Origin of the sequence: Streptomyces sp. NPDC127098, assembly GCF_042722465.1 — a bacterium.
In the GTDB taxonomy this organism is placed as follows: Bacteria; Actinomycetota; Actinomycetes; order Streptomycetales; family Streptomycetaceae; genus Streptomyces; species Streptomyces millisiae.
The window spans coordinates 56,248-98,088 of the sequence record NZ_JBHXFJ010000026.1 but is presented as its reverse complement, the minus strand read 5'-3'; the positions used below and the strand labels follow the sequence as shown (position 1 = coordinate 98,088).

32 protein-coding genes and 1 pseudogene (1 of these 33 only partly in view) are annotated in these 41,841 nt (G+C 74.6%); 13 read left to right on the top strand and 20 right to left on the bottom strand.

Translation table 11 applies throughout. The annotated features are described in order from the left end of the window. The 12 genes and pseudogenes from ACFWI8_RS18510 to ACFWI8_RS18455 form a co-directional block, all read right to left on the bottom strand. Positions 1–698: pseudogene (locus tag ACFWI8_RS18510) on the bottom strand (hypothetical protein); the annotation flags it as partial. Continuing rightward, entirely contained in the window at positions 695–2,092 is a 1,398-nt protein-coding gene (gene eccB / locus ACFWI8_RS18505) for a type VII secretion protein EccB (protein ID WP_387092392.1), read from the bottom strand. The pseudogene ACFWI8_RS18510 and the gene eccB, both read right to left, overlap by 4 nt. Before the next feature lie 2 nt (positions 2,093–2,094). Beyond that, positions 2,095–3,441, bottom strand: coding sequence for a type VII secretion-associated serine protease mycosin (gene mycP, locus ACFWI8_RS18500; RefSeq protein WP_387092389.1), 1,347 nt, complete (start codon positions 3,439–3,441; stop codon positions 2,095–2,097). Further along, positions 3,438–4,859 (bottom strand): type VII secretion integral membrane protein EccD, encoded by a 1,422-nt coding sequence (gene eccD / locus ACFWI8_RS18495; RefSeq protein ID WP_387092386.1) that lies wholly within the window; start codon positions 4,857–4,859, stop codon positions 3,438–3,440. The genes mycP and eccD overlap by 4 nt, the downstream gene beginning before the upstream one ends. After that, on the bottom strand, positions 4,856–8,869 hold the full coding sequence (gene eccCa / locus ACFWI8_RS18490) for a type VII secretion protein EccCa (protein WP_387092383.1): 4,014 nt from the start codon (positions 8,867–8,869) through the stop codon (positions 4,856–4,858). The genes eccD and eccCa overlap by 4 nt, the downstream gene beginning before the upstream one ends. A 24-nt stretch (positions 8,870–8,893) precedes the next feature. Beyond that, positions 8,894–11,317 carry a hypothetical protein gene (locus tag ACFWI8_RS18485; RefSeq protein ID WP_387092380.1) on the bottom strand — a complete coding sequence of 808 codons (2,424 nt, stop codon included), beginning with the start codon at positions 11,315–11,317 and terminating at the stop codon, positions 8,894–8,896. Positions 11,318–11,361: 44 nt separating this feature from the next. Beyond that, entirely contained in the window at positions 11,362–11,709 is a 348-nt protein-coding gene (locus tag ACFWI8_RS18480) for a hypothetical protein (RefSeq protein WP_387092378.1), read from the bottom strand. A gap of 17 nt (positions 11,710–11,726) precedes the next feature. Beyond that, a complete protein-coding gene (locus ACFWI8_RS18475) occupies positions 11,727–13,016 on the bottom strand; it encodes a hypothetical protein (protein WP_387092375.1) in 1,290 nt (429 codons plus the stop codon). A 1-nt stretch (position 13,017) separates the two neighbouring features. Next, complete coding sequence (locus ACFWI8_RS18470; RefSeq protein ID WP_387092372.1) at positions 13,018–13,422, bottom strand: hypothetical protein; 405 nt, start codon at positions 13,420–13,422, stop codon at positions 13,018–13,020. A 21-nt stretch (positions 13,423–13,443) separates the two neighbouring features. Beyond that, a complete protein-coding gene (locus ACFWI8_RS18465) occupies positions 13,444–13,758 on the bottom strand; it encodes a hypothetical protein (protein WP_387092369.1) in 315 nt (104 codons plus the stop codon). A 31-nt stretch (positions 13,759–13,789) separates the two neighbouring features. Further along, positions 13,790–14,131, bottom strand: coding sequence for a hypothetical protein (locus ACFWI8_RS18460; RefSeq protein ID WP_387092366.1), 342 nt, complete (start codon positions 14,129–14,131; stop codon positions 13,790–13,792). A gap of 162 nt (positions 14,132–14,293) precedes the next feature. Beyond that, positions 14,294–16,234, bottom strand: coding sequence for a polysaccharide lyase family 7 protein (locus ACFWI8_RS18455; RefSeq protein ID WP_387092363.1), 1,941 nt, complete (start codon positions 16,232–16,234; stop codon positions 14,294–14,296). Between the two features lie 239 nt (positions 16,235–16,473). Here ACFWI8_RS18455 and ACFWI8_RS18450 point away from each other — a divergent pair, with 239 nt between their 5' ends. After that, the gene (locus ACFWI8_RS18450; protein ID WP_387092360.1) at positions 16,474–17,259 is read left to right on the top strand and encodes a hypothetical protein; all 786 of its coding nucleotides are present in this window, start codon (positions 16,474–16,476) and stop codon (positions 17,257–17,259) included. Between the two features lie 11 nt (positions 17,260–17,270). Here the strand turns inward: ACFWI8_RS18450 and ACFWI8_RS18445 are convergent, their stop codons facing one another. Beyond that, positions 17,271–18,884, bottom strand: a complete 1,614-nt coding sequence (locus tag ACFWI8_RS18445) for a hypothetical protein (RefSeq protein ID WP_387092357.1) — start codon at positions 18,882–18,884, stop codon at positions 17,271–17,273. 137 nt (positions 18,885–19,021) lie between these two features. Between ACFWI8_RS18445 and ACFWI8_RS18440 the strand changes: the two genes are divergently transcribed. Further along, positions 19,022–19,981, top strand: a complete 960-nt coding sequence (locus ACFWI8_RS18440; protein ID WP_387092354.1) for a phosphotransferase family protein — start codon at positions 19,022–19,024, stop codon at positions 19,979–19,981. On the opposite strand, the gene ACFWI8_RS18435 is transcribed toward ACFWI8_RS18440, so the two are convergent. Next, entirely contained in the window at positions 19,971–20,654 is a 684-nt protein-coding gene (locus ACFWI8_RS18435) for a glycoside hydrolase family 11 protein (RefSeq protein ID WP_387092352.1), read from the bottom strand. The two genes, ACFWI8_RS18440 and ACFWI8_RS18435, sit on opposite strands and share 11 nt — an antisense overlap. A gap of 443 nt (positions 20,655–21,097) precedes the next feature. Between ACFWI8_RS18435 and ACFWI8_RS18430 the strand changes: the two genes are divergently transcribed. Genes ACFWI8_RS18430 through ACFWI8_RS18420 form a run of 3 tightly spaced genes read left to right on the top strand, consistent with a single transcriptional unit; the run spans position 21,098 to position 24,983 of the window. Further along, the gene (locus ACFWI8_RS18430; RefSeq protein WP_387092350.1) at positions 21,098–22,444 is read left to right on the top strand and encodes a hypothetical protein; all 1,347 of its coding nucleotides are present in this window, start codon (positions 21,098–21,100) and stop codon (positions 22,442–22,444) included. Between the two features lie 56 nt (positions 22,445–22,500). After that, entirely contained in the window at positions 22,501–23,745 is a 1,245-nt protein-coding gene (locus ACFWI8_RS18425; RefSeq protein ID WP_387092348.1) for an AAA family ATPase, read from the top strand. Next, positions 23,742–24,983, top strand: coding sequence for a VWA-like domain-containing protein (locus tag ACFWI8_RS18420; RefSeq protein ID WP_387092346.1), 1,242 nt, complete (start codon positions 23,742–23,744; stop codon positions 24,981–24,983). Before ACFWI8_RS18425 ends, ACFWI8_RS18420 begins: the two co-directional genes overlap by 4 nt. On the opposite strand, the gene ACFWI8_RS18415 is transcribed toward ACFWI8_RS18420, so the two are convergent. Together ACFWI8_RS18415 and ACFWI8_RS18410 are read right to left on the bottom strand one after the other, a co-directional pair. Further along, entirely contained in the window at positions 24,932–26,131 is a 1,200-nt protein-coding gene (locus ACFWI8_RS18415; protein ID WP_387092344.1) for a sensor histidine kinase, read from the bottom strand. The two genes, ACFWI8_RS18420 and ACFWI8_RS18415, sit on opposite strands and share 52 nt — an antisense overlap. A 6-nt stretch (positions 26,132–26,137) precedes the next feature. Next, positions 26,138–26,794 (bottom strand): response regulator transcription factor, encoded by a 657-nt coding sequence (locus ACFWI8_RS18410; protein WP_387092341.1) that lies wholly within the window; start codon positions 26,792–26,794, stop codon positions 26,138–26,140. A 124-nt stretch (positions 26,795–26,918) separates the two neighbouring features. Between ACFWI8_RS18410 and ACFWI8_RS18405 the strand changes: the two genes are divergently transcribed. Both ACFWI8_RS18405 and ACFWI8_RS18400 read left to right on the top strand, forming a co-directional pair. Further along, the gene (locus tag ACFWI8_RS18405; protein WP_387092338.1) at positions 26,919–28,112 is read left to right on the top strand and encodes a serine hydrolase domain-containing protein; all 1,194 of its coding nucleotides are present in this window, start codon (positions 26,919–26,921) and stop codon (positions 28,110–28,112) included. 72 nt (positions 28,113–28,184) lie between these two features. Further along, on the top strand, positions 28,185–28,673 hold the full coding sequence (locus ACFWI8_RS18400; protein ID WP_387092335.1) for a glutathione peroxidase: 489 nt from the start codon (positions 28,185–28,187) through the stop codon (positions 28,671–28,673). 2 nt (positions 28,674–28,675) lie between these two features. Here the strand turns inward: ACFWI8_RS18400 and ACFWI8_RS18395 are convergent, their stop codons facing one another. Beyond that, entirely contained in the window at positions 28,676–29,656 is a 981-nt protein-coding gene (locus ACFWI8_RS18395; protein ID WP_387092332.1) for a helix-turn-helix transcriptional regulator, read from the bottom strand. A 56-nt stretch (positions 29,657–29,712) separates the two neighbouring features. Here ACFWI8_RS18395 and ACFWI8_RS18390 point away from each other — a divergent pair, with 56 nt between their 5' ends. From ACFWI8_RS18390 to ACFWI8_RS18375, 4 genes are all read left to right on the top strand, one after another. Beyond that, positions 29,713–31,998 carry an excinuclease ABC subunit UvrA gene (locus ACFWI8_RS18390; protein ID WP_387092329.1) on the top strand — a complete coding sequence of 762 codons (2,286 nt, stop codon included), beginning with the start codon at positions 29,713–29,715 and terminating at the stop codon, positions 31,996–31,998. Positions 31,999–32,113: 115 nt separating this feature from the next. After that, positions 32,114–32,788: a lytic polysaccharide monooxygenase gene (locus ACFWI8_RS18385; RefSeq protein WP_387092400.1), complete on the top strand. Its 675-nt coding sequence runs from the start codon at positions 32,114–32,116 to the stop codon at positions 32,786–32,788. Positions 32,789–33,028: 240 nt separating this feature from the next. Next, complete coding sequence (locus ACFWI8_RS18380) at positions 33,029–33,622, top strand: TetR/AcrR family transcriptional regulator (protein WP_387092326.1); 594 nt, start codon at positions 33,029–33,031, stop codon at positions 33,620–33,622. A gap of 102 nt (positions 33,623–33,724) precedes the next feature. Next, positions 33,725–35,947 carry an MMPL family transporter gene (locus ACFWI8_RS18375; protein ID WP_387092323.1) on the top strand — a complete coding sequence of 741 codons (2,223 nt, stop codon included), beginning with the start codon at positions 33,725–33,727 and terminating at the stop codon, positions 35,945–35,947. A 98-nt stretch (positions 35,948–36,045) separates the two neighbouring features. On the opposite strand, the gene bla is transcribed toward ACFWI8_RS18375, so the two are convergent. Then, positions 36,046–36,975 carry a class A beta-lactamase gene (bla, locus tag ACFWI8_RS18370; RefSeq protein ID WP_387092320.1) on the bottom strand — a complete coding sequence of 310 codons (930 nt, stop codon included), beginning with the start codon at positions 36,973–36,975 and terminating at the stop codon, positions 36,046–36,048. A gap of 151 nt (positions 36,976–37,126) precedes the next feature. Further along, positions 37,127–39,031, bottom strand: coding sequence for a penicillin-binding transpeptidase domain-containing protein (locus ACFWI8_RS18365; protein ID WP_387092317.1), 1,905 nt, complete (start codon positions 39,029–39,031; stop codon positions 37,127–37,129). Positions 39,032–39,148: 117 nt separating this feature from the next. Between ACFWI8_RS18365 and ACFWI8_RS18360 the strand changes: the two genes are divergently transcribed. Beyond that, positions 39,149–40,066 carry a LysR family transcriptional regulator gene (locus ACFWI8_RS18360; protein WP_387092314.1) on the top strand — a complete coding sequence of 306 codons (918 nt, stop codon included), beginning with the start codon at positions 39,149–39,151 and terminating at the stop codon, positions 40,064–40,066. Positions 40,067–40,104: 38 nt separating this feature from the next. Next, a complete protein-coding gene (locus tag ACFWI8_RS18355) occupies positions 40,105–40,974 on the top strand; it encodes a serine hydrolase (protein ID WP_387092397.1) in 870 nt (289 codons plus the stop codon). Between the two features lie 10 nt (positions 40,975–40,984). On the opposite strand, the gene ACFWI8_RS18350 is transcribed toward ACFWI8_RS18355, so the two are convergent. After that, a protein-coding gene (locus tag ACFWI8_RS18350) for a HEAT repeat domain-containing protein (RefSeq protein ID WP_387092311.1) crosses the window boundary here: on the bottom strand, positions 40,985–41,841 show its 3' portion. The gene runs 400 nt beyond the window's last position; the window shows 857 of its 1,257 coding nt (coding positions 401–1,257); its start codon lies beyond the right edge, outside the window — the gene reads right to left on this strand; its stop codon occupies positions 40,985–40,987.

The window sequence follows — 41,841 nt, the reverse complement described above, 5'->3', positions numbered from 1 at the left end:
CCCTCGCCGCCCCCGCGCCGGGCGGCGGCCTCGGGCGCGTCGAGCGGCTCGAAGCGCACCACCAGCCAGGACCGCACCGCGACCGGGCGGCCGCCGGTGGGGAGTTGGCGGTAGGCGACGGTGGGCTGGAAGCGGTGGTGGAAGTCCCGGGACCAGACGCCGAACCGCTCCACCACCAGCTGCGCCGCCGCCGGCCTGGCCGGGTCGTCGGCCAGCCACCTGGCCACGATCCCGGCGGGCAGCGCGGGCAGCGTGCCGCCGGGGAACGCGGCGACGGCGGCGTGGCCGCGGCCGTCGGACAGCACGCCGAGCCCTCCCCCAGGTCCTTGGGGGCCTGGGAGGTGCCCCCAGCCGCCGGGGGTGTTGCGGTCGGCGAACTCCGTGACGGTCAGGGCCGGCAGCAGCGACCGCGCCACGCCGAGGCCCCTGGCGCGCGGCGCGGTCGGCGGCGCCACGGCCAGCCTGCCGCGCCGCAGCCTGGCCAGCAGGCGCCGGTCGGCCCACTCCCCACGGAACCGCGCCAGCGCGGCCAGCGCGAGCAGCGCCCCGGCGCCGACGACGGCGTACCCCCAGTTGCCCCAGGCGCCCCGCGCCGCGAGACCAGCGGCGACGCCGCCGAGCCCGGTCTCCACGGCCACCAGCCGGGCGCGGCCGAACCCGAGGCGCCGGAACCCGAGTCGAAGTCTCCTGGTGCTCATTCGGCCTCACCCCTCCGCTCCTCGGCCGCCGCCTCCGGATCGAGGACGGGACCGGCCGGCAGCAGCGCCACATAGGCCGTGGGCATGGACGGCGCCGCGTCCGGGTCGTACCCCAGCCGCTCCACGGCGTCCGGCGAGGCGAACGGGTAGGCCGTGCCGCCGTCGGTGACCAGCGTGTGGGTGCCGCCCGCGCCGCCCGAGGTCGCGGCGCGCACCACGGCGCCCGAGCCGGCCGGCAGGTAGATCCGGTCCAACAGGCCGAGCCGGCCGCCGTCCAGGGCCGCCACGGGCGGGGTGCCCTCGGGTTCCGGCATGGTCGGCGGCAGGTGCACGGTCGCCCGCCAGGGCACGTCGCCCGGCACGCTGCCCGGCGGGGTGGAGACGCAGACGGGCTGGTTGCGCTCCGGTGCCAGCGCCTCCGGCACCTCCTCGGGCCAGGCCGGGTCGCCGGGCTCGCCGCCGGTGCGCGGCGCGGCCGCGGCGTCGGCGAAGCTGATCGCGTGGTCGGTGCCCGGCTCGGGGACCAGCAGGGTGTGGACGAGCTCGGAGACCGGGGCGAGGCCGTCCGGGCGCACCAGGAAGTACCGGCGGGCGACGCCCTCGTCGTCGGTGTGGGCGACGTCGCCGACGACCGCCTCGAAGGGCAGCTCGACCGACGGCTCGTCGCCGGCGCGCGGTTCCGGCTCGGGGACGGTGATCGCCGGGCCCTCGGGGACCGTGGCGACGACCTCCGAGGGCAGCCGCACGGGCCGCCTGGGCAGCCCCAACAGGTCCCGGACGCCAGGTTCGACGGCGTACCGCCGGCCCTCGGCCAGCAGCCACAGCGCGTCGTCCTCCGTCTCCACCAGCAGCGTCGCCCCGCCGCCCTCGGCGTCCCCGGTCGGCACCCTGGGCACGGCGACGTACAGCGCGGTGTCCACCGGCTCCTCGCCGGTCTCGGCGGGCGTGGCGCACAGCGTCCAGGCGCCGTCGCGGAGTTCGCCGGCGTCCGGCAGCGCGTCGGGGGCCCCGGGGATGCCGACGGGCAGCCCGCGCGGCGCCTCGTCCAGGGTCGCCTGGCGCACCTCGGTGAGCCGTCCGCCGCCGGCCAGCAGCGCGGAGGCCAGGTTGAGCGCGGGGTACGCCACGCCGTCGACCACCACGTAGGAGTCGCCGCCGGCGCCGACCACCACCGCGCCGTCGGTGGGCAGCGCGGGGCCGCGTCCGCCGCCGAGCCAGCCGGCGATGCCGAACCCGGCGATGACGAGGACGCCGACCGCCAGGCTGGCGCCCAGCGCGCGGTTCAGTCGGCGGCGCGGGTCGAGGCGGGCCTCGTCCTCGCCCCTGAGGAGGCTGGTGCTCATCCGGCGGTTGGCGTACGCGTGCGCCTCCGCCTGCTCGCGTGTCGTTGCCATGGCTACGGTGTCCGACTCCGGTTCTGGTGGGGGACGTTGTGGTCGGTGGTGCCGCCCTCGCCGTCGCCGCCGAGCCAGACGAGGCGGGCGGCGGGCGGTCCCGGCGGGGCGGGTGGCTCGGGGGCCGGGCGGCGTGGCGCGGTGCCGGCCCGCCAGCCGCGCCGGGCGGCGCGCCGCAGCCCGGGCGCCGCGAGCAGCCCGACGAGCACGGCGAGCAGCAGCACGCCGCTGACGGCGAGGCCGGTGGCCCGGGTCGGGCCGAGCAGCGGCTCGTCCCGGGGGAGGGGCACGACGGGGACGCGGCCGGCGGGCGCGTCGACCGCGTCGTCCCCGCCCTCGCCCTCCTGGCCGCCGAGTCCGGTCAGGGCGCCGAACGGGTCGACGAGGCCCGCGCCGGTGCGGTCGTTCCGCCCACCACCCAGCGGGGTGGCGGAGCGGACCAGCCGCTGGACCACCTCGGTGGCCGGCAGGTCGGGGAAGCGGGACCGCACCAGCGCGGCGACGGCGGAGACCTGGGCCGCCGCCATGCTGGTTCCGCCCTCCGCCCGGTAGCCCTCGCCGCCGGGGGAGACCACCACCTGGTCGGCGCCGATCGCGGCCAGGTCCACCCAGTCGCCGGGGTTGGACGAGTCCAGTGGCTGCCCTTCGGCGTCGACGGCGCCGACGGCCAGCACCCCGTCGTAGGCGGCCGGGTACATGCGGGCGTCGCCCTCGTTGCCGGCCGCGGCGACGACCACGACGTCCTCGGCCAGGGCGTCTTCGACGGCCTCCCGGATCGGCTCGTAGTCGGAGGGGATGGCGAGCGACAGGTTGATGACGTCCGCGCCGGCGGCCACGGCGTCCGCGATGGCGGCGGCGAACGTGCGCGGGGTGGCGTTCTCGACGCCGTCGGCGATCCGCACCGGATAGACGGTGGCCCCGGGCGCCACCCCGATCACGCCCTCGCCGTCGGCGCCGCGCGCCGCGATCAGCCCGGCCACGGCCGTGCCGTGGCCCTCGCAGTCCCGCTGCCGCGCCGGCTCGTCGATCCTGAACTCCCGCTCGTCGCGCACCCCGACGAACTCACTGCCACGCGCCACCCGCCCGTCGAGGTCGGGATGGGTGGCGTCCACGCCGGAGTCGACCACGGCGACGGTGACGCCCTCGCCGGTGGCCAGGTCCCACGCCTGGGGGAGCCCGAGCAACTCGACCAGGGGCCGGAGTTCGACCCCGGCGGGAAGCTCCTGGGGGCCCACCTCGGTGCGGCACGGCTCGGAGGCCGCGGCGGGGGTGACGGCGCCCGGCAGGGCGGCGGCGAGCAGCGCGAGCGCCGCGGCGAGGGACGACCCGAGGCCGCGCACCGCCCTCACGCCCTCAGGTTCAGCAGGGTGCCGGGGACCTGCCACACGGCCAGCGCCAGGGGCACCACCGTCAGCAGCAGCAGGGTCTCCAGCACGTCGAGCGCCCGCACCAGCCGGGGGTTGGCGCGGCGCCGCCCGGCGGCGAGCCCGACGCCGCCCGCGACCAGCGCGAGGGTCAGCACCAGCGGCAGCACCACGCCGAGCAGCGGCCCGGTCTGCGCCCACCGGTCGGCGACCGTGCACACCGCCGCCCCGCAGGCCGCGAGGAACGCCGTCCCCGCCGCCGTCGCGACCTGCCCCAACTCCCTGAACAGGCGGGCCCGCAGCAGCATCAGCAGGGTCAGCACGCCGCCCAGCGCCCCCGCCCACAGCTCGGTGGTGGCGAAGAGCCACAGCGTCGCCCCGCCGGCCACCAGGTGGCTGCCGAGGACCATGCCGCCGAGCAGCCGGCGCGCCGCGGCGACCCGCGCGGTGAGCCGCTCGTGCGCCAGCTGGCTCGGCAGGCCCTCCAACTCCTCTGCGGTCGAGGCGAGTTGCGGAGCAGGGAGGCGGGCGACGCGCAGCGCGAGGGTGGGCCACAGCGTGGTCAGCGCCAACGCGAGTGGGCCGGCGACCGACGCCGCCTCCGCCGGGGTGACGCCGCTCCAGATGACCGGGATCGCGGCCCCCACGGCGGCCAGCGGCCCGGCGACGACCAGCGCGGCGAACGCGCCGTCCCCGCCGCCGACCAGCACCGGGCCCAGCATGCCGAGCACGGCCACCACCGCGCACGCCAGCAGCAGGTGCGCCGCGCCCAGGCCGGCCGCGTCATGCCCCGCGCCCAGCAGCCGGACCGCGCCGACCACGGCCGGCACCACGGCCAACAGGGCGGCGAACGTGCCCGCGTCGACGTCGTCGAAGCCGCGCGACGCCAGCGCGCCCGCCCCCAACGCCAGCAGGGCGGTGGCCAGCGCCAGCCAGCCGGGGACCGCGCCCGGCGCCCCGGCGAGCGCCGCGCAGCCGGTCAACACCGCCAGGACCACCAGCGCGGCGGCGCCGTGGCGGGTCGCCCGGGCGGGCCAGGTGGCGCGGACGCCGTGCTCGCCGACGACCTCGACGACGTCGTCGTAGAGCGGCGGGGTCGCGTCGGCGTCGCCGTGGGCGAGGAACAGCAGGTCGCACTCGGCGACGCCCTGTTCGGCGAGCGAGGCGGCGGCGTCGAGCCGGGTTCCGTCGCCCCGGTGCACCGCCCAACCGCCGTGCCGCACCCCGCCGTCGGGGCCCGGGTCGGCGCCCACGTGGTGCAGCAGCGTCGGCAGCAGGGCGGCGAGCGGCACGGCCGCCGGGACGGCGAGGTCCACCCGCCCCGAGGGCCCCGCGAGCCCGATGCGGACGAACGCCGCCGCGGTGGGCGGGGCTGCTGTTCTGAGGGTCGGTCCTGCACTCATGACGCATCGGTCCCCACGTGGTCGTTCCCGTGATCGGTCTGCCGGGCGCCGTCCGCCGCGGCGGAGTCCGCGCGGGCGAGCTGCACCGGCACGTTGCCGAGCCTGCGGTGCAGCAGCAGGCCACGGCCCTTGGCACGCTGGGCGGGCTTGACCCCCCAGATCGGCATCTCGTCCTTCGGGACGCTGAGCAGCACGGCCGGGAAGTTGAGCTCCTTCATCCGCCCGAGCACCGGCTCCAGCACGGCCCGGCCCGCGCCGCCGGCCTGCCGGGTGACGAGGATGTGCAGCCCCATGGCCCGGGCGTGCGGCAGGAAGTCGAGCAGCGCGGTGAGCGGGTTGCCCCGGGAGGTGGCGACCAGGTCGTAGTCGTCGACCAGGAGGTAGACCTCGGGGCCCGTCCACCAGGAGCGGTTGCGCAGCTGCTCCGGCGTGATGTCGGGGCCCGGCACCCGCTTCTGCAGCCCCTCGACGAGGCCGCCGACCACCGACATCGAACGCTCCAGGGTGGTCGAGTACCCGAGCAGGTGCGGGCCCTCGAACTCCCGCAGCATCGTCATCCGGTGGTCGAGCACGACGATCTTCGCCTCCTGCGGGGTGTTCCGGGCGATGACCTGCCTGGCCACCGCCCGCAGCAGGCCGGTCTTGCCGCTCTCGCTGTCACCGACGACGATCAGGCCCGGGTCCTCGCCGGGGACGAGCAGCACCGGCTCAAGTCGGTTGCCCTCCACGCCGATCGCGACCCCGGGCCGCCGCGCCTCGGGAAGCTCGGCCGGGTCCCAGGTGCCGGGCAGCAGCCGCACCCTCGGCGCCCGCGGCCCGTGCCACGCCTCGGCCACGCGCCGCACCAGGTCGTGCACGCCGTCCGCGAGCCCGTCGGCGGACCGGACGCCGTCCACCCGGGGCACGGCCACCAGGAAGTGCAGCTTCTCGGCGCTGATGCCGCGCCCCGGATGGTCGGCCGGGACCGTCTGTTGCAGCTTGCGGTCGACCTCGGAGTCCAGGGCGTCGCCGAGCTTCAGCTCCACCTTGGTGCCCAGCAGGTCGCGCAGGCTCATCCGCATGTCCATCCAGCGGTTGCCCGTGACGACGAGGTGGATGCCGTAGGTCAGCATCCGCCCGGCCACCCCCATCAGCACCTCCTCGATCTCCGGGTAGCCCTGCCGCAGCACCTGCCAGCCGTCGACCACGAGGAACACGTCCGCGAACTCCTCGTCCGACAACCGGCCCTCGGCCCGCGCCGCGCGGACGCCCGCCATCGACTCGATCCCCAGCTCGCGGAAGCGGGCCTCCCGGTTCCCCAGCAGTTCCAGCACCTCGGCGACGGTGCGGTTGACCTGTTCGGTGTCGGTCCGGCCGGCGACGCCGCCGACGTGCGGCAGCCCGGCGAGGGCGAACAGCGTGCCGGAGAAGTCCAGGCAGTAGAACCGCACCTCCCCCGGGGTGTGCCGCAGCGCGAGCGAGGTGACCAACGCCCGCAGCGCCGTCGACTTGCCGCTCAACGGGCCGCCGACGACGGCGACATGGCCGCCGGCGCCGGTGAGGTCGAGCACCAGCGGATCGCGTCGCTGGTGGAAGGGCCGGTCGACGACGCCGATCGGCGCGGTCAGCGGGGGGCGGGCGGGGGAGCTGCCGAAGCCGCGGCCCTCGCGCACCGCGAGGTCGCCGAGCAGGGCGTCCAGTGGCTCGGGGGTGTCGAGCGGCGGCAGCCACACCTGGTGGGCCCGCGCCGCCTGCCCCGCCATCCGGTCGACCATCACGCTCAGCACGGTCGTGCCGAGCTCCTCGTGCTCGCCGAACTCGTCCGGCTCCGGCGCCGGTTCAGGATCGGCCGGCGGCCGCTGGTCGGCGGGCACCGGCACGTACGCGGCGGGGAACCGCCGCACCCCGAGGGCCCCGGCGAGCGCCCGGCCGGCGCCGTCCTCGCCGGTGCGGTAGGGACCCGAGACGTACGCGGCGCGGAACCGCCGCAGGGTGGCCGTGTCGGTCCGCAGATAGCCGTGCCCCGGCGCGTTGGGCAGGTGGTGCGCGTCCGGCACGCCGATCGCGGTGCGGCTCTCGGACTCCGAGAACGTGCGCAGCCCGATCCGGTACGACAGGTGCGCCTCAAGACCGCGCAGCCGCCCCTCGTCCAACCGCTGCGAGGCCAGCAGCAGATGCAGCCCGAGCGACCGCCCGAGCCTGCCGATCTGCGCGAACAGGTCGGCGAAGTCCGGTTTCTGCGCGAGGAGTTCGGAGAACTCGTCGACGACGATGAACAGGCTCGGCAGCGGCGGCAGGTGCGCGCCGCGCTGCCTGGCCCGCTCGTAGTCGCGGACCGACACCAGGTTCCCGGCGTCCCGCAGCACCTCCTGCCGCCGGTTGATCTCGCCGGACAGCGCCTCCCGCATGCGGTCGACCATGCTCAGGTCGTCCTCGAGGTTGGTGATGACGGCCGCCACGTGCGGCAGGTCGGCCATGCCGGCGAAGGTCGCGCCGCCCTTGAAGTCCACCAGGACCAGGTTCAGATGCTCGCTGGAATGCGTCGCCGCCATCCCGAGAACGAGCGTCCGCAGCAGCTCCGACTTGCCGGACCCGGTGGCCCCCACCACCAGACCGTGCGGGCCCATGCCGTTCTGCGCCGACTCCTTGATGTCAAGATCCAGCAGGCCGCCGTCGGCCGACACGCCCAACGGCGCGCGCAGCCGGTCACGCATCGGGCGGTGCCGCCACAGCGACGACAGGTCGAGCTGCCCCGGGTCGGCGATCCCCAGCAGCCCGGGAAGCGAGTTGACGACGCTCGTCAGGTCCTCCGCGTCGGCCGCCGTGGCGTCCATCTCCACCCGGAACCGCCCGAGCCGGCGCGCCAACGCCTCGCACTCACCGGCCGACAGCCCGTCCGCCCGTCCCAACTCGTCCCGGGTGTCCCCCGCCACCACCGCAAGACGCCGGTCGCCGTCCACCTCCAGCCGCACGCCGTGCCCCTCCACCAGCGGCCCGACCGCGGTCCCGTTCACCTCCAGCACGGTCACCGCCTGCAGCCCGCTCGCGTCGAGCAGCGCCTCGGCGCCGGAGACCAGGCCGCCGTCGAGGACGACCAGCAGATGCGGCAGCTCGGGATCGGGCTGCGCGCTCCGGCTGAACCGGGTCCTGCGGGTCAACTCCGCGCCCAGCCACTCCTCGAGCACCGTCAGGGACGGGTGGATCATCCGCACCGGACCGACGTGGTCCACGTCCCGCGGGTGGTGCGCGTGCGGCAGCCACTTCGCCCAGGCCCACTCGGAACCCTCGTTGACGGAGGCACAGACCACCACCCGCAGATCCTTCGGCGAGTGGAACGTCACCGCGTGCGCCACCACCGCCCGGGCCAGCGCCGCCGCGCTCTCACCGGCGACCGCCAACGCCGCGAAGCGGCGCAACGCCAGCAGCAGCGGCAGGTCGGGCACGACGGCGTGGGTGTCCACGAAGCGCCGCAGCGCCACCGCGCTCAGCGGATCCAGATCCTCCACCGGCGCGGTCTCCGCCGCCACCAGCGGCGTCGCCAGATACCGCGGCCCGGCCCCGACCCGCACCACCCCGAAGTCCTCGTCGGCCGCCCGCCGCTCCCACATCCGCCGGCTCTCCGCCACCACCCACAACCCCCGCGGATCCGGCGCCCCCCACTCCAACGCCTCCCGCTGCGCCCGCGCCGTCCGCCGCACGTCGGTCCTGGTGCGCTCCAGGTACCGCAGGTACTCCCGCCGGTCGTTGCGCGCCACGGTCCTGGTCTTGGCCCGCTGCCAGACGACCGAGCCGACGACCATGGCCACGCAGGACACCAGGAACAGCGCCCCGACGACGTACCCGATGGGACCCCGCCCCATCGTCAACATGTACATCACCGAACCGAGCCCGCTGAGTGCCGGCAGCGCCATCATCCAGGCGTTGGCATCCTCCGGCTGCGGCAGTTGCGGCGGCGCCTGCACCACGACCTGCTGATCGGGCACGACGGGCGCGACGGCCCGCGGGGGGCGACGGAAAGTGGTGGAGGTCATCAGCCCGTTCCCTTTCCGGAGTCGTCATCCACCGAGGGAGGGAGTGAATGCGTGATCGAACTCGTTCACGGGGTTACTCACCCTTTCCATGCTCAGGACGTCACTCATGAATGCGGCCGGATCGTATACGGACTCTTCGGGAGGTGTTCCCGGAGTTGGGGGTATGCGCCGAGGGTCGTCAGCACGCTCGCCGGCACCGGCGTAGTCTGCTTCAACCGCTGCGTTGGCGATGGCGAATCGGGCCTCGATGCCCATGAGTTCGATCTGTTGCTGCTGTTTTTCCTTGGCCTCGTCGAGTGCGCTTTCCAGGAAGGGGCTCGTGACCGCGGTTCCCGCTGACAGGACGCCGGAAGCTCCCTGGGGTACCGGGTGAGGGACCGTGCCAGCGAGTGCCGATATCGCGTCGATGCTGTCGGATACCGTGCTCCAGTTTTCGAGTTCGTCCACCTCCTGTCGGCTCTGAACGTCAGCCACCGTGCCTTGGATGACGCCGATCTTGCGGAACTCCGACCCGTCCACGTTGCCTACCGCATTCGCGTCGCGAAACGCGTCGAGTGCGGTGCCGTACTGCCATCTCGCGACATCGGCGAAGAAGGGCTTACGCACAGCGTCCTCGTCGGTCTCGTTCATCAGGGTGAAGAGATTTTCTCGTTCTTCTCGGCCGAAACGGAAGCCATACGGGTTCTGGTCATTGGGTATGGGCTCGCCGTCGTTTGCTCGGCTCAGCCCGCCTTGCGGAGATCCGTCAACAGGTGGTGACGCTATGTGATCCATGTTGTTGATGGCGGCGTCGCCGATGGCGTCAAGCAATGCCGTGTTATCCGCTCCGGGGGCGAGGAGGGAACTCTGGTAGTCAGGAGCCATCGACAGTACGTGGTAGGCGGCCTGGGCGTACTCGCGTGTTTCCGCGGTTCCCGGGCCGGGGGGGATGTTCGTGCCACTGCGGATCAGCTCACCCGCGCCGGTGCTCCTGTCCCAGCTCTGGTTGAGCAGGCCGCGGCGGAAGTCCTCCTCGTTGAGCAACTGGGCGGAGGCGAACGAGTTCAACGACGCCGCGTGGAGCAGGCCGCTGCTTCCCGTGTTCACGGGTGGGACGTACCCCTCGCCGACCGGCATCTGGGACTGGGCCTCGATGGTGACCGCGGCGTGCCCCAGGTCCTTGGAGAACTGGCTGCCCGAGGCCACCGTCGCGGTCGACATGAGGTCGCCGAAGCCGTTGTATCGCTGCCACGCCTCGCCGAGACCGCCCGTGAAGTGGCCGCCGACGTTTGTGGCGGGTATGAGGCCGGACTCGGCGTAGTCGTACACGAAGGGGCGGATGGATTCCGGCACGGGGCTGACCGCTGGGTTGATGCCGCCCGCGTCCGGGTTCATCCAGGTGTTGATCATGTTGGCGACGTCGGTCTTCGTGTCCCGCATGCCATGGGCGTCGTCCATCCTGCCCAGCTGGCCGAGCGCGTCGAGGCCGATGTTGTCGAGAAACGCCTGAACGTACTGGCCTTCCTGGGTGAGGATTCCCGACGGGTCACGCAGCACGGTCCTGTCGGGCTGTGCGGGATTCGCGTTGACGGCATCCTCGATCAGTCCCAGATTGCGGGTGTACATCTGGACGATGTGGGGGTCCGGGTTTCCACCCGCCAGTTCGGCCTTGAGCTGCTGGGCCGAGAACGCCCCCATCTGCGAGGTCTTGAAGAGATCCAGCGGGCCATCCAGCGCGTCGTACCCGCGTTTTCCCAGTTCGTTGCCGTAACTCGCCAGTCTGCGGCGGTACACCTCGATCAGATGGTCCATCTCGGTGTGGGCGCCGGTGGCGTCGGTCGCCGCGTTCGTCAGGTGCTTGGTGCGGACCCTCTCGGCCATGTCGCCCGGGAGGGCCCAGATGATGCTGTTGCCGGACGCGCCCGCCTGCACCGCGCTGACGACCTCGCCGTTGTGATGGACGTCCGGTGGCGCGATGAACCGCGCCGCTCCCTCGCCGTTCCACTCCGCGACGGCGGCGCCCAACGCCTGGTGCCAGGCGCTCCACTCGTCGCTCGCCGCCTTGAGGTGGTCGGAGTACTTCGTCTCGAGACCGGTGCCCCCCGCGTAGATCAGCGCGCGGACCTGGTCATGGGTCTCCAACCCGGCGTTCATGGCACGGACGAGGTAGCCGACGACGGCGTCGATGTCGTCGCCGCCACGTTGCAGGGCCTGGTTCGTCTCGTCGATGCGGCCTTGGCCGTTCACCAGGGACGATCCGTCGACCCCGCCGGCCTGCTGGGAGATCTGGGTGGCCCGTTCCCCGAGGTCCTGTGCCGATCGGGCCTCGCCGGCCGCCCGAGCGTAGGCGGCCGCGGTCTCCTCCATGTCAGCCGGGTTGATCTCGCTGGTGAACTCACGCTGCCGCCGCCAGGGCGCCACGCCGGCCGCCGCTTCGACCTCTTCGCGTGTGAAGGAAACACCAGGCATGAACGCTCCGTCTCCTGGGTCGTGAACTGGCGTGCCCTGGGCGTCTAGAGGCCGTCGGCAACGGACCGGTCGGCTGCTATCCGGGTGGACGCCGCCGTGCCGAGGGCCTGACCGGCGGCGGCGTCCACCTCCTCGCCCAGGTCGGCGACCTGGGTGTCCGCGGCGGCCATGTTCTGCCGGCCCTCCGCCGCCTGGGCGACGCCACGGGCCTGGGCGTCGCGTGTCGTCGTGAGCGCGCTGACGAAGGCGTCGGCCCCGCCGTAGCTCGCGGCGTCGACCTGCACCTGGCCGAGGTAACGCCGGGTGTTCTCCGCCGCCTCGGCCGTTTCGACGTTGGCGCGGGCGCCCTCGCGGAAGCCCTCGGGCAGGTACCAGAGGCCGTCTGCGGACATGTGCGTTCTCCCTTCTGCTAGATGCCGAGGACGTCCCGGGCCGCGATCGGGCGGGGGGCCCAGACCTCGGGGTCCTCGGTGAGGTCGGTGAGCCGTCGGTTCTGCTGGCCTGGGGTGCCGCGGCCCTGGGTGGAGCGGGCGGCGCCGCCGGTGCCGCCGCCCGCCATGGCGGGCGGCGGCATGAACGGCCGGCCGCCCTGGGCCGATTCGCGCATGGCCAGCTGGGTCGCGACGTGCGCCCGCCGGTTCATGTTGGCCATGGCCTGGCCGACCAACTGCCCGCCGAGCGACCCGGCGCCCGCGATGCTCGGCGGCAGCACCCCGCCGTACAGGCCGGCCAGGCCGGCAGAGCCCAGTCCGCCGGCTCCGCCGCCGCCGACCATCGCCAGGCTCGCGGGGGAGGCGATGCCGCCGGCGCCGCCGCCCAGGCCGGAGAGCCGGGCGGCGTACTCCGTGACGTCGCCGAACGGCTTGCCGGTGACCGGGTCGATCCAGCGACCGGAGGTGGGGTCGAACTCCCGCCCGGTGGCCGGGTCCACCAGGTAGCCGGTGCTGGGGTCGCGCGTCCAGCCGGCGAAGTCGCCCTGCTCGGGCCCCAGCACACTGGACCCCGGGTACTCCCCCGACCCGACGGCCGCGCCGTTGGGCGCCTCGTAGTCGGCGGTGGCGGCGGAGGCCGCCGCGCCGCCCCCCGGGCCCGAGGCGGCGGCCGACGCGGCCGAGGTCGCGGAGGGACCCGCCGCCGCCGGTTCCGCCGCCGGTGGAGCCGTCGGCGCGGCGACCGGGCCGCCGGGCCCGGTGGTCCGGGGCGCCGGCGGCGCCTCGCCGGCCGTGATCCTGGCGTAATCACCGTCCAGGGTCGCGAGCACCTGCTGCGCCTTGGCGGTGAGGGTCATGATCTTGCCCTGCACGGCCTGCGCGGCGTGTGAGGAGGTCGAACCCGCGGCATACTGGGCGAGGATCTCCCGGTAGTCCTTGTCGAGTTGGAGGGCCGCCTGCACGGCCACCAACGTGCTCCGCGCCGCCTGCTGGAGCTGGTCGGAGATCTGCTGGGCCAGGGCCGCCGTGCTCGACGTGAAGTCGGACACCTCGACCAGCCGTTCGGAGAGCTCCCGCAGCCCCATGCCGCGCTGGCCGGCCGCCCCGCGAGCGGTGGCGGTGATCGCGTCGGTTTCCTCCCTGGCGGCACCGGCCAGGGTGAGCCATGCTCCCGAGGCCGTCCGGATCCCGACTTCCTTCGCGCTGAGGATGATGCGGATCACCTCCTCGAACTGCGACTGCGCTTCCGCGATGCTCCTGGGCTCCATGTCACCAGCCCCCTGCGGGGAAGGGCTGCTGTGCCCGGGCGATCGTGCGCTCGACATCCGCCTGCCTGGTGACCTCGCCGCTGAACCGCTCGATGTCCGCGACCCGCGCCTGGGCCAGCGCCCTCGCCGCCTCGCTGTCGGTCTGCTCGCCGATCCGGGCCGCCTCCGCCGCGCTGCGCTCGATGTCCTCGACCGTCCGCCCGCCCTGGGACACCTGCTGGGTCACGCTGGCGATCGCCGCGGCCAGTGCGGCCGCCGCCTGGGCCCCGTTCGGCACTTCGCCGAACATGCCGGCGTCCGAGCCGATGGCGCGGGCCCTCTCCATCATGCTGGCGAGCCGGGCGCGCCTCGCCGTCTCACGCTCGACGTCCAGGGTGGCGGGGATGTTGATCGTGACGGTGCTCATGTCCTCGTCTCCCCCCGGAGCTCAGGCCCGGCCGCCGGCGGCGGCGCGGACCATGGCGGCGCCGCCCTCGTTGCCGATGTTCTGGACGTTGCGGATCGCGGTGTTCTGCGAGGTCACGCTGTCGTCGTAGCCGGCGGCCTGCTGCTGGAAGATCCGGTCGCGCTCCTCCAGGGTGGCGCCGATCTGGGCGTCCACCTGGCCGGCGGCGACGAGGCCCATGATCTGCCGCTGCACGTCCTGCCAGATCCGGGTGTACTCGTCCTGCTGGCCGGCGGTCTGGGTCTGGATCGCGTCGAGGTTCCCGTTCCTGAACTCGATCATTCCGTTGAACGACATGGTCTCTCCTCTCGGGTGCCGTGGGGCACGGTCAGAACTGGGCGGCGATGGAGGTGTCGGCGGACACGTTGACGGGGAGCACACGACCCAGCGCGCCGTGCGCCGCGTCGTCGGTCTCCCTGCCGGTGGCGGACGTGGCGCCCAGGTCCAGGGAGAGCCCGTCCAGCGCGTTGGCGAGGGCCTGGCCGGCCCGCTGGAGGTTCTCGTAGGTCTCCACGGCGGTCGCGGTGCCCATGCCGTTGTAGGCGGCGCTGACCGTGCCGGCGTGCGCGCCGATGCGCGCGGAGACCGTCTCCATGTCGCTGTACGCGCCGGCGACGATGGCCATGACGCGGTCGACCTCTTCGGGCGAAAGCTTGACCTCTTCGTACATCGGAGCCTCTTCCTTCCGCGTGTGGCGGGTCGTTCGACCCGCTGAGTGGATGGAAGCAGAGCGGGTTCGGCAGGGGTCCCGAACTGCCCGGCCCCCGCCCCTGACGTGCGGAAACGGCCCGCCGGGGGGAATCCGGCGGGCCGTTCGGAAGGAGGGGACCGACTAGGCGGTCACCTCGTAGAACCGCACCCAGTCGACCTCGAACACGGCGGGGCGGAGGCCGCCCTCACCTGTGAAGTTGTCGAGCTGGATGTTGAGATGACCGGAGGGCATGTCCTGGATGTTCCCCCGGTCCTCGTTGGCGCCGTCCGAGTAGCGGAACCACTCCTCGCCGTCGACGTAGCCGACCAGCGCGTCCGGGGTCCACTCGAACGCGAAGTTGTGCCACTCGGTCATGTCCACGGGGCAGAGGTCGGCGCGTTCCTTCTCGTCCGTCGGGCTCTCCGGGTAGTGCATGAACGACGTGAGGCACTGGGCGTCCGGGTTGGAGTACTCCACCCAGTCGTACTCGCCGTTCTCCAACCGGTTGCCCGCCGTGGGCCAGATGAGGTGCAGCGGGTGGTAGGTCCCGCCGCTCGCCCCGACGTTGCGTGAGCGCGACCTGATCTCCCAGCGGCCGTACTGGGTTTCGAGGTCCTGCCGGAGCCAGCCCGTGTCGCCGTTGGCCTCGCCGGTCATGGTGAGGATGCCGTCGGCGACGGTGCTGTTCCTGGCGCAGCGGCGGCCGTTCTCGGCGTGCCCCGGCCAGCAGCCCTCCGTGCCGCCGAAGTCGCCCGAGGGCACGGCCCACCGCTCGGGGTCGACCGGTCCCGTGTAGTCGAACTCGTCGGAGATCGGATGCGGGGTGCCCCAGTCGTACCGGACGGCGGCCTGCGTCTCGTCGGTCGGCTGGTCGCCGTCCCCGTCGCCGTTGTCGCTGCCGTCGCCGTGGGTGACGGTCAGGTCGTGGATCTCCACCTCGCCGTAGTTGGACGAGCTGCACGGGGACGACCTGTCGCAGTTGGCCTGGGTGTAGGCGCCGGCCTTGAAGTAGTTGGTGGAGTCGGAGTGGTCGAGGGTCGTCTCCAACCGGCCGTTGTAGTAGATGTCGATCTCGCCGCCGCTCACCACGTACCTGACCTCGAAGACCGTGCCGAGCTCGTAGTCGTCGGTGATCAGGTGGTAGTTGGAATCGTCGTCGTTCGTGATCCAGAGCCTGGTGTCCTCGAGCCGGATCGTGGTGACGTCGTCGTCCCCGCCGTGGATCTGGGCGCCGACGACCTCCGGCTTGTCCTCGGGGAGGTGCGTGAACGCCTCCCGGACCGTCATGGTGTGGGTGCCGGACGTCGAGGACCACTCGACCTCGTCGCCGCCGCCCTCCTCCATCTCCCGCAGTTCGGACCGCGGGTAGCTGGAGCCGCCGGTGGTGACGCCGTTGACGGGCGCCCGGAACCGCACCGCGTCGCCGGCGTCGTTGACCGTGAAGTAGGGGTCGTGGGAGTAGCCGTCGAGCTCGGGCTGGAAGATCTCGGTGGGGTCCTCGTCCTCCCCGACGGGCAGCGTGACCTTCCAGTCGCTCAGGTCGAGGACCTCGGACGGAAGTTCGGCGCCGCCGCCCCCGCCCCCGCCCCCGTCCCCGTCGTCGTCGCCCGAGCCGCTCCAGACCTCCACCTCGGTAAGGCTGTTCCAGTCGCCCTCGCCGTCGCCCTCGTAGCCGTGGCCGAGGTAACGGATCCTGGAGGTCTGGACGGGCTCGAACTCGTACGACTCCAGGGCGGTCGTCGTGCCGCTGCTCTCGCCGTCGTAGACGGTGACCCAGCGGGACCCGTCCCAGTACTGGAGCTCGAAGACGTTCTGCCGGCTGGTGCCCTTGTAGACGGCGAGCTTGACCTCGCTGACCGTCCTGGTCGCACCAAGGTCCAACCGCAGCCAGGCGCCGTCCCCTTCGCCGGACCAGCGGGTGCCGAGGTTGCCGTCCACGACGTTCGCCGGCCGGTTCTCGTCGCTGGTGCTGGCCGTGACGGCGCTCGCGCCCGGCGTCAGCTCCTCCTCCGCCGCCTGCGCGCTCGTCGGCGCGACGAATGCCGCCGTTCCCGCGAGGAGAAGGGCGATCGCCAACGGCAACCGCCCGCCTCCCCTGGGAGCGGAGCGGGACAAGTGGGTATGTCTCACGTGGATCGTCCTCCGCGTTCGAGTTCGCCCTCGACCCCGGTCGTGGAGTGCCGCCGTGGCCGTGCGGGCACGTCGGTGGTGACCGTAGACCGGGTGCTTCGAGAGGGGTGCCGAGGAACCTGGGGCAGGGGTGCGCCAGGCGTCGGCGGCGGGCGGTAGTCTGGTCGTCACACACGGAGAGGGGTCGGGCCGTGCCGTTGCCGGCTTCCAGCTCGTCGCGCAAGGTCAACATCCTGCCGAGGGACTTCGGCAGCCTGTCGCGCGGACTTCCGTCGTCGGCCGAGCCCGGCACCCTGTTCGTCCTGGGTCAGAACGGTGGCATGAGCGTCGCGCCCGACGCGGACTTCCCACTGGTCTTCGGGCGCAGCGAGGACGAGGCCCACGTCTGCGTCGGCCTGGGCGATCCGTACGTCAGCAGACAGCACGGGCGCATCACGCGGGAGCACGCGCGCTGGGCCCTGTACAACCAGGGCCGGCTGCCGATCCGGCTCTCCCCCTCGCGTCTCGTGCTCAGCGGCGACCGGGCCGAACTGCCCAGCGGCTACACGCCGTTGTTCATCCTCGGCCCGAGGCAGGAGCACCTGCTCGAAGTGCGGATCGCCGCGCCCTCGGCCCCCGGCGTGGAGAACGAGGCCAAGACATCAGGACCCAAGCTGTGGCCGCTGCGGCCCGACGAGCGGCTGGTCATCGTCTGCCTCGGTCAGCGATACCTGCGCAACGAGCCCTATCCGCAGCCGCTGACCTGGAGCCAGGTGGCGGCAGAGCTCAGCGAGTTGCGCCCCGAGGAACGGTGGAGCGAGCGCAAGGCCGCGCACATCGTGACCAACGTCCGCAAGCGGCTGAGCGGTTCGGTGCCCGGCCTGCTGGAGGAGGACGTCCCACCACCGGTCGGCAACACCCTCAACCACAACCTGATCATGGAGCTGCTGATCAGCACCACGATCCTCAAGTCGGACCTCGAACTGCTCGGCGACTGAGGCGCGCCCGGTCAGGCGACGGGCCGGTTCCCCAGCCCGAGGTGGAAGCGGAGCAGCCGGACCCGCTCCCGGCCGAGCGCGTCGGCGGCGTCGGGCAGCCGCGCGGCGAGTTCGTCCGCCGTTTCGCCCCTGGGCATCGAGTAGGTGGTGGCCGCCTCGCGGGCGAGCCAGGCCGCGATGTCGCCGCGCGCCCGGCCGCGCATCGGCGGCGAGGGGTCGGCGACGAGTTCCAGGTCGACCAGCAGGCGGGTCCAGGGGTCCCGCTCCCGGAGCAGCCGGTAGGCGGCCATGCGGACGTGCCACGGGTTGCCCTCAGCCACGAGCTTCCTGAGGGGACCAGGGGCGAGGCCCGACGCCCACGGGCGCAGGGCCGTGGAGACCTGCCGGGTGACCGAGCCGGAAGGGTCGGTGAGCATGGCGAGGAGGGTGTCGGGGTCGGTCGCGCCAAGACGCCGCAGCGCGCGCACCGCCTCGGCGCGGCCGCGCGGCCGCGGGTGGTCGAGCCGGGCGCGGACGAGGTCGGCGTCCGCGGCGACGCCGGTCTCGCCCAGGCCGGCGATGGCCCCCGGCGCGGGGTGGGGTGCGCCGACGAGGGCCCGGTACCGCGCCGCCGGGTCGGTCCCGGCCCGGCGCAGCGCGGCCTGGGCGACGGCCCGCACGGTCGGGTGGCGGTCGGCGAGCGCGGCCTCGGCGGCGGCGACGTCACCGACGCGGGCCAGCGCGTACAGGGCCTCGGCGCGGACCATCGCGGTGCCGTTGGTCAGCAGCGGACGGACCAGGTCTGGGGTGCCGGCCGCGACCGCGGTCCGCACCGCGGCCTCCGCGCAGCGCAGTCGGGTCGGCAGGTCGTCGTCGCGTTCGGCGGCGTGCAGCATCCGGGGCAGGTCGAGGCGGCCGGCGGCGAGCGCGGCCAGGTGCGCGGCGCGGCGGGTGGCCCGGTCCCGCGCGGCGAGCGCGGCCGCCAACTGCTCGTCCGATCCCTCCCGGAACACGGCCTCCACGCGGTCGGCCAGCCAGCGACCCGCGCGCCGGTCCCGTAGTGCCAGGGCGACCGCCGCGGTCGTGACCAGGGCCTCGCCGGAGGGTTCGGCGAGGCGCCGTTCGAGCGCCGCGCGGGACCGGTCACGCACCACGGGCACCCAGTCGATGGCGCGCAGGGCCAAGGCCGGCAGCGCCAGCGCGTCGTCGAGCTCGGCGAGCGCGGTGACGGCGGCCTCCCGCACATGGCCGTCGGGATGCGAGGCGGCGACCGTGAGCCCCAACGGTGACGACTCGTCCCGCATCAGCCGTCGCACGGCGTCCGCCGACCAGCGCGGGGCGTGCCACCACGCGCGCCGGGCCGCCTCGTCGAGCGCGGTCCACAGCCGTGGACCCGCCGTCAGCAGGATCCGCTCGGCCTCCGCCAGCACGACCACATCGCCGTCACGGTCGACGGCGAGCAGCAGGGCGGCCAACTCCTGTGCCGCGCCGGCCCGGCGGGACTCGACGGCGGCCGCCACGTCGCGGAGGCGTGCCGTGGTCGGCCGGTCGGGCAGGTCGTCGCCGCCCGGGCGCACCCAGGCGGCGCGCGCGTCGGCACGGGCACGCAGGCGCTCCAGCAGTTCCTCTCCGAGGCCGCTCCCCACGACTTCCCCTCCCGTTCCGTGGGCCGGTTCTTTCGCCCGGCCCCGCTGCGAGAATCTCCCGTTGTGCGGCGAGCGCGCGAGCGGTTTTCGGTGGTGAGGGCGCGACGCGCGGCCGGCCGTCGCGGTGGAATGTCCCGGTGACGGATGACGAGTTGACGCGTCGGGCGCTGGACGCGTTCCGGGTGGTCGTGGAGCGGGACGGGGCCGGGCCGGTGGAGTCGCGGTCGGGGGCCGGGGTGTGGGCCGTGCGGACGGAGCGGGGGGAGCGGGCGTTCCTGAAGGTCACGGCGGCCGGGGCCGGAGCCGGGGCGCTGGCGGGGGCGCGGCGGGAGGCGCGGTTCTACCGGGAGTTCGGCGGCACGGTGCCGGTGCGGGTGCCGCGGCTGCTGGGGGTCCTGGAGGGCGCGGCGGGGGTGGCGCTGCTCCTCGCCGCGGCCGGGGAGTCGCGCGATGCGGCGTCCTGGAGCGCGGGGATGTGGGCGCGGCTCGGCGGCCAGCTGGCGGCGTTGCACGCCATGTCGCCGCCGGTGGGCGGCGGTTGGGAGCGGCCGGAGCCGCTGCTCGAGGCGCTGGCGGCGCCGGTCTCGCGGGAGGTCGGGGAGTTCTGGGCCCCGTCGGGGCCGTGGCTGCCCGCGGTGCTCGACTGCCGCGCCGAACTCCGGGCGGCGGTCGGGGCGTCGCCCCCGGCCTTCGTGCACGGCGACTGCCACACCCACAACATCACGCACGGCGCGGGCGGGCCGGTCTTCTGCGACTGGCAGTCCGCCGGGGTCGGCCGGGCGGCGACGGACCTGGCCTTCCTCAGCGTGCGCGCGACGCCGTCGGGGGTGGTCGTGCCCCGCGCGCTGGTGGACGCCTACCTGGCGGGCCGCGCGGGAGACCGGCGGGCGCTGGAACGGGCGGTCCTGGCCGAGGAGTTGGCCACTCTCGTCTTCCTCTGGCCGCCGTTCGCCGCGTTCAACGACCCGGAGGGGATCGACCGGGTCCGGCGCCGGGCGCGCCGGCTCGCCGAACGCTTCCTCGGCGGGGCGTGCCGCCCCGGGGCCCCCTCCCGGAGCCGGGGGAGGGGGCGGTCGGGAGGGAACCTCAGCCGCTGACCGTGAGGTTGGAGCTGCCGCTGCTCTGGTAGCCCTCGGTCGCGAGGATCATGTAGTAGTTGAAGCTGCCCAGGGCCATGCCGGCCCGGGACCAGGCGTCGAAGTGGTTGCCGGTGGTGATGGTGCCGCCGGTCCGCCTCGACTGCCGCACGCTCCAGAACTGCGGGAAGGTGCGGGTGCCCTCGACGGAGGGGGCGTTGTAGCGCATCGTGTGGTAGATGTCGTACGTGCCGCCGTCGCTGTTGACCGTGCCGCGGTGGGTCCCGGTGGGGCGGTAGTTGCCCCAGCTGTCGACGATGTAGTACTCGACGAGCGGGTTCGACGTCCAGCCGTAGAGGCACAGGTAGCCGTTGCCCGACGGGCTGAAGCCGCCCGAGTAGTTGACGTTCCTGCGGCTGCCGTTGCTCCAGCCCTTGCCGCAGACGAAGTTGCCGGTGTTGCGCCACGAGGTGCTGTAGTTGCCGCCGGAGCCCAGGGTCATGGAGACGGTGTTGGGCGCGTCGGTCCAGAACGAGTAGTAGAAGCCGTTGTGGGTGCCGGTCTGGTTGGTGGTGATGGTCTGGGCGTGGGCGGTGCCGGGGACGACCAGCGCCGACGTGACCAGGGCCAGCGCGCCGGCCCCGATGAAGGTCCGGCGGTTGAGCGGGTGGATGGGGGTGTTGTCCGGGGACACTCTTCCTCCTCGTGAAGGCTGGTGGGAGGTGCCAGGGCGGCACCGACCGCGCGCGGGCGTCGTGAGACGCGACGGCGTTCGGTGACGTGTCGGGGCGGGCCGGTGCGGGTGCCCTGGATCGACGGCGGCTCTAGCTGTCGATGCCATGTCAATGTGGGGCTCGACCCTCGAACTGTCAACAGCTTCCGCAAGGATTACGGAAAACTGTTGAACCGTCAGCCTGCTCGTCAAGTGGAGGTATTCGCTGGTCAGTTGGTCGATAATGGTCGCAGGAGGTGCGTCGGAGTGGGGAGGGTGGCGCTCGATCGCGATCGGCACGCGGAGAGTTCCTGAAAAATTTTCGGAAGCCTTCCGGTCGCTCTTGACGGCGCGGGTAAGCTCCTCGCGATGATGAATCACTCCGAGATCAGATCGGAGGTCCCATCCGCGACAGGTGAGTGCTGATGCTCACTCGGACCGTGTATGAGGACTCCCACCTCTCCCGCTGGCTGCGCGTGCGAACGTTCGCCGTGCCGCCCACCGTGATCGAGACCGCGACCGCCCGCCGGCGCGCCGGCGACTGGGCGGGGGCCTGTGCGGCCGCCGGTGTCGACGTCGAACTCACCCCACGCGCCGTGGCGCGCCGCCACGGCCGGGTGCTCGCCGACCAGGTCCGTGCCGACCTGCGCCGGCTGGCGCCCGACCTGCTGCGCTGGCACCTGCCCAGGGTCGCTCCCGACGGACTCCTGCGGCCGGGGCTCACCGTCCCGCTGGCCAGGTACGTCACCGACGGACGAGACAGCCGCGCGGCGCCGCACCTCGTGGTCAGGACCCCGCCGGCCTGGGCGGCCGGTGGCCAACGGCTCAGCCTGGCGCTGTGGCACGGCGCGGAACCCGAGCCGGCCGCCCGCCAGCACCCGCACCCACGGCCCAGCCGACGGTTCCGCCTCGACCTGCACCGGCACCTCTGGGACGCCGAACGCGCCCACGAACTGCGCACCAGGGCCGGGGCCGACCGGCAGCCCGAGGAGGGCCGGCTCGTGCCGGACCCCGCCGAACGGTGGCCGGCCGAGGCACGGATCCTGCTGCGCGCCGAAGGGCGGTCGAGCGGCTCCGTCGCCGCCCGCTGCGCGGCCCGCCAGTGGCTGGTCCTCGACCTCGACGGGGATGCCCCGCCCGGGGTACGGATCACCACGAAGCCCACGGACGGCCGGGGCGCCACGCTGCCGATGCTGCCGGAGGCGGCGATCCAGCCGCTGCCCGACCTCGAACTGGTCCGCGCCGGACTGATCGAGGTCGACCGGCTGCACCCGTTGGTCGCCTCGGCGCTGGCCCCCGACCGCCCACCATCCGACCCGCCGCCGGCCGACCCGGCGCGGCAGGCCCGGCTGGTGGAGTGCCGGGGAGCCGGCCACCGGATCGGCCTCGTCGACGGGACGCTCGTCCCGCTGGACCACGACCCGGACGAGATCCGGCGCGAGGAGCTGCTGGCCGCGCTGGGCGGCACCCCGCTGCCCTGCCTCGGGGCCGTCCACGAGGCGCACCGCCGCCCCGACCAACTGGCCGCCGTCCGCGAGCGCCTGGCGCACGGCGACACCGCCGGCGCCCTGGCCGTCGTCGAGGGTCTGCTCGGCCCAGAGGCGCTGCTGCCCGGCGGCGCGCTGCGGGACGAGCTCGAGGCCGCCGCGCGACGGCGCGTCGACCACGGCCTGTTCCGGGCCGGCCTGGCCGGCCCGGGGCCCGGCCGCGTCCTCCTCCCTGGCCGGCCCCGGCCCGACGGCCACCGCACACGTCCCCGGCACGCCCGCTAGCGGCGCCGGCGAGCCACCGAACCCTGCCCCTTCCCACCACTCACAGGTGATGACGCATGCCCATGACCAATGCCATGACCGATGCCACGATCGACCAACTCGACGTCGCGGGGGAACTCCTGGCCCTGCTGCGCGACTCGACCACCGAACCCCGCCCCGACACCCAGCTGGAGGCCCTGACCCTGGCCGTCGCCGCCGACCTGCCCGTGCTGCTGTGGGGCGAGCCCGGAATCGGCAAGACCGCGGCCCTCACCCAGCTCGCCGCGGCCCTCGACCTGCCGCTGACCACCGTGATCGCCAGCGTGCACGAGCCGTCCGACTTCTCGGGCCTGCCCGTCGTCGGGGACGACCCGGCCACCCAGGGCGTGCCGATGGCCCCGCCGGACTGGGCGGTGCGGCTGGCCCAGGCCGGCCGCGGACTGCTGTTCCTCGACGAACTCTCCACCGCCGCGCCCGCCGTGCAGGCCGCCCTGCTCCGCCTCGTCCTGGAACGGCGGATCGGCGCGCTGCGCCTGCCGCCCGGCGTGCGGATCGTCGCCGCCGCCAACCCCAGGTCCTCGGCGGCGGACGGCTGGGAGCTCAGCCCGCCGCTCGCCAACCGCTTCGTGCACCTGACGTGGACCCACGAGCACGAGGTCGTCGTGCGCGGCCTCGGCGGGACCTGGCCCAGGGCGACGCTGCCCCGGCTCGACCCGGCGAAGCTGCCGGAGGCGGTGGCCTTCGCCCGCCGCGCCGTCTGCGGGCTGCTCGCCGCCCGGCCCACGCTCGTACACCGGCTGCCCACCGGCGAGGCCCGGCGCGGCGGCCCCTGGCCCTCGCCGCGGAGCTGGGAGATGACGCTCCGCCTGGTCGCCTTCGCGACCGCCGCCGGCTCATCCCGCGAGGTGCTCTCGCAGCTCGTCAGGGGCACCGTCGGGGACGGCCCCGGGCTCGAACTGCTGGCCAGCCTCGACCGGATGGACCTGCCCGACCCCGAGACGCTGCTCGCCGACCCGGCCGCCGCGGTGCTGCCCGAGCGCGGCGACCTGCGCCAGACCGTGCTAGAAGGCGTGGTGGCCGCGGTCCGCGAACGCCCGGAGCGTGCCCGCTGGGACGCGGCGTGGACGCTCCTGGTCAAGGCCGTGGAGACCGGCGCCCCCGACCTCGTGGTGGCCCCCGCGACCACGCTCGCCACGCTGCGCCGCGGGGACTGGGAGGTCCCGGCGTCGATCGAGCGGCTGGCCGGCACGGTGGCCCTGTCCCGGCGCGCCGACGAGGCGGCGGCCCGGATCGCGGCGGTCTCCGGGCGGGCCGGCCGATGACGGCGAACCCGCCGGGGGCGCTCGACCTCGACAAGCTCCACGCCGCCCGGCTGTACGCCGCCCGGGCCCGGCCCTACCTGGCGACGGCGCTGTTCGCGCTGCACGTCGTCGCGTCGCGCCGGGTGCCCACCATGGGCGTCGACCGGTACTGGCGCTGCTACGCCGCCCCGGCGTTCGTGGCGCGGACCCCGGTCGAGGAGCTGGCCGGGGTGTGGGTGCACGAGGTGTCGCACCTGCTGCGCGACCATCACGGGCGCGGCGACCGGCTCGCCCGCGAGCGCGGCCTGGTCGGGCGCGGGGACCGGCTGCGGATGAACATCGCGGCGGACTGCGAGATCAACGACGACGTGTTCGGCGACGGCCTGCCCCGCCCGGCGGGCGCCGTCACGCCGAAGTCCCTGGAACTGCCCGAGGGCGGGCTGATGGAGGAGTACCTCGACCGGATCCAAATCGCGCCCCACACCCAGCACCTGGCCTGGCTGGACTGCGGCAGCGGCGCCGACGGCCTGGCACGGGAGTGGGAGCTGGGCCCGGACGGGGCGCACGGCCTCACCGAACACGAGCGGGACGCCGTGCGGTTCCGGGTGGCGCGGGGCATCGTCGGCGAGCCGGGCGACGCCCCGGCGGGCTGGCGGCGCTGGGCCGATGAGGTGTTCCACCCGCCGCAGCCCTGGCGGGAGCTGCTGGGGGCCGCCGTCCGCTCGGCCGCCTCGGGACCCGGCGTCGGCGACGACTACACCTACGGCCGGCCGTCCCGGCGCTCGACCGGGGTGCCGCGCGCGGTGCTGCCGAGCCTGCGACGCAGGCCGCCCCGGGTGGCCGTGGTCGTCGACACCTCCGGGTCGGTCAGCGACGCCGAGTTGGGCAGCGCGCTGCTCGAGGTGGCCGCGATCTCCCGCGCCGTGGGCGGCCGGCGGGACCAGGTGACCGTGGTGTCGTGCGACGCGGCGGCCCGGGTGGCGCACCGGCTCTGCGCCGACGAGGGGATACCGCTGGTGGGCGGCGGCGGCACGGACCTGCGCGCCGGGTTCGCCAGGGCGCTGGGCGGCCCGGCCCGCCCCGACGTCGTCGTGGTCCTGACGGACGGCCAGACGCCGTGGCCGGAGACGCCGCCACCGTGCCGGACCGTCGTCGGTCTCTTCCGCCGGACGACGGGCGCCGGCCGGCGGGTCGAGAACAACCGCGGCTACCGGCCGGACGCGCCGCCCGGCTGGGCCCGGGTGGTCACCATCGGGTGAGGGTGGGGCGGCCCGCCACCGCCCGGCAGGTGGACGGTGACGTCGAGTCCGCCGCCGGGCAGCGGGGTCAGGCGCAGCGTCCCGTGGTGGGCGGTGACCACGGCCTGGACGATGGACAGGCCGAGCCCCGAACCGTCCTCGCCGTGGACGCGTGACCCGTCGCCGCGGACGAACGGTTCCACCAGGCGGTCGGCGGTGGCCGGGTCGATCACCTGACCGGTGTTGACCACCCGCAGCCACGACCGGCCGTCGCCGGTCGTGCCGGTGGAGACCTCGATCCGGCCGCCGGGACGGTTGTGCCGGACGGCGTTGCCGACCAGGTTGCCCGCCATCCGCTCCAGCAGGACACGCCGGCCGCTGACCGGCGCCGGCCGCAGGGTGGCGTCCACCGTCAGGGCGCGGGCCGCGACGTCGCGGGCGGCGGCGTCCAGCGCGTCGCCGGCGACACCGGACAGGTCGGCCGGCCGGAGGGGGCCGCCCGCCCCGGCCTGACTGCGGGCCAGCAGGAGCAGCCCGTCCAGGGTGCGCTGACTGCGCGCCGCGGCCTCCCGCACGTCGTGGGCCATGGCGATCAGCTCGTCCCTGTCCGGCCGGCCGTCGAGGGTCACGTCGACGGCGGTGCGGATGGTGGCCAGCGGCGTGCGCAGTTCGTGCGCCGCGTTGGCGGTGAACAGGCGCTGGCCGCGCAGGCCGTGTTGGACGCGGTCCAGCATGCCGTTGACGGTGGTCGCCAGCGCGGCGAGCTCGTCGGCGGGCGCGGCGACCGGGACCCGCTCGGAGAGGTTGTCGGCCGACAGCCGCCGCGCGGTGGCCGCGATGACCCGCACCGGCCGCAGGATCCGCCCGGCCAGCCACCGGCCGAGGACGGCGGCCAGCACCGTCACCACGGCGAGGGCGACGGCGGCCTGGGTGAGGAACGCGGACAGGGCCAGCTCCCGCACCCGGTCGCCCGCCGCCAGCGCCTGCTCGGGCAGCGGCGGCGGGGGAGGCCCGCCGCCCGTCGTGGTGAGGGAGAGGAAGCCCGTCCGGCGGCCGAGGTACCGCCGCATCAGCAGATAGGTCAGGACGGACAGGGCGAGCCCCGCGGCCAGCACCAGGGCGGTGAGCAGGAGGGTGAGCCGGCCGCGGGCCGTCAGCTGCCGGGGCACGTCACGTCACGACCGGACGCGGTAGCCGGCTCCGGTGACCGTGTCGATCAGCGCCGGGTCGCCCAGCTTGCGGCGCAACGTCCCCACCGTGATGCGGACGGCGTTGGTGAACGGGTCGGCGTGCTCGTCCCACACCTTCTCCAGCAGCGTCTCGGCGCTGACCACGACCCCGCGGGCGGCCAGCAGCTCGTGCAACACGCCGAACTCCTTCGGCGTCAGGTGCAGCGCCCGACCGCCGCGCTCCGCCAGCCGCCGCGCCGGATCGAGCACGACATCCGCGGCGCGCAGCACCGGCGGCCGGGCCGGCACGCTGCGCCGGGACAACGCCCAGACCCGCGCGACGAGTTCGGAGAAGGCGAACGGCTTGCTCAGGTAGTCGTCGGCGCCCATGGCGAGGCCACCGACCCGGTCCTCCACCGAGTCGGCGGCGGTGAGCATGAGGACCCGGTGCCCCCCGTCCCCGGCGAGGCGCCGGCACACCGTGTCCCCATGCACCACCGGCAGGTCCCGGTCGAGCACCACCACGTCGTACGGCGTGTGGGCGCACTTCTCCAGCGCCGACGCGCCGTCGCCGGCCAGGTCGACGGCGAAGCCGTGCCTGCGCAGCCCGGCGGCCACGTACCTGGCCAGCGGCTGCTCGTCCTCGACCAGTAGAACCCGCATGTCCCCGAGTGTGCCGACGCCGGCCTATGGACCGCGTATGTAAAGGCGATCGGTGGCCGAGCGGCACCGGCCGGTAGAAGTTCGCAACGTCCCGTCTCCGAACCCGAGTCGAAGGGTGACGTGCATGAACACCACTCGCCGTACCGTCCTGGGCGCCCTGGGCGCCTCCGCCGTCGCGGCCACCACCACCGGCGTGGCGCCGGCCGTACCCGGGGCCGTCGGGGCCACGTCCGGCCGCGTCCCACGGGAGTTGCGGCCCGGTGGCGCGTTCGACGAGTTCCTGCGGGTGGAGGCCGAGCAGGGCCGGTTCTCCGGCAGCGTGCTGCTCACCCACCACGGGCGGCCGGTGCTGGCCCGCTCCCACGGCATGGCCGACCGCGAACGGGCCGTGCCCAACGGCCCCGACACCGTCTTCGCGCTGGCCTCGGTGACCAAGCTGTTCACCGCCGTCGCCGTGGCCCGACTCGTCCAGCGGGGCCTGGTCGCCTACCAGGCGACGGTCGGCACCTACCTCGACGGCCTCGCGGCCGAGGTGGCCGACCGGGTGACCGTCCACCACCTCCTCACCCACACCTCGGGCCTCGGCGACCCGTTCCAGATGCCGGGGTTCTGGGACGAGGCGCCCGGCTGGAGCAGCGTCGAGGAGGTGATGGCCGGCTACCTGGCCTTCATCAGGACCGACCGGCCGGCGTTCCCGCCCGGCGCCCGGCACGCGTACAGCAACGCCGGCTACCACCTGCTCGGCGAGATCGTCGCCGCGGTGTCAGGGCAGCCGTACCACGACCACATCAGGGAGCACGTCTTCGAGGCTGCCGGAATGGCCGACTCGGACTTCCACACCAAGCCGCGGTGGCGCACCGACCGTCGCATCGCCCACCCCTACGTCCGCGCGGAGTCGGGCGAGTGGGAGGACGTCCTGGAGGAGCGGCTGTTCGTCGGCACCCCGGCCGGGGACGCCTTCGCGAGTTGCGGCGACCTGGCCCGGTTCGCGCACGCGCTGACGGGCGGGGAGCTGCTCGACGCCGGGCACACGGCGATCACGCTCGGCGGGAAGGTGCCGCCCGCGCCCGCCGGCGGCGGCGGTGACGGCGGCCCGGCCAGGACGGTGTTCCAGGCGTACGGGCCGACGGCCGCGCTGGAGCGGGGCCAGTGGGTGGTCGGGCACGGCGGCGGCTCCCGGGGCATCTCGACCAGCGTGGACCTCTTCCCCGACACCGGCTGGGTCGCGGTGGTCCTCGCCAACCACGACGTGCCCCTGGGGACCATGCCGGCCGTGCCCGCGAAGGCCAGGGAGCTGATCGTCGCCGTGGGGACCTGAGTCGGCCGGCGCCCGCGGCCACTGCCAGACTGTGACCGGCTGACAGACCAGTGGAGCGGGAAGGGGTATGGAATGTCCGTACTGGACACCGAGATCGGCGCCCTACGGGGCGGCCCGGCCGACCTCGCGCAGTACCGGGGCAAGGCGGTCCTGATCGTGAACGTCGCCTCCAAGTGCGGGCTGACCCCGCAGTACGCGGCCCTGGAGGAGCTGCAGCGCCGGTACGCCGCGCGCGGCTTCACCGTGCTCGGCGTGCCCTGCAACCAGTTCATGGGGCAGGAGCCGGGCACCCCGGAGGAGATCGCCACCTTCTGCTCCGCCACCTACGGCGTCACCTTCCCGCTCACCGAGAAGGTCGACGTCAACGGCGAGACCCGCCACCCCCTCTACGCGCGACTGACCGAGACGGCCGACGCCGACGACTACCGCGGCGACATCCGCTGGAACTTCGAGAAGTTCCTCGTCGCGCCCGACGGCACGGTCGCCGCCCGCTTCGCCCCGCAGACCGAGCCGGACTCCGCCGCCGTCACCGCCGCCGTCGAGGCCGCGCTGCCGGCCTGACGTCACGCCCTCGGCCCGACGTCACCCCCGGCCGGTGGCACGCGGCCGGCGCCGCGCAGCAGGCGCTCGGCCGTGGCGGCGAGGTAGCCGGCGAAGCCGGCCGGCTCCTCGACGGTGAACTCCAGGTCGGTCAGCACGAGGACGGTCGCCAGCCACTCGTAGGAGTCGACGTCGGCGGTGTAGCGGCAGCGCCCGTCGTCGAGGGGGTGGAGGGTGCCGTCCACCCGGTGCAGGCGGGCGGCGGCGTCCCGCGCGTCGGCGTGCAGGACGAGCACCACCTGATGGGCGCTCGGGGCCCGGAAGCGCCGCCGCAGGTGCTCGGCGAGGTCGTCGGCCGGCAGGTCGCGGGGCGGGAAGACGTCCCCGGTCGGGCGCGGCCCGGCGATCCGGTCGAGCCGGAAGGTGCGCCAGTCGCGACGGTCGAGGTCCCAGCCGAACAGGTACCAGCGCTGCCGCAGCCGCACCAGCCGGAACGGGTCGACGGTACGGCGGGACGAGCCGCGTGGGCCCGTGTGGTCGAGGACGACGCGGCGCCGCGCGGCGATCGCGGCGGCGAGGTCGCCCAGCGTCTCCGGGCTCGGCTGCGGGTGCCCCGGGGCGCCGACCTCCACCGCGGCCAGCAGCTCGTCCGTCCGGCGCCGCAGCGGGGCGGGCAGCACGCGCCGCAGCTTGGCGGCGGCGCGGTCCGCCGCCTCGGTACCGCCGGCCGCGGCGAGCCGCAGCCCCAGGGCGGTGGCGATCGCCTCGTCGTCCTCCAACATCAGCGGCGGCAGCGCCGCGCCGGCGACCAGCCGGTAGTAGCCGCCTGGTCCGCGCACGCTCTCCACCGGATACCCCAGGGCGCGCAGCTGCTCGATGTCGCGGCGGAGCGTGCGCGGGGGCGCGCCCAGGGCCGCCGCGAGCTCGCCGGCCGCCCAGCGCCGACCCGTCTGCAACAGCGAGAGCAGCCGCAGCATGCGCTCCCTCGGCGTGGCGGCGGTCACGACCCACCTCCAGATAGTGGCCAGGATCCGGCCACAACCGATCGTAGCGTCGAGGTATGGAACGAGCGGACTGGATCACTGTCGAGGGGGCGCGCACCCACAACCTGCGCGACGTGTCGTTGCGGGTGCCGAAGCGGCGGCTCACCGTGTTCACCGGGGTCTCGGGCTCCGGCAAGTCCTCGCTGGTCTTCGACACCATCGCCGCCGAGGCGCAGCGCCTGGTCAACGACACCTACCCGCTGTTCGTCCGCAACCGGCTCCCGCAGCACCCGCGGGCGGACGTGGACCGGCTCGACGGGCTCGTCTTCACCACCGTCGTCGACCAGCGCCGCTTCACCGGCAACGCGCGCTCCACCGTCGGCACCGCCAGCGACCTCGCCCCGCTGCTGCGGCTGGCGTTCTCCCGGGCCGGCCGGCCGTCCGCCGGGTTCACCCCGGCCTACTCCTTCAACGACCCGGCCGGCATGTGCCCGCGCTGTGAGGGCCTGGGCGTGGTCGACGACATCGACGTCGAGGCGCTGCTCGACCGGTCGAGGAGCCTGCGCGAGGGAGCCGTCAGGTTCCCCACCTTCGCGCCGGGCACCTACCGGTGGAAACGCCTCGTCCACGCCCGCCTGGTGGACCCGGACACGCCGCTGTCCACGCTCACCGACGCGGAGCTCGACACCCTTCTCCACGCCGAGGGAGTGCGGCCGACCGACCCCGACCCCGAGTACCCGAGGACCGCCCTCTTCGACGGCGTCCTCCCCCGGCTGCGGAAGGGCTATCTGCGCCGCACCCCGGCCCGCCTCACCGAGGCCGAGCGCGACGCCCTGGCCCGGGTGGTGGCCAGGCGCCCCTGCTCCGAGTGCGGCGGCACCCGGCTCGGCGAGCGGGCGCGCGCCAGCCTGATCGAAGGCCGTTCGATCGCCGACTGGTCCGCGCTGTCCGTCACCGAGCTCCGGCACGTGGTCGCCGCCGTCCGGGAGCCCGCCCTCGCCCCGCTCGTCGCGGCCATCGGCCAGCGCCTCGACGCCCTGGACGCCGTCGGGCTCGGCTATCTCAGCCTGGACCGCGGGTCGAGCACCCTCTCCGGCGGGGAGGCCCAGCGCGTCAGGATCGTCCGGCACCTCGGCAGCGCGCTCAGCGACGTCGCCTACGTCCTGGACGAGCCAAGCGCCGGCCTGCACCCGCACGACGTCCACCGGCTGCTCGACCTGCTCGGCAGGCTGCGCGACGCGCACAACACGGTCCTCGTCGTCGAGCACCACCCGGCCGTCATCGCCGCCGCCGACCACGTCGTCGACCTCGGTCCTGGCGCCGGGAGCGCCGGCGGCACCGTCCGGTTCGAGGGCTCCCCGGCCGAGCTGCGCGCCACCGACACGCCCACCGGCCGCCTGCTCCGCACCTCGCTCCGGTTCGGCGGCCGGACGCGGACCCCGCGCGGTTCCGTGCGGATCGAGCACGTGACCGCCCACAACCTGCGTGACGTCACCGTCGAGCTGCCGCTGGGCGTGCTCACCGCGGTGACCGGCGTGGCCGGCTCCGGCAAGAGCACCCTGTTCGCCAGGGAACTGCCGAAGCGCCACCCGGAGTTCGTCGTCATCGACCAGGCGCCGCCGGGCGGCGGCGTCCGGTCGACGCCGGTCACCGTCCTCGGCGTCGCCGAGGCGATCCGCGACACCTTCGGCCGGGCCACCGGGCTGCACCCGTCGTGGTTCAGCGCCAACGCGCGCGGCGCCTGCCAGGTCTGCGGGGGGAAGGGCGTGATCGTCACGGACCTCGCCTTCCTCGACGACGTGCGGACGACCTGCGACGCCTGCGAGGGCGCCAGGTTCAACCCCACGGCGTTGGCCGCCACCGTGCGCGGCCACAGCATCGCCGACGCCCTCGCGATGAACGCGGCCGGGGCCGTCGCGCTCTTCGCCGACCGGCCCGACGTCGTCCGCCGCCTCGGCTGGCTGGACCGCGTCGGGCTCGGCTACCTGGCCATCGGCCAGAGCCTGGACACGCTCTCCGGCGGCGAACGGCAGCGGCTCCAACTCGCCCGGCACCTCGGTCGGTACGAGGAGACCGCCGAGGAGCGGCGGATCGTGCTCGACGAACCCACCGCGGGACTGCACGGCAGCGACGTCGACCGCCTGGTCGCCCTGCTGCGTGAACTCGTCGACGACGGCGCCACGATCGTCGCCATCGAGCACCACCAGCGGCTGATCGCCGCCGCCGACCACGTCATCGACATCGGCCCCGGCGCGGGCCCGGACGGCGGCACCGTCGTCTTCCAGGGCCCGCCGAGCGCGCTGGCCCGGGCGGCCGGCTCGACCACCGGCCGCCACTTGCGCGCGGCGCTCGGCGACGGCTGACCGGTTGTTCGGCAGAGAACGTTTCAATCGTGTGTCGGGAAGGGAAAGGGCCCATAACTGGGAGCGCTCCCAAAGCACCGGACATCCACCCCCCTCCGGACGAGGAGTCGCAGTGTTGACGCTACGACACGATCGCACCGACGCGCGCCGCTGGACCTTCCGGGCTCTGCTGGCGGTGCTGGCCGCCGCCATGCTGTTCGTGACGCCCTGGTCCAGCCCCTCCGCCACCGCCCACGGCTCGACCGCCGCCCCGGTCTCCCGCAACTACGGTTGTTGGCAGCGCTGGGGCAACGACTTCCAGAACCCGGCCATGCAGCAGCAGGACCCCATGTGCTGGCAGGCGTGGCAGTACGACACCAACGCCATGTGGAACTGGAACGGTCTGTACCGCGAGGGCACGAACGGCAACTACCAGGCCTTCATCCCCGACAACCAGCTGTGCAGCGCCGGCCACACGCAGGACGGCCGGTACAACTCGCTCGACAACCCGGGCGCCTGGCGGACGTCGGCCATCGGCAACAACTTCACGGTCAACCTCGTCGACCAGGCCTTCCACGGCGCCGACTACCTGCGGGTCTATGTGACCAGGCAGGGGTACAACGCGCAGACGGACGCCCTGGACTGGGGTGACCTGGAACTGCTGGCCAACACAGGCAGGTACGCCCCCGCCGGCAACTACACGGTCAACGTCAGCGCGCCGGGCCGTTCGGGACACCATGTGGTCTACACGGTCTGGAAGGCCTCGCACGCGGACCAGATCTACTTCCTCTGCAGTGACGTGACCTTCTGAGCCACTTCCAGGACAGCGCCACCCGAGGGCCCCGCCCGGACGCCGACCGCGTCCGGGCGGGGCCCTTCCCGGTCGGCCCTCCGGTCGGCGCCGGCCGTCGACACGGTGTGTGGCGGAACGGTTCGTTTGCGTTCCGGTGAGGAGACGGCCTAGGCTCGCATCATCGAAACGGTCGCGGATCGAACCGCTGTCGTATCGATGTCACACGGCTGAGCGACGCGTGCCCCGGAGGCGCCGGTGATGACAGTCAGGGCGGTATCGAGAAGGCGCTACTCCCGCCTCACCCCGGAGCGCGAGCGGGCCCTGCTGGAGGCCACGTTGCAGATCGTCCGGGAGAAGGGGTACGAGCAGCTCACCCTGGAGGAGGTGGCGGCCCGCACCAGGAGCAGCAAGGCCACGCTCTACCGGCAGTGGGGCGACAAGCGGACGCTGGTGGCCAGCGCGCTGCGCGCCTCCGGGCCCATGACGGCGGAGCACGCCGACACGGGGTCGCTCGCGGGCGACCTGCGGCACTGGCTGACGCACTTCGCGGAGCAGGACTCCGACCTGGAGGTGCTGGTCGGGCTCTACCGGACGGCGCTCACCGACGCGGAGGCGCTCGACGTGCTGCGCGAGGTCGTGATCGACCGGGACTTCGCGCCGGTGCGGCAGGCGGTGGCGGCGGCGGTCGAGCGGGGGGAGATCTCCGCGGAGGGGCCCGCCGTGTCCTATCTGACCCACCTGCTGATCGGTTGCCTGCTGGCCGGCCCCCTCGTGGACGCCGGCGACTGGGACCTCGACGCCATCCTCCGTTACCTCGACCGGGTCATCCTTCCCGTTCTCGCCCTGCGGTAGTTCCCGCGGCGGGCAGATCCCCACCGGGCCCGCGGTGGCACCCCACGTGCCGGGCCCGCTTCTTCGCCAGGTCGATTTATCACCCGATAGGAGACTTACGCGGTGGCTACCCTTCTCTACCGGCTCGGCCGCTGGTCCTTCCGGCGCCGCTGGCTGGTGTCGTTCCTGTGGATCGTGGTCCTCGTCATCGCCGGCGCCGGCATGATGAGCGGCTCGGGGCCCGCCTCTTCGACGTTCACCGTGCCCGGCACGGAGGCACAGCGGGCGTTCGACCTGCTCGACGAGCGCTTCCCCGGGGCGGCCGCGGACGGGGCGAGCGCCCGCGTCGTCTTCCGGGCGCCCGAGGGCGACCGGATCACCTCGGACGAGCACCGGGGCGTCGTCGAGGACGTCGTCGCCGCGCTGACCGGGAGTTCGTCCCGGGTCGCGGCGGTGACCGATCCGTTCACCACGGACGGGGCGGTCAGCGGCGACGACCGCACGGCCTACGCCCAGGTGAGCTACACCGAGCCGTCGAACGACCTGACCGACGCCGACCGCGAGGGCCTGACCGAGGCCATGGACCTGGGCCGCGACGCCGGACTCACCGTGGAGGGCAGCGGCGACGCGCTCGCCGTCGAGCCGGAGGTCCTCGGGCCCACCGAGGTGATCGGCGTGGGTGTCGCCGCGGTGGTGCTGTTCCTCGCCCTGGGGGCGCTGGTGGCCGCGGGGCTGCCGCTGCTGACCGCGCTGGTGGGCGTCGGCATCGCCTTCGCCGGGGTGGCGACCCTCTCGGGGCCGCTGGGGCTCGACAGCATGACGCCGATCCTGGCCGTCATGATCGGCCTCGCGGTGGGCATCGACTACGCGCTGTTCATCGTCTCCCGCTACAAGCACGAGCGGGCCGAGGGGCGTTCGGCGTACGACGCGGTCGGGGTGGCCGCCGGCACGGCCGGCTCGGCCGTGGTCTTCGCCGGCCTGACGGTGGTCATCGCGCTGGGCGGCCTCTTCGTGGTGAACATGCCGATGCTGACCAAGATGGGTCTGGCCGCGGCCGGGGCCGTGGTCGTCGCCGTCGCGGTCGGTCTTACCCTGCTGCCGGCCCTGTTGGGCTTCGTCGGCGACCGGATCCTCGGCCGGGGCGACCGGCGCGCCAGGGAGTCGGCCGCCACCGGCGGGCCGACGCTCGCCGTGCGCTGGGTGCGGTTCGTGATGCGCCGTCCGCTGGCCGTGCTCCTGGTCGCGGTCGCGGGGCTCGGGGTGGTGGCCCTCCCCACTACGGGGCTGCGCCTCGGGCTGCCGGACGACGGGGCGCAGCCGACGTCGACGACGCAGCGCCAGGCGTACGACATGCTGGCCGACTCGTTCGGCCCCGGCTTCAACGGTCCGCTGCTCGTCGTGGTGGACGCGACGCGCGCGGAGCAGCCGCAGCGGGTCGTCGAGTCGGTCGCCGACTCGCTCGCCGGGCTCGACGGGGTCGCGGCCGCGACGCCGGCCGCCCCCAACCAGGACGGCGACACCGCCACCGTGACGGTGATCCCCGACACCAGCCCGACCGAGGCCGGGACCGAGGACCTCGTCGACCGGATCAGGGCGGGGGTGGCGGACGAGGCCGCCGCCGAGGGGGCGGATGTGCTGGTCACCGGGCAGACGGCGCTGAACATCGACGTCTCGCAGCGGATGCAGAGCGCCCTCGTGCCCTACCTGGCGCTGGTCATGGGGCTGGCCTTCCTGCTGCTGATCCTGGTGTTCAGGTCGATCCTGGTGCCGCTGAAGGCGGCCCTCGGCTTCCTGCTCTCGGTGCTGGCGTCGTTCGGCGTCGTCGTCGCGGTCTTCCAGTGGGGCTGGGCGGCGGGTCTGCTGGGCGTCGAGCAGCCCGGGCCGATCATGAGCCTGATGCCGATCCTGCTGATCGGGATCGTGTTCGGCCTGGCGATGGACTACGAGGTCTTCCTGGTCAGCCGGATGCGGGAGGCGTACGTCCACGGGGCCTCGCCGCGCGACGCGGTCGAGTCGGGCTTCGGGCACGGGGCCCGGGTCGTCGCCGCCGCGGCGGTGATCATGATCAGCGTCTTCGCCGGCTTCATCGGCTCTCCCGAGACGATGATCATGACGGTGGGTCTGGGGCTCGCGGTGGCCGTCCTCTTCGACGCCTTCGTGGTGCGGATGACCATCGTGCCCGCCGTCCTCGCGCTGCTCGGCGAGCGGGCGTGGTGGCTGCCGAAGCGGCTCGACCGGGTGCTGCCCAACGTGGACATCGAGGGCGAGGGGCTCAAGGCCAGCCTCTCCGCCGCCGCCGAACCGGCGGCGGAGAGCGAGAAGGACGGCCTGAGCCGCTCCCTCTGACGACGCACTGACGACGCGCACTGACGGCGCACTGACGGCGGATCGGGACGGTGCCGGCACCGGCTTCGGCCGGTGCCGTGCCGGTCCCGGTCGTTCCGCTAGCGGCCGAGGCCGGCCAGGGCCACGGTGGCGGCGCGGGCGACGAGGGCGTCGTCGCGTTCGGCGTTCTCCTGGTCCCGGCCGGACATGACCGCCATGACGACGGGGTTGCCGCCGTCGGCCGGCCACAGCACGGCGATGTCGTTGCGGCCGCCGTAGCCGGCGGTGCCCGACTTGTCGGCGACGGTCCAGTCCTCGGGGACGCCGGCGTGGATCAGGGTCTCGCCGGTGGTGTTGGTCGCCATCCAGGTGGTGAGGAGCTCGCGTTCCTCCCGGTCCAGCACGTCGCCCAGCAGGTAGGCCCGCAGGTCGCCGGCGAGCGCGCGCGGGGTGCTGGTGTCGCGGACGTCGCCCGGGGTCCCGTCGCTCAGCTCCGGCTCGATCCGGTCCATCTCGGTGACGTCGTCGCCGAGTTCCTCCAGCGCCACCTCCAGTCCATCGGGGCCGCCGAGCGCCTCGAACAGCAGGTTGGCCGCCGTGTTGTCGCTGTACCAGAGGGTGGCGGCGGACAGCTCGCGCAGGCTCATCCCGGTCTCGACGAAGTTCTCCGTCACGGGCGAGTTGGGCACGATGTCGTCCTCGGAGTAGGTGACCACCTCGTCCATGCCCTCGACGCCGTACCGCTGGAGCGTCGCGCCCACCGCGAGCGCCTTGAACGTCGAGGCGAACGCGAACCGGTCGTCCGCCCGGTAGGCGACCTCCCGGCCGGTGCCGGTGTCCAGCGCGTACACGCCGAGCCGCGCGTCGAACTCCTCCTCAAGATCGGCGAACCCGCGTTCGGTGTCCGCCGCGGACGCCGGCGCGGCGGCCGGCGCCTCGACGGCGCGGGTGGGCTCGGCCTGCTGTCCGCAGGCCGGGAGCGCGACGAGTGCCAGCACGCCGGCCACCCGGGCGGCGGTGCCCCGGCGCGGGCGAAGCGGATGTGTCATGGACGAACCTCCACGGTGTGTCGAAAGACCTCAGCGATCGGTGGCCGGAGGAGAGCCCCGGCGACGACCAGCCTTCGGGGGGACGGGCCCCGGCGTCCAAGACGCCGGCGCGCGGTTCCATGCCCGATCGGCATAGTCGCCCGGACCGGGCCTAGAGAGCGCCCAGGAAGTCGGCGGCGACCGGGCCCGCGTCGCTGCCGCCCGAGCCGCCGTCCTCCAGGACCACGGCGAAGGCGAGGTCGCGCTCGCCGAGGAAGCCGATGATCCAGGCGTTGGTGGACAGTTCACCGTCCTCGTCCGCGAACTCGGCGGTGCCGGTCTTGCCGTGCGGCTCGCCCGGCACGCCCGCCAGCGCGGCGGCGGAGCCGGCCGTGACGGTCTCGCGCATCATCGACCGCAGCGCCTGGAACGTCTCAGGGGCGAGCTCCGCTGGGGCCCGGTGCGGCTCGTCGACGGCGGCCGGCACCAGCACCGGCTGGTGGAAGGCGCCCTGCGCGACCGTCGCGGCGACCGAGGCCATCACCAGCGGGCTGGTCTGCACCCTGGCCTGCCCGATCAGCGACGCGGCCAGCTCGTTGTCGCTCTCGGCGACCGGCACCGAGCCGTCGAAGGTGGCGGCGCCGACGCTCCACTCGCCGCCGATGCCGAACGCCTCGGCGGCGCGGCTCAGGGTGTCGGGCGCGAACCGGTCGCGGTGGTCGATCAGGGCCGTGTTGCAGGAGGCGGCGAACGCCTCGCGCAGCGTGGTGTCCGGGCCGAGCTCGAACTCGTCCTGGTTCTCGAAGGACTGCCCGTCGACGGTGACGGTGCGCGGGCAGCCGAGGACGTCGTCCGGCGTGGCGCCGCCCTCCAGCAGCGCCGCGGCGGTCACCACCTTGAAGGTGGAACCGGGCGCCAACTGCCCGCGCAGCGACCGGTCGAACCCGTCGAGCGGCCAGTCGGCGGCGGCCAGCACCCGCCCGGTCGAGGGCTCGATCGCCACGATCGCCCCCTGCCGCCCGGCGCTCTCCAGCGCGGCCTCCGCGGCGGCCTGCGTCGCCGGGTCGATCGTGGTCTCCACCGGGCTGCCGTCCGTGCCGCCCTCCCAGGCGTGGAGCGTCTCCACGGCCGCGCCCGACGCCCGGTCCGCGACCACCACGGCCGCCGAGCCGGCGCCCGAAAGCTGCTCGTCGTACCGCTGCTGGAGACCCGAGACGCCGGCCCCGGTCTCCGGGTCGAGCGCGCCGACCACGGCCCGCGCGGAGCGCGCGAGCTGCCGGGTGCCTGCCACGGACTCCAGGCCGGGCACGGCCCGCAGCGCCTCGGCGTGCTCCTGGAAGACCTCGTCCCGCAGCGTCACCACCGCGACGGCCTGTTCCGGCACGGCCGCCGCAACCCGGTCGGCCAGCGCCCTGGTGTCGATGCCCACGTCCAGCGCCTCAAGCGCCGCCCAGGCGGCCGCAGGATCGGTGAGGTCCGCCGGCCGGACCGCGAGGTCCCAGACGGCCGACGGGCCGGCCAGCGGGCTGCCGTCGGCGGCGAGTATCGGCGCGCGCTCGGCCTCCTCGGTCGTCAGCACCAGGGTCTGGCCCTCGGCCAGCTCGGGGTGGACCAGCGCCGACTCCCACGCCACCAGCCAGTCCGCACCGTCACCGTCACCGGGTCGCATCGGCGCCGTCGACTCGTACGACCACGCGCCGAGCCCGGGCAGCGTGAACGTCGCGGTGAACGACACGACCAGGCCCTCCACGTCGCCCTCGGCGTCCCTCCCCATCGGCTCTGGCTCGCCGGCGAGGGCGAACTCCACCCGCTCCGGCCGGGTGTTCTCCCGCACGGACTCCAGCAGCGACCGCGCCGCCTCGGGGTCGTCGGTGAGCCCGGCCGCCGCTTCCAGGTCGTCGGCCGCCCAGGCGTCCAGGAACCGCCGCGCCCCCTCGGCCGCCGCGTCACCACCGCCGTCCCCGTCGTCCCGGCGCAGCACCAGCGTCACCACCACCGCCGCCGCGAACACCGCCACCACGAGCGCGAGCACGCCGCCCACCCGGGCGCCCCCGCGCCATCGGCCGTTCCGTCCCATGCCGATCCTCCGCTCTCTTCTCCGGGTCTCCCCGTGCGCCCACCCTCCGGCTCCGTGGCCCGTGGCGTCCAAGCCCTGAACGCGCGGTTCCATGCCGCTTTGGCATACTGTGGCGCCATGGATCTGGTGGGGGCGTGCCGCGCGTTCGTCAACGTGAGCGAGCGCGGCAGTTTCACGGTCGGCGCGGCGGCGGCCCGGATGGCGCAGTCCGTCGCGAGCCGCCGCATCGCGGCGCTGGAGCGGCACCTCGGCGAGCGGCTGCTCGAGCGGTCCTCCCGCCCGGCCGCGCTCACCCCCTTCGGCCGGGACATCCTGCCGCTCGCCGCCCAACTGGTGCGGGTCGCCGACCGCCTCGAACACGAGGCCGAGGCCGTTCGGCACGCGCCGCTGCGGCTCGCCGTCCCCGACACCTGCCCCACCGGCGCCCTGGCCCACTTCATCGCCGACGCGCGCGGCCACGGCCTGCGCCTCGACCCGCGCCCGGGGCCGCCCGCCGAGCGCGCCGAGCTGCTGCGGTCCCGCCAGGTGCGCGCCGCCCTGCTGGCGCTGCCGCCCGCCGAGGCGACATGGACCGTCCCCCTCGGCCTCGCCGTCGCCGCCGACCCCGGCGGCGGGCCGATCTACCTGGACACCCTCCGGCCGGGGCGCACCGACCGCGACCGACGCCCCCGCCGCGTCTGGTTCCAGTCCGAGGACGACGTGCCCCACGTCAGGGACGGCCTCACCCGGCTGCGGGACGCCGTCGGGCTGCGCCCGGCGCAGCTCGCCGCCGCCCACTCGGTCGCCGCCGCCACCGCCGACGTGCTGAGCCACGGCGACGCGCTGCTGTGCTCGCCCGCGCAGGCCGGTGAACTCCGCCTCCACTGGCGGCCGATCGGCGAGCTCGACGCCGGCTTCGGCCGCGGCTTCTCGCTGGTCGTGGCGGACGAGACGGACGCGGACGCGCTCCGCGTCCGGCAGGTGTGCGGGCGCGGGATCGCCCGCTGCCTCGGCGCCACCGAGCAGGCGGTCGAGACCGTCGAGGTGGTGTCGTGACCACCGGAACCAGCCGGGTGCTCAGCGAACTGCGCGGCATGCTGCGGGACGGCGGGCTGCGCGGCTCGTTCCTCGTCCGCGACCTGGAGACGGGCGACGAGCTCGGCATCGACCCCGACATCGACTTCCCCGTCGCCTCCCTGGCGAAGGTCCCGCTCGCCCTGGCCACCCTGGAGCGCGTCCGGCGCGGCGAGCTCGACGGCGCCACCCAGATCGAGGTCCAGCCCGGGCGCAGCACGGTCCCCGGGCCCACCGGCCTGAGCCGCTTCCGCCACCCGGCCCGCGTCGCCGTCGACGACCTCCTCCACCTCGCCATGGCCATCAGCGACAACGTCGCCGCCGACGCGCTCTTCGCGCTCACCCCGCCCGCCGAGGTCGGGGCGATCCTGGACGGGCTCGGGCTGCGCGGCATCGCGGTCCGCCACACGATGGGGGAGTTCACCGACACCCCGTGGGAGCACTTCCAGGGGCCGGACGCGCACCTCGCCCAGGCCCTCGCGATCGACGCCGGCACGGCAGGGCGGGGCCACCGGCTGCCGCAGTTCGACGTCTCCCGCACCAACGCCGGCACGGCGCGGGCCTTCGTGGACCTCCTGCAGGCCCTGTGGACCACCCCCTCCCCGGTCCACCCCGACGTGGCGGCGGGCGTGCGGAGGCTCATGGCCGACAACCTGCTGCGCCAGCGCCTCGCCCCGGACTTCGTCTCCGACACCTCCACCTGGGCGTCCAAGACCGGCACCCTGCTCAACCTCCGCCACGAGGTGGGGGTGGTCAGGCACGCCGACGGCCAGACGTACGCCGTCGCCGCGCTGACCGAGTCCCGGGTGGCGGCGAGCATCCAGCCCGCCGCCGAGGCCCTGATGGGCCAGGTCGCCCGCCGGCTGCGGGACGAACTCCGCGCCGCCTGACGCGCCCCTCCTACGCCGGCGGGCGGCCGGCGTAGGCGCGCAGCGCCGCGCGCTGCTGCGGCAGGCCCCAGGCGTCGACTATCTCCAGGAAGTTGACCCAGCTCCAGGTGTCCTCGTCCAGCTCGGCCAGCACGCCGACCAGGCGCCGCTGACCGGCGGTGAGCTCGGCGAACGGCGGCAGCGGCGTTGGCCGCTCGTCCCCGAAGGCCAACCGGAGGGCCGCGGTGGCGACGGGGAAGACGGCCGGACCGCTCGTGGCGGCGGCCAGCCCGTCCGTGACCGCGCTCAGCGTCTCCTCCGGGTGGCGGTCGGCGAGCAGCGTGAGGCTGGCGGCGGAGTAGCCCCGCAGGTCGCCCTCGTGGAAGGGCACGCCGGTCGCGCCGGCGCTCGGCGGCTCCGCCTGGGCGGCGGCCAGCTCGGCCAGCACCGCGGACGCGTCCTCCGCCGGGTGGCCGAGGCGGGCCAGGGCGGTCGCGGCGGCCCAGCGCACCACGGCATCCCCGGCGTCGAGGCGGGGGCGGAGCCGGGCGGCGAGGGCGGCGTCCCCCGGCGTGCCGAGCAGCCCGACGGCCACCAGCGCGGTGGCCGTTACCCCCGGATCGGTCTCGCGCTCCAGCAGGCCGAGCAGCGCGGGCAGGGTGCCCGCGGCCTCCTCGGGGAACCAGCCGAGGACGTACGCCGCGCCGGTCCGCACGCCGGGATCGGCGTCCGCCAGCAGAGCCGTCACGCCCCGCACCTCGCCGCGCACCGCGTCGTACGCCGCCAACTCGGCGGCAGCCGCCCGCTGTTCGTACGCGCAGTCGAACATCTGCCGGCGCCACTCCCGGGCCCGGCGCTCGCCTTCGTCGGGCGCCTCGGCCACCTGGC

Coding starts and splice junctions, on each gene's coding strand:
- ACFWI8_RS18400 (WP_387092335.1), top strand. CDS start 28,185: ATGTCCGTACTGGACACCGAGATCGGCGCCCTACGGGGCGGCCCGGCC.
- ACFWI8_RS18465 (WP_387092369.1), bottom strand. CDS start 13,758: ATGTCGTTCAACGGAATGATCGAGTTCAGGAACGGGAACCTCGACGCG.
- bla (WP_387092320.1), bottom strand. CDS start 36,975: ATGACACATCCGCTTCGCCCGCGCCGGGGCACCGCCGCCCGGGTGGCC.
- ACFWI8_RS18460 (WP_387092366.1), bottom strand. CDS start 14,131: ATGTACGAAGAGGTCAAGCTTTCGCCCGAAGAGGTCGACCGCGTCATG.
- ACFWI8_RS18430 (WP_387092350.1), top strand. CDS start 21,098: ATGCTCACTCGGACCGTGTATGAGGACTCCCACCTCTCCCGCTGGCTG.
- ACFWI8_RS18360 (WP_387092314.1), top strand. CDS start 39,149: ATGGATCTGGTGGGGGCGTGCCGCGCGTTCGTCAACGTGAGCGAGCGC.
- ACFWI8_RS18355 (WP_387092397.1), top strand. CDS start 40,105: ATGCTGCGGGACGGCGGGCTGCGCGGCTCGTTCCTCGTCCGCGACCTG.
- ACFWI8_RS18405 (WP_387092338.1), top strand. CDS start 26,919: ATGAACACCACTCGCCGTACCGTCCTGGGCGCCCTGGGCGCCTCCGCC.
- ACFWI8_RS18365 (WP_387092317.1), bottom strand. CDS start 39,031: ATGGGACGGAACGGCCGATGGCGCGGGGGCGCCCGGGTGGGCGGCGTG.
- ACFWI8_RS18480 (WP_387092378.1), bottom strand. CDS start 11,709: ATGTCCGCAGACGGCCTCTGGTACCTGCCCGAGGGCTTCCGCGAGGGC.
- ACFWI8_RS18410 (WP_387092341.1), bottom strand. CDS start 26,794: ATGCGGGTTCTACTGGTCGAGGACGAGCAGCCGCTGGCCAGGTACGTG.
- ACFWI8_RS18380 (WP_387092326.1), top strand. CDS start 33,029: ATGACAGTCAGGGCGGTATCGAGAAGGCGCTACTCCCGCCTCACCCCG.
- ACFWI8_RS18470 (WP_387092372.1), bottom strand. CDS start 13,422: ATGAGCACCGTCACGATCAACATCCCCGCCACCCTGGACGTCGAGCGT.
- eccCa (WP_387092383.1), bottom strand. CDS start 8,869: ATGACCTCCACCACTTTCCGTCGCCCCCCGCGGGCCGTCGCGCCCGTC.
- eccB (WP_387092392.1), bottom strand. CDS start 2,092: ATGGCAACGACACGCGAGCAGGCGGAGGCGCACGCGTACGCCAACCGC.
- ACFWI8_RS18475 (WP_387092375.1), bottom strand. CDS start 13,016: ATGGAGCCCAGGAGCATCGCGGAAGCGCAGTCGCAGTTCGAGGAGGTG.
- ACFWI8_RS18390 (WP_387092329.1), top strand. CDS start 29,713: ATGGAACGAGCGGACTGGATCACTGTCGAGGGGGCGCGCACCCACAAC.
- eccD (WP_387092386.1), bottom strand. CDS start 4,859: ATGAGTGCAGGACCGACCCTCAGAACAGCAGCCCCGCCCACCGCGGCG.
- ACFWI8_RS18485 (WP_387092380.1), bottom strand. CDS start 11,317: ATGCCTGGTGTTTCCTTCACACGCGAAGAGGTCGAAGCGGCGGCCGGC.
- ACFWI8_RS18420 (WP_387092346.1), top strand. CDS start 23,742: ATGACGGCGAACCCGCCGGGGGCGCTCGACCTCGACAAGCTCCACGCC.
- ACFWI8_RS18425 (WP_387092348.1), top strand. CDS start 22,501: ATGCCCATGACCAATGCCATGACCGATGCCACGATCGACCAACTCGAC.